Here is a 57671-nt window from a genome sequence, read left to right as displayed (position 1 = left end):
GGCCAAATCGCCGTTGCTGATCCATGTCTTGGTGCCGTTGAGCGTCCAGCCGCCTGCGGTCCGGGTGGCGCGGGTGGCCATGGCCGCCACGTCGGAACCGGCATCGGGTTCGCTCAATGCAAAGGCCGCGATCTTCTGCCCGGTGGCCACCGCACTCAGGTACTTGGCCTGCTGTTCCGATGTGCCGCCCAGCGTGATGGCGCCGCTGCCCAGGCCCTGCATGGCGAACGCAAAGTCCGCCAGGGGGGAATGAAAGGCCAGCGTCTCGCGCAGGATGACCAGCGAGCGCGAATCGAGCACCGGCAATGCACCACCGTGTGCAGCAGGCACGCAGTAACGCAGCCAGCCGTCGCGGCCCAGCCGGGCCACCCAGTCTTTGCAGGCAGCGCGGTCGTCCCGTTCATCCACGCTTTGCAACGCGGCCCAGTCGGCCAGTCGCGGTGCCATTTTGCGGTGGTGCATGTCAAAGAAAGGCAACTCCCACTGCGATTGCGGTGGGTGCATGCCGTGGGGGTGTTCAAAGGCGACCATGGCTTGGTTCCGTGGTGTTGTGGGCCCAATGGCTCCATTGAAGAGTGGGTTGACTGGTGGGTCCCTCACCCCAGCCCTCTCCCCAGAGGGGCGAGGGAGCGAAGCCCACGCTCCGGGAGGCTGGTGAGGGTGCATCTGCCTTGCGGGCAGGACGAGGTGCCATCTCAATCGCCTTCAAACTGAGGCCTTTGCTTGGCCGCAAACGCTTCGTAGGCACGCGTGAAATCCTGTGTCTGCATGCAGATCGCCTGTGCCTGCGCCTCGGCTTCGATGGCCTGGTCCAGTGTCATCGCCCATTCCTGGTGCAGCATCGTCTTGGTCATGCCGTGCGCGAAAGTGGGGCCTTGGGCCAGTTGCGCGGCGAGCTTGTGCGCGGCGGGCTGCAGCGTGTCGCTCTCATGCAGCGCGTTGAAGAAGCCCCAAGCGTGGCCCTCTTGTGAGGTCATGGTCCGGCCGGTGAGCAGCAGCTCGCTGGCGCGTCCCTGGCCGATCATGCGAGGCAGCAGGGCACACGCGCCCATGTCGGCACCGGCCAGTCCCACGCGTGTGAACAGGAAAGCCACTGTGGCTTGCGGTGTGCCCAGGCGAAGGTCAGACGCCAGTGCCATCATGGCGCCAGCGCCGGCACACACACCATCCAGCGCCGCTACGATGGGTTGCGGGCAGGCCCTCATGGCGCTTACCAGCGCACCGGTCATGCGCGTGAAGGCCAGCAGCTCCGGCATGCTCATCTTCGTGAGCGGGCCAATGATTTCGTGCACGTCACCGCCCGAGCAGAAATTGCCTCCCGCACCCGTGACCACCACCGCCTTCACATCGGTGGCCCGCTGCAGACCCAGAAACCAGTCGCGCAGTTCGGCATAAGAGTCAAAGGTGAGCGGGTTCTTGCGCTCAGGCCGGTTGAGCGTCACGGTGGCCACGCCATCAGACACGCTCAACGCGAAATGCTCGGGCACATGACCCGCCACCGCAGCGAACTGGCCGCGCATGGGGTTGTGATCGGGGATGGGGTGTTTCATGGCAATCGGCAATCAATCAAAAGTCAGTAGAAAAAAAGAAACGCGCATCAGCAGCGCCTCCGGCGCGCAATGCCCCGGGTCCAGGCACACCGAGGATCTGGCTCCGCCAGTCCCAGGTGTGGTCCCCCCTCCCAGCGGCAAAGCCGCGCCAGAGAGGGGGGAAGCCGCGAAGCGGCGCAGGGGGGAGTCATCGAAGTCCCAGCTTGACCTTGCCCAGCAGCTTGTACAACTGGTCGATCTCTCTTGCGCCAAGTCCTTCAAAAGAATCGACGATCCATTGTTCGTGGTGCCGGGCCATGTCGGCAAAACTGGCGCGACCGCGTTCGGTCAGACGCACGCGAAAAGCACGGCGGTCACCCTCCACCTCCATGCGCTCGACCAGACCTTCGGTCACCAGCTGATCGGTGATGCCGGTGACGTTGCCGCCAGTGACCATGAGCCGGTGCGAGAGCTCTTTCATCTTCAGGCCAGCAGGGTGACGCTCGAGCTGGGCCATGAGGTCGAAGCGCGGCAGTGTGGTGTCGAACTGTTCCCGAAGACCAGTGCGCACCCGCTTCTCGATCAACTGCGAACAAGTCAGCAGGCGCAGCCACAGGCGCAACTCGTGCGCGTGCTCGCTGTGGGCACGTGCTTCGAGGTCGAGGGTGTCGAGTGGGGCGGTGGTCATGTGGTCTCCGCAGGATCCTGAGGCATGGCCGTGCCCTGCAAAGCTTGCTGGCGCGCGATCTCGCGGTAGAGCTGGTCACGTCCGCTTTCGTAGGGACGCGGCCATTCGATGGCGCGGGTCTGCAGCTTGGCGGCCTCAAACAGCGTCCAGGCCGGATTCGCCAGGTGCGGCCGCGCCACGGCGCACAGGTCGGCACGGCCGGCGCCGATGATGCTGTTGGCGTGGTCGGCTTCGCTGATGGCACCCACGGCCATGGTGAGGATGTCGACTTCGTTGCGGATGCGGTCGGCGAACGGTGTCTGGTACATGCGGCCATACACCGGCTTGGCGGCACGCGTGGTCTGGCCGGAAGACACATCGATGACGTCGCACCCCGCAGCTTTGAACAGTCTCGCCATGGCCACCGCGTCGTCGGGCGTGTTGCCGCCGGGTGCCCAGTCGTGGGCAGAGATGCGCACGCTCATGGGCTTGTCAGCGGGCCACATGGCGCGCATGGCAGCGAACACCTCCAGTGGGTAGCGGCAACGGTTTTCCAGCGAACCGCCGTAATCGTCGGTGCGCTGGTTGGTGAGCGGACAGATGAAGGCGGAAAGCAGGTAACCGTGCGCGCAGTGCAGCTCCAGCCAGTCGAACCCGGCCTCCGCTGCACGACGGGTGGAATCCACGAATGCGGCTGTCGTGGTGTCCATGTCCGCGCGTGTCATGGCGCGCGGCACCTGGTTCTGCGCGCCGTAGGCCAACGCACTGGCCGACAGGATCGGCCAGTTGTCCGCGTGCAGCGGTTCGTCGATCTGGTCCCAGCCCAACTGGGTCGATCCCTTGGGCCCGCTGTGACCGAGCTGCAGGCCGATCCTGGCGCTGCTCTGGCCGTGCACGAAGTCGACGATGTGTTGAAAGGCGGATCGTTGTTCCTCATTCCACAGGCCCGGGCAGCCGGGTGTGATGCGGCCTTCCGGCGTGGGGCTTGTCATCTCCACCATCACCAGCGCAGCGCCTCCTACCGCGCGTGCACCCAGATGCATCAGGTGCCAGTCGCCCACGGTGCCTTCTGTGCATTTGTACTGTGCCATGGGCGAAACCACGATCCGGTTCTTCAGTTCGACGCTGCGTACTTTCAATGGCAGCAGCATGGGTGGTGTGGGGTGCTGCTTTGGTGCTGTGGAGGGCATGGCTCGAGATTCCAACCAGGTCTCGTAACCTTCAAGCCACTTCGCATCGCGTAATCGCAGGTTCTCGTGGCTGATGCGCTGGCTGCGTGTGAGCAGCGAGTAGCTGAACTGTTCGATCTCCATGCCGGTGTAGCGGTCCACGTTCTCGAACCATTCGGTGGAGTTGCGCGCGGCGTTCTGGATCTTGAGAACCTCCACGCTGCGCCGCTCCTCGTAGCCTTGCAGCACGTCTTCCATCGATTCGCTGCGCCCGGCCGCGTCGCGGAATTCGTCGGCCAGGTCGATGGCGTCTTCCAGAGCCAGCTTGGTGCCGCTGCCGATGGAGAAGTGCGCCGTGTGCGCCGCATCACCCATGAGCACGATGGGCACGCGGCGAACGGGATCCGGCGCTGGCTCGTCCCTGGCCGGATCACCCCCTGGTCCCGGCAAGGACCGGGACCCTTCCCCATTCTGGGGCAGCGACCCGCGCAGCGGCGGGGCGTGAGAGCCCACCTCTTGCCAGTGCACCCAGGTCTTGCAGATCACGCGAGGAAAGCGGATCCAGCTGGCCGAGCCGCGCAGGTGTTTGGCGTTGCTGATCAGGGCGTTGCCGTCGAGGTATTTGGCGAACAGCTTTTCGCAGAAAGCAATGCCATCTTCCTGACTCATGGCGTCGATGCCATGCGCCTTCCACACCGCTTCCGGCGTTTCCACAATGAAGGTGGAGGTCTCACCATCGAACTTGTAGGCGTGAGCCTGGAACCAGCCGTGTTCGGTCTGCTCGAACGCGAAAGTGAAAGCGTCGAAGGTCTTCTTCGTGCCCAGCCAGACGAATCGGCACTGGCGGGTGTCGATGTCGGGCTGGTAGGTGGCTTCGTAACGCGTGCGCACACGGCTGTTGAGTCCGTCGCTGGCGATCACCAGGTCGGCCTGGTACTGTGCAGCCAGGGCCTGGTCGTCGGTCACATCGGTTTCGAACACCAGATCCACGCCGAGTGCGATGCAGCGCTCCTGCAGGATGTTGAGCAGCCGCTTGCGCCCGATGCCACAGAAACCGTGGCCGCCGCTGCGCACGCTGCGGTCCTTGTAGAAGACCTCGATGTCGTCCCAGTGGTTGAAAGCGTCACCGATGAGCTGGGCCGATTCGGGATCCGCCACCTTCAGGTTCTGCAGCGTCTGGTCGGAGAACACCACGCCCCACCCAAAGGTGTCAAACGGTCGGTTGCGTTCCACGACCGTGACCTGCAGGTCGGGAAATCGACGCTTCATCAGCAGACCGAAATACAACCCTGCCGGACCGCCACCGATGCACAGGATGCGCCGCAGCGCAGGGATGGGAGTGTTCATGCTGAATTAGTTTAGACCTAAACGATTTTCAGCGTATCGGGAAAACCCGGAGGGCTTCACCAAAACCTGCAGGGGTTCGCAAAAACCCGCAGGGTTGCACCAGAACCACTCGGCTTTGAGCGGTACAGGCGATATTCACGAAGACACATGCAACCAGTACTTGACAGGCGCAGCGCCTACTTGGACAAGTGTTGACCCTTGACAAGGTAGCAAACAGAATGATCGGTCAATCTCATGACATCGGGCGACCGATCACGTTTCTTTGGTGCAAAAATCACCTGACCAAACCAGGAGACCCAATATGTCCGTCTATCGATTCAAATCCCGCGACACAGGTGATCTCGTGATGCTGCAGCCGCACGGCAGGCGCGTGCTGGAGATCATTGGAAAGGATCCGGCCCCTCAGGGCATCGTGCTGCCTCAACAGATGCCTGCTGCGGTGCAGGCCCTGCGCGATGCCGCAGTGCAGGAGGAGGCCGATCAGAAACGCTTGCGTGAAGAGGCGCAGGCCAAAGGCGAACCGCCACCAGAATTCGACCATGTCAGCCTGCGCATGCGCAGTGCGCCCTTCATCGAGATGATGCAGCGTTGCGAACAGGCCGGGGTGGAGATCGTCTGGGGGGTGTAGAGGAGGTAGAGAACACCCCCCTGCGCCGCTGACGCGGCTTCCCCCCTCCGTGGCGCGCTGCTGCGCGGCGCTTCGAGGGGGGACGGCATCTTGGGCCGGCAAAGCCGTCCCTCGCTGCCCCTAGAAGGAGACACCGCGCGCCGGGTAGGTGCCGGGCCATCGAGTCTTGTGAGCGCCGGACACCTCACCGGCGTGCGGGCTTGAATCAAGGGCACCCGTGGAACCGGCTTTGCCGGGCCACTGGGTGCGTCCCCCCTCGAAGCGCTGCGCAGCGGCGCGCCACGGAGGGGGGAAGCCGCGTCAGCGGCGCAGGGGGGTTAGTCCACCTTCGCTCCAGCCGCCTTCACCACCGGCGCCCACTTGGCGATTTCGCTGTCGATCAGGCGGGCGAATTCTTGCGGTGTGTTGCCACTGGGAATGGCGCCCAGGCCTTGCAGACGGGTGTTGATCTCGGGTAGCTTAAGTGCCTTGGCGATCTCGGTCTGCAGGCGCGCGACGATCTCCGGTGGCGTGCCGGCCGGAGCCAGCATGCCAAACCAGGAACTGGCTTCGAAGCCAGGCAGGTTGGCGGCTTCGGCCACCGTGGGAACGTCGGGCAGGGCCTGTGAACGCACATCGCTGGTGACAGCAAAGGCCTTGAGGCTGCCGGCCTGGATGTGGGGCATGGCGGAGGGCAGGTTGTCGTACATCACGTCCATGGTGCCGCCGATGAGGTCGCGCACCGCCGGGCCGGATCCCCGGTAGGGGATGTGGGTCATGAAGATGCCGGTCTTGGACTTGAACAACTCACCCGCCAGATGAATCGAGGTGCCGTTGCCGCTGGAGGCCATGTTGAGCTTGCCGGGGTTGGCCTTGGCATAGCGAATGAAGTCCGGCACGGTGTTGATGCCGAGTTCCTTGGCACGCGCGGCGTTCATCACCATCACGTTGGGCACACCGGCCACCAGTGTGATGGGAGCGAAGTCTTTCTGAGGGTCGTAAGACAGGTTGGCGTAGAGCGCCTTGTTGATGCCATGCGTACCCACCGTGCCCATGAGCAGGGTGTAGCCGTCACCCTGCGACTTGGCCACATGGTCGGCGCCGATGTTGCCACCCGCACCGCCGCGGTTGTCGACGATGAACTGCTGGCCAAAAGCCTTGGAGAGTTCGGGCGCCAGCACGCGGGCCAGGATGTCGGTGGTGCCGCCGGGCGCGAATGGCACGACGATGCGAACGGGTTTGGTGGGCCAGTTGGCCTGCGCCAGCGCGGCGGTGGGCACGGCCACTGCGGCAGCAAGTGCGATCAGGGTGCGGCGTGTGAATGTCATGTTCATGGTTGTCTCCTTCTGAGTTGTTCAATCTGTGGCTGCAGGGCCTGCCCGGTGCGGATGCCGAGCGCTTCTGCGGCCGCGTTGGCGTGGCTGACCACACCGCTTTCCAATGTACTGGCCGCCAGCCCGATGCGTGCGCTCATGTGAGACACCGCACAGGCCGCCAGCCCCTGTTCCTGCAAAAAAGCGAGGCCGGTAACGCCAGCCTCATCCAGACCCACGCCCGCATCATTGAAGACCGAAAGCAACGGCCGCACCGCCAATGCATAGCGCGCCGAACTCAAGCCCCCATGCGAGCCGCTCAAAGCAATGCAGCCCGCATCAGCGGGCTGCAATTCCGTGATGGAGTCCACCACACGGAGCGAGATCATGTCGATTCCTCACCCCACCGGCGCGCGTGCCTCAATTCAGCAGACATCGTGGAACCGCCCTTCGACAAGCTCAGGACGGGCCACAGAAGTCGACCCCTTGAGGGGGACGCGCGAAGCGCGGCGGGGGTGGGCGTACTCAATCAGCGTACTGGCCGGCAGCGTCGATCACCGTCTTCAGCGCGCCGATCTGCTGCGTCACGAAGGCTTTGTGGCCTTCCGGAGTCACACGGTTGTCCTTGACCACCACGGCACCCAGCATTTCCTGTCCCTTGACGAACTTGGGGTCCTTCAGGGCAACCTTGAGCGCGTCGTTCAGCTTCTTGGTGACGTCGGCAGGCGTGCCCTTGGGGGCATACATTGCGTGCCAGATGGTCAGGTTGAAGTCCTTCAGGCCCATTTCCTGGAGTGTGGGGTAGTCCTTGAGCAGCTTGTGGTCGTCCAGGCGCTTGGCGGTCGTCACGGCGTAGGCCTTGACGCGGCCGGCCTCGATCTGGCTCGTGGTGTTGGTGGTCTGGTCACACATCAGATCCACCTGACCGCCGATGAGGTCGTTCATGGCGGGGGCCGTGCCACGGTAGGCGATGGCGGTGAGGGACTTGTCCAGCTTCATCGCCGACTGCCACATCAGGCCGCACAGGTGCGAAGCAGAACCCAGACCGGCGTGTGCGAGATTGACCTTGCCGCCGTTGGCGCGGATGTAGGACTCAAAGTCGCGGTAGGTGTTGGCGGGCACTTTGGGCGAGCCCAGCAGCGTCATGGGCACGTCGTTGATCATGCCCAGGTACTCGAAATCTTCCAGTGGCTTGTAGGGCAGCTTGCGGTAAAGGCCGGCTGTGGCGGCCATGCCGATGTGCCAGACCAGGATGGTGTGGCCATCAGGGGCGGCACGTGCGACCTTGTTGGCACCGATGGTGCCGCCAGCGCCGGCGGCATTTTCCACCACGATGGTGGCGCCACCCAGGGGTTCGCGCAACGCTTCGGCCAGTTGACGGGCCACGGTGTCGGTGGGGCCACCGGCAGCGAACGGCACCACGATGGTGATGGGCTTGCTGGGGAAGGCTTGTGCAAAGGCACCTGCGGACACGGCGGCAGACAGTGCCACGGCGAGGATTTTTTTCATGGGGAGGCTCCAAGGTTGAAGGGGACAGCGAATCGTATCCCCAGCCGGGCTCAAGGAAATCGCGGAAATTACGTAGCGCCAGGCAGGGGAAAACCCTTTGCTCTCCAGATGGCAGCCCGTTTCACCACCGCAGCACTCCACTCGTATCCGCTCGCTCCAGGAGGGCGAGGTCGAAGAAAACCTCAGCAGACGCAGCGGCGCAGGGGGGGGGACTAGCGGATATCTTCTGGAGCCAAGTGAATCAATCCAGGGGCAGCAAGGGATGGCTCCGCCGGCCCAAGAGGCCGTCGCCCCTCCCAGCGCCGGAGGCGCGTCAGAGAGGGGGGAGGCCGCGTCAGCGGCGCAGGGGGGAGATTCGAATAAATGCGCAGGGGGGAGCTCACTGATAACTCCGCGCGTCCTCGATCACCTTGCCATCGTTGGGCAGGCTGCCAGGGCTCAGCAGTTCGACCGCGCCGCGAAGTTTGGTGACTTCCCGGATGGCTTCGCCGACACGCTGTTCAAAGCCTTCAACGCGGCCGCCATCGGTCTCTGCCTTCAGCGTCATCTGATCGTTGGCCATTTCGCCGCTGACCACGAGCCTCGCGCGAACAATCTCGGGGAAGCGGCGCACGATTTCGGCCACTTGCCCGGGATGCACGAACATGCCCTTGACCTTGGTGGTCTGGTCGGCGCGGCCCATCCACCCCTTGATGCGGGGCGCGGTGCGCCCGGTCGGGCAGGCGCCCGGCAACATGGCCGAGAGATCGCCCGTACCGAAGCGAATCAGCGGGTAGGCCGGGTTGAGCGTGGTCACCACCAGTTCGCCCACCTCGCCTTCGGGCACCGGGTCGCCTGTGCCGGGCCGCACGATTTCCACGATCACACCTTCGTCCAGCACCAGGCCTTCGCGCGCCGTGGTTTCGTACGCGACCAGGCCCAGGTCGGCGGTGGCGTAGGTCTGGTAGACGGCCACGCCCTGTTCCTTGAACCAGGCGGTCAGGCTGGGCGGGCAGGCCTCGCCGCCGACCGATGCCTTGGTCAGGCTGCGGATGCCGCTGCCGGTTTCGGTCGCCTTTTCGATCAGGATGCGCAGAAAGCTCGGGGTTCCGGTGTAGCCATCCGGCTGCAGTTCGGTGATCGCATCCAGCTGCTGTTCGGTCTGACCAGTGCCCGCCGGAAACACCGTGCAACCCACCGCGTGTGCGCCGGATTCCAGAATGAAAGCCCCCGGCGTCATGTGGTAGCTGAAGGCGTTGTGCACCAGCTCGCCGGAGCGGAAGCCGGCCGCATAGAGCGCGCGCCCTGCACGCCAGTAGTCGCGCATGCTGCCTTCGGGTTCGTAGATAGGGCCGGGGGAAGCGAACACGCGCGACATCTGTGGTCCGCGCACCAACGCAGAAAATCCCCCGAACGGATCGCCGCCTGCCGCACGCGAGGCCTTCTGCCGTTCCAGCAGCTCGCTCTTGCGCGTCACAGGCAATCGGGCAAGAGCTTCGCGGTGGGTCACCTCGGCAGCAGTCACATCTTTGAGAATCTCGGCGAAAGCCGCGCTATAGGTCTGGGCATGCGCCACCTGACCGGCCAGTGATGCCATCTGCTCGGCCTCACGCTGATCAGGTGAGCGGGTTTCCAGTGCGTCAAAGAAATCGTTCATATAGAAAACCACACATGTGAGAGAGAGGTGACTTCATCCAGGGATGCCGCGGAACTGGCTTTGCCAGGCCACTGGCATCGCCCCCTTGAGGGGGTGACGCACCGAAGGTGCGGCGCGGGGGTGTGCGGAAAGCGCCGCGTTGGCTCGCTACGCGAGCCAACGCTTTCTGCGCTTGTAGCTTTTGACATCCTTGAAACTCTTGCGTTCGCCCCCGCCCATGCCAAGGTAGAACTCCTTCACGTCTTCGTTGTTGCGCAGGTCTTCGGCAGCGCCGTCCATCACGATCCGTCCCGACTCCATGATGTAGCCGTAGTCCGCGTAACGGAGCGCCATGTTGGTGTTCTGCTCGGCCAGCAGGAAGGTGACCTTTTCCTTGGTGTTGAGGTCTTTCACGATCTCGAACACCTCTTCCACGATCTGCGGAGCCAGACCCATCGAGGGCTCATCCAGCAGCATCACGCTGGGGTTGGTCATCAGTGCGCGGCCAATGGCGCACATCTGCTGCTCGCCGCCCGACGTGTAGGCCGCCTGCGAGGTGCGGCGCGTCTTCAGGCGCGGAAAGTAGTTGTAGACCTTTTCCAGGTTGGCAGCGATCTCGCCCTTGTCCTTGCGCGTGTAGGCCCCGGTGAGCAGGTTCTCTTCGATGGTGAGGTGGGCAAAGCAGTGCCGGCCTTCCATCACCTGCACCACGCCGCGATTCACCAGGTCGGCCGGGGTGAGGTTTTCAATGCGCTCACCGCGCAACTCGATGCTGCCCTTGGTGACCTCGCCCCGCTCGGCCTTCAGCAGGTTGGAGATGGCGCGCAGCGTGGTGGTCTTGCCGGCGCCATTGCCGCCCAGCACCGCCGCGATCTTGCCCTGAGGCACATTGAGCGAAACGCCCTTGAGCACCAGGATGACGTGGTTGTAGATGACCTCGATGCCGTTGACGTTGAGAACGATGTTGGGGGTACTCATGGTGTGTTCCTTATGGATCCCTTTTCTGGACCATTTACAAGGCACGGCACGCCGGCCTTGTAAATGGCAACTGGATTCAGTTGCCGGGGAAAAGACCCGCCGCGAATGCAGCAGCCCTATCAAGGGATGCCGCCGGGCCGGCTCTGCCGGACGGCTGGCATCGCCCCCTTGAGGGGGTCGCGCGTAGCGCGGCGGGGGTGGGCTTAGCTCTGGCAGTCGGCTGCCGTTCTGCGGGTCAGCTTCTTTTCTGCGGCGTATTTGTCCGCAGCGGCCTTGACCATCGGCTTGATGATCTGCTCATCGGCCTGCAGCCAGTCGCTGGTGAACTCCCATTTGCTGCCATTCCACGTGTGGATACGGGCCCAGTTGGCGCCCATGTGGTCCTGGCAGGAGGTGGACACAGGGCGCAGCACGCCCTTGAAGCCCAGCGCGTCCAGCTTGGGCTGGGTGAGGTTCAGGTTCTCGTAACCCCAGCGGGCCTGTTCGGCCGACACCCACTTGCCCTTGCCGTACTTTTCCTGTGCCTGGCGCACGCCTTCCACCGCGAACATGGCGCTGATCAGGCCGCGCATGTAAAGCACTTCACCGACTTCTTCCTTCGGTCCGGTGCCCTGGCCCTTGTCGTGCAGTTTGGCCAGGATTTCCTTGACCACATCGGCGCCTTTCTCGGTCCCATGCTGCATGGTGATGGCGTTGTAGCCTGTGGCGCCAGGACCCACGTCCTTCACATCTGGCTCTGCACCCGCCCACCAGACGCCGTAGATCTTGTCGCGCGGGTAGCCGGTGGCCTGTGCTTCCTTGATCAGGGTGGAGTTCATCACACCCCATCCCCAGTTGATGACGTAGTCGGGACGGTCGCGGCGGATCTGCAGCCAGGTGGCCTTCTGTTCCACACCGGGGTGCGTCACGGGCAGCAGGCTCAGCTGGAAGCCATGCATGGCGGCGCGTTCCTGCAGCAGAGGAATGGGCTCCTTGCCGAACGGGCTGTCGTGGTAGACCAGTGCAATCTTCTTGCCCTTGAGCTTGTCCAGGCCGCCTTCCTTGGCGCCAATGTGCTGGATCAGCACGTCGGCCGCCACCCAGTAGGTGCCGGCGATCGGGAAGTTCCACTTGAACACGCCACCGTCGGCGGACTCGCTGCGGCCATAACCGGCCGTTATCAGCGGGATCTTGTCGATGGGTGCTTTTTCCGTCAGCGCGAAGGTGATGCCGGTGGACAGCGGCTGGAACACCGTGGCGCCGCCGTTCTTGCCTTTCAGGCGCTCGTAGCACTCCACGCCGCGGTCGGTGGCGTAGCCGGTTTCGCACTCTTCAAACGAAACCTTCACACCATTGATGCCACCGCGCGCATTGGTGAGCTTGAGGTAGTCGGCGTACCCGTTGGCAAACGGCACGCCGTTGGGCGCATAGGCGCCAGTGCGGTACACCAGCGATGGGAAGAACTGCTCCTGGGCCTGGGCCATGGCCGCAGGGGTGACCAGTGCGGCTGACAGGCCCGCACAGGCGATGGACACAGAAAGAACCAGATGACGAATTTTCATTTCACTTGTCTCCTAGGAAAAAACCAACACACACAAAACCCGAGATGGCCCTTCAGTTCAACGCGTCCGTCACTTCAGCGCATCGGGACTGACCCGATCAGGATTGACCCCCATGCGCAGGCAAAACGGCCGCATTGAAATCAGTGCGGAAAGGGCCACAGCCGCAACTTCTGTTTGGCGATGCTCCACAGCTTGGCAAGGCCGTGGGGTTCGACGATGAGGAACCACACAATGAGCGCACCGAAAATCATGAACTCGGTGTGTGAAATGGCAGCAGTGGAAATCGTCACGCCCACCAGACTGCCCACCCAGGGCAGGGCCTGGTTGAGGAAAATGGGAAGAATCACGATGAAGGCGGCGCCAAAGAAGCTGCCCATGATCGAGCCCATGCCGCCGATGATCACCATGAACAGCAGCTGGAAGGAGCGGTCGATGGAGAAGGCCGCCGGCTCCCACGAGCCCAGGTGCACAAAGCCCCACAGGCCACCGGCCACGCCGATGATGAAAGAGCTCACGGCGAAGGCGCTGAGCTTGGCGTACATGGGGCGGATGCCGATCACCGCGGCAGCCACATCCATGTCGCGAATCGCCATCCATTCCCGGCCAATGGCAGAGCGCACCAGGTTCTTGGCCAGCAGGGCGAACAAGACCAGAAAGCCAAGGCAGAAAAGGTACTTCTCCACCGGCGTGTCGATGCGCCATCCCAGCACACTGAGGTTGGACACCGAGACCGAACCCGACGCGGTGTTGTTCGTGAACCAGCCGATGCGCAGAAAGGCCCAGTCGCAAAAGAACTGCGCGGCCAGCGTGGCCACCGCCAGGTACAGGCCCTTCACGCGCAGGCTGGGAATGCCGAAGAACATGCCCACCAGCGTGGCAAAGAAGCCGCCAGCAAGCAGTGCCACGATCAGCGGCATGCCGTCGATTCGCACATAGGTGTTGTAGGCCATGTAGGCCCCCACCGCCATGAAGGCGCCCGAGCCCAGCGAGATCTGCCCGCAGTAGCCCACCAGGATGTTCACGCCCAGCGCGGCCAGCGCCAGGATCAGGAACGGGATCAGGATGGCGCGAAACATGTATTCGTCGACCAGCAGCGGCACACCGACGAATGCAAACGCGATCAGAGCCAGGATGAGCCAGCGATCCTGCGCGATCGGGAAGATCTGCTGGTCGGTGCGGTACGAGGTCTTGAACTGACCGTTTTCTCTATAGAACATGTTCTTCTTTACCTTGGTTGTTCAATGTGTCCGGCGAGAAGTGCCTTGGCCCAGGCTCCCGTGGAACCGGCTTCGCCGGGCCACAGGGTGCGTCCCCCTCCCGCCGAAGGCGAGAGAGCGGGGGAAGACGCGAAGCGGCGCAGGGGGTGCTTCATATCTAGACGCGGTCAATGATTTTTTCGCCGAACAATCCTTGCGGACGGAACAGCAGGAAAACGAGGGCAAGCACGTAAGCGAACCAGATCTCGATGCCCCCGCCCACGTAGGGGCCCAGGTACACCTCTGACAGCTTTTCTCCCACACCGATGATCAGGCCGCCGATGATGGCGCCGGGCACCGAGGTGAGGCCGCCCAGGATGATCACGGGCAGCGCACGCAGCGCCACCGTGGTCAGCGAAAACTGCACGCCCAGTTTGGATCCCCAGATCACGCCAGCCACCAGTGCGGTGATACCGGCCACGAACCACACGATCACCCAGATGCGGTTGAGCGGAATACCGATGGATTGCGCTGCCTGGTGATCGTCTGCCACGGCGCGCAGTGCCCGGCCTGTGCCGGTCTTCTGGAAGAACAGGGAAAGCACCATCACCAGCAGTGCAGCCACGCAAGCGGCGTACACGTCTTCCATGTTGACCAGCACGCCGCCTTCGAAGGTGTTCTCGAACAGGAAGATCGGGTCCTTGGGCATGCCCACGTCGATCTGGTAGATGTCGGAGCCGAAGATGGTCTGGCCCAGGCCGTCGAGGAAGTAGGTGATGCCCAGCGTGGCCATCAGCAGCGTCACGCCCTCCTGGTTGACCAGATGGCGCAGCACCAGTCGTTCGATCAGCCAGGCCAGCACGAACATCAGGGCGCCCGCCAGGATGAAGGCGATCAGGTTGCCGAGGAACTTGTCTTCAATGCCCAGCCAGCCGGGTATCCAGCCAGAGAAGCGCGCCATGGCCAGCGCTGCGAACAGCACCATGGCGCCTTGAGCGAAGTTGAAAACACCTGAGGCCTTGTAGATGAGCACGAAGCCCAGTGCCACCAGTGAATAGAGCATGCCCGCCATGAGGCCGCCGAGCAGTGCTTCCAGGAAAAAAGCCATGGTTATCTCCCCCCCGTTGCTTGCTCAATGCGTGTAGCCGCATCCCCCCTCAAGGGGGCGATGTCTGTGGCCCGTCCTGAGCTTGTCGAAGGGCGGTTCCACGACATCCCTGGACTGGGCTTCTTCATGCGGTGGCCTGTGGTTTTCTGCTGCATGGTGGTGATGTCCATCAATGTGAGGTTCCGAGGTAGGCGCTGATGACCTCCTCGTTGTTGCGCACTTCTTCAGGTGTGCCGTCGCCGATCTTCTTGCCGTAGTCGAGCACCACCACGCGGTCGGAGATGTCCATGACCACGCCCATGTCGTGTTCGATCAGAACGATGGTGGTGCCGAATTCGTCGTTCACGTCGAGGATGAAGCGGCTCATGTCCTGCTTTTCTTCCATGTTCATGCCGGCCATGGGCTCGTCCAGCAGCAGCACCTGCGGCTCCATGGCCAGGGCGCGGCCCAGGTCCACGCGCTTCTGCAATCCGTAGGGCAACTGGCCCACAGGGGTCTTGCGGTGCGCCTGGATTTCCAGGAAGTCGATGATGTGTTCGACGTACTCGCGGTGCTGCTCTTCTTCGCGCTGGGCCGGGCCGATGCGCAGTGCCTGCAGGAACAGGTTGCTCTTGATGCGCAGGTTGCGGCCGGTCATGATGTTGTCGATCACGCTCATGCCCTTGAACAGCGCCAGGTTCTGGAAGGTGCGCGCGATGCCCATTTCGGCCACCTGACGACTGTTCATGTGCTTGAACGTCTGGCCACGGAAGTTGATCGAGCCTTCCTGTGGCTGGTACACGCCATTGATGCAGTTGAGCATCGAACTCTTGCCCGCCCCGTTGGGGCCGATGATGGCGCGCACCTCGTGCTCGCGCACATCGAAGCTGATGTCGGTCAGCGCCTTGACACCGCCGAAGCGCAGGCTGATGTTGTGGACGTCGAGAATGACGTCGCCGATTTTTTTGCTCATCGAGCCCCCACGCTGGTCATTTCATGTACTGCGCTGCCCCCCAAGGGGGCCTTCGCAACTTGGAGCGGTCCTGCGTTGCTCACTGCAGTACCTTCGCCCCGCGGGCTGCGGTGCAAGCTTGCTTGGGAACGGCCCGGCGCGGCGCTCATGCTGCAGCCTTCACAGGGGTGAATGTCCTGGCGTCGCCCACCTTGAGCGTGGCACTGACCGAACCGGTGCGGCCATCTTCGAACTTCACCTGGGTTTCGATGTACTGCTCTTTCTGGTCGCCGTACAGGGCGTTCACCAGCACGCCGTACTTGTCGGCAATGAAGCCCCGGCGTACCTTGTTGGTGCGGGTGAGTTCACCGTCGTCGGCGTCCAGTTCCTTGTGCAGCACCAGGAAGCGGCTGATCTGGCTGCCCGCGAGCAGCTCGTCGCGGCTGAGGTCGGCGTTGACCTTTTCCACGCACTCGCGGATCAGCTCGTACACCTCGGGCTTCTGCGCCAGATCGGTGTAGCCGGCGTAAGGCAGGTTGCGGCGCTCGGCCCAGTTGCCCACGGCATCGAAGTCGATGTTGACCATCACGCACACCTTCTCGCGCTGGTCGCCGTAGGCCACGGCTTCCTTGATGTGCGAGAAGAACTTGAGCTTGTTCTCCACGTATTTGGGCGCAAACATGGCGCCATCGTGAGCGCCGCCCTTGATGCGACCCACGTCTTTCACGCGGTCGATGATCTTCAGGTGGCCCGCTGCGTCGATGAAGCCCGCGTCGCTGGTGTGGTACCAGCCATCGGCCGTGAGCACCTCGGCCGTGGCTTCGGGGTTCTTGTAGTAGCCCTTGAGCAGGCCGGGCGACTTCACCAGAATTTCACCGGTGTCAGAAAGCTTGATTTCCACGCCTTCGCACGGCACACCCACCGTGTCGGCGCGGGCTTCGTTGTCGGGCTGCAGGCAAACGAACACCGCGGTTTCGGTGGAGCCGTAGAGCTGCTTGAGGTTGATGCCGATGGAGCGGTAAAAGCTGAACAGGTCGGGCCCGATGGCTTCGCCAGCCGTGTAGGCCACGCGCACGCGGCTGAAACCCAGGCTGTTGCGCAGCGGGCCGTACACGAGCACATTGCCCAGCGCGTACTGGATGCGGTCCAGCAAGCCCACCGACTTGCCGTCGAGCAAGTCTGGGCCCACCCGGCGCGCCACATCCATGAAGTGGTGGAATATCTTTCGCTTGATCAGACCCGCGTCCTCCATACGGATCATGACCGTGGTGAGCAGGCCTTCAAACACGCGTGGCGGCGCGAAGTAGTAGGTGGGTCCCACTTCCTTGAGGTCGATGGTGACGGTGGCGCCGGACTCGGGGCAGTTCACCACATACCCCGCCACCAGCCACTGCGCATAGGAAAAGATGTTCTGTCCGATCCAGGCCGGCGGCAGGTAGGCCAGAACCTCGTCTTTGGGGGTGAGCTTGTCGAAACGGGCGCCCACCGCGCCACGGTCGATCAGCGTGTTGTGCGTGTGAACCACGCCCTTGGGGTTGCCGGTGGTGCCCGAGGTGAAGAACATGGCGGCCACGTCGTCGGGGCTGGCCATGTCCACCTGTTCGCGGAACACTTGCGGGTGCAACTTGGCAAAAGCCTGGCCTGCTGCTATCAGCTCTTCCAGCGAGCCCAGGCCTGGCTGGTCGTAGTTGCGCAGGCCGCGGGGGTCGTCAAAGAAGATGTGGCTCAACTGCGGGCAACGGTCACGGATCTCGAGCATCTTGTCGACCTGCTCCTGGTCTTCCACCACGGCGAAGCGCACCTCGGCGTTGTTGATGGGGAACACACACTCACCGCCCACCGCGTCCTGGTAAAGCGGCACCGGAATGGCGCCGATCGACTGCGCGGCCAGCATGGTCGCGTACAGGCGCGGGCGGTTGGCACCGATCACCACCATGTGCTCGCCGCGCTGCAAGCCCGCCTGATGCAGGCCACAGGCAATCGCTTCCACCAGTTTGGCCATCGATGCCCAGGTGGTGGTCTGCCATATGCCGTATTCCTTCTCGCGCATGGCGGGTGCGTCGGGGCGCTGCTGCGCGTGGTCCAGCAAGAGCCGGGGGAAAGTCGTTTGCATGCGTGTCTCCTGTGGGCGGGCCGGTATGCAGGTGTTTTCTGGCACCCATCGGTCCGTCCAGCGATGGGTCGGTCTGATGCGGATGGTAGGCCTGTGTTTGACGTTGTGTTGTCCGTACGACGACAATTGAGGGTATTTCTGCCTAGGACTTTCCCGTAGGGATCAACCCCATGCAATCCGCTTCTCCCCCTTTGCGCGTGCTGCGCGAACGCGCCCGAACACCCACCGAGCACGAACTGGCCGAGATCCCCTGGCTGGTCAAACTCACCGAGACCGAACGCGATCGCGCCATTGACGCGCTGGTGGTCACCGAGGCCCTGGCAGGCGACTACATCTGCCGCATCGGCCGGCCCGTGACCTACTGGTTCGGCCTGGTGGACGGGCTGCTCAAAATGAGCAATGACGACTCCATGGGCCCGGTCATCACCTTCACAGGCGTGGCCCCGGGCGGCTGGTTTGGAGAAGGCACGGTGCTCAAACACGAGCAGTACCGCTACAACATCCAGGCGCTGCGCAAGAGCCGCGTGGCCGGCTTGCCGGTGGAAACCTTCGACTGGCTGCTCGACCACTCGCTGGGCTTCAACCGTTTCGTCATGCACCAGCTCAATGAGCGTCTCGGCCAGTTCATCGCCGCCCGCGAAATCGACCGCATTTCCAGCCCCGACCTGCGCGTGGCCCGCAATCTCGCGGCGCTGTTTCACCCACTGCTTTCGCCCAATGTGGGCGGTATCTTGCGCATCACGCAACAGGAGCTGGCTTACCTGGTGGGCTTGTCGCGCCAGCGGGTGAATGAAGCCTTGTCCACGCTGTCAGACAAGGGGTGGATCAGGGTGGAATATGGGGGGTTGCGGGTGCTGGATCTGCAGGCTTTGCGCAGCGGAACTCTTTGACACTCCGGCTCGGCACTGTCTTAGGCGCATATTTGTATCTTTGCTCCCTTGCCCCTCTGGAGTTGGGGTGGTGAGCCAGGCGCGCCAATTCTCTTGTTCTACGGAAGCTTGGCTTGGCCGGGTCTCGGCCCGGCGGCCGAGGTACTGTTCTTTTGCAACGCCCAAAAGAAAGTACCCAAAGAAAAGGCGAGCCGAAGTCCGGGCCGCTTCGTGGTTCCTTGCGCTGCTCGCGTCGTGGGGGAAATTCGCAAACTTGTCCGCTGCGCGACCTTCGGACATGCGAATTTCTGATTCCCACGCCGCTGCGCTGCTCAGCCCGGCCACACGGCACAGGCGGGATCGGGAACGGACTCCCCCTCTCCGAGCTGTGCCTTCGCTCCCTCCCACGCTGGGGGAGGGTGGGGTGGGGGCTCTCCCAGGCGCCAAACCGGGCCCGTCGTGGGATGATCGCCCCATGACCACCGAGAAAAAACCCGGCACGCTCAAGCTCACGCCGGCCGCAGTCAAAAAGAAGCCCGCCGATCCGTTCGCGCCGCGCCGCGCCCCTGTGCGCCCGCCCGGCCCGGCCCGTGCCAAATCCGTTTCCGCCTCTGCCCCCAAGCCGCCGCGCGAACCCACAAAGGGTTTCGGCGCCCAGCGCCCCGGCGCTGAAGGTGATCGCAACGATCGCCCGCGCTCTGGCTTTGGTGCAGACCGCCCGGGCAGCGAGCGCCCCGCCAGCGACCGCCCACGTTCCGGCCCACCGGCCGGGCCCCGTGACAACGAACGCAACTGGAGCGATCGGCCCGCCCCTCGTCGCCCCGACCCGCGTGACGCTCCTTATGGCAGCACCGACAGATCGCAGCGAACTCCCACCAACGCACCGCGTCCACCTCAATCCCACCGGCCAGACCTCGCCCGCGTGGGCAACGTGCGCGGTGAAATCCGCCTCAACAAACGCATGGCCGACCTGGGCCTGTGTTCTCGCCGCGAAGCCGACGAGTGGATCGCGCGCGGCTGGGTGCTGGTCAACGGCGAACCCGCCATCATGGGCATGCCGGTGGCACCCGACGCGCAGGTGGAGGTGCTGCCTCAGGCGCGCCACCAGCAGGCCGGCCAGGTCACCATCCTGTTGCACAAGCCCATGGGTTACGTGAGCGGCCAGCCCGAAGACGGTCACGAAGCCGCCGCCACACTCATCGGGGCGCCCAGCCAGTGGCGCGGCGATGCCCGCCACCCGGCGGACGCCCGCCGCTTCGCCCCGGAACACACGCGCGGTCTCGCGCCTTGCGGCCGGCTCGACATCGACTCCGTCGGCCTGCTTGTGCTGACGCAAGACGGTCGCATCGCGCGCCAGTTGATTGGCGAAAGCAGCGGCATCGAAAAAGAGTACCTGGTGCGCGTGCAGTGGGCGCCCAACGGCCCGCACGGTGCGGGTGTGGTCACCCAAGACGTGCAGGCCGTCTTCCCTGCAGACAAGTTGGCGCTCTTGCGCCATGGCCTGAGCCTGGACGAACAGCCCCTCAAACCCGCCCAGGTCGACTGGATGAATCCCGAACAGTTGCGCTTCGTGCTGGTGGAAGGCAAAAAACGCCAGATCCGCCGCATGTGTGAGCAGGTGGGGCTGCACGTGGTGGGTCTGAAGCGCATCCGCATCGGCAAGGTGGTGCTGGGGAATCTGCCGGTGGGGCAGTGGCGGTATCTGGGCGCAGGGGAGGGCTTCTGACCTTTGGCCAGTTCGCCGGGCGGTTTCTAGAGCCGAGCCTCCATCGAGGACAGTGTTGCGCCACCACAATGGCCCATGACTCCGTCTCACCACCCCAAACGCACCGCCTTGCGCCGTCACCTTCGCCTCTCCGACCTGCGCGCCGCCGCACAACTGGCCGTGCAGGCCACCCACGGTGTGATCGACATCACCGAAGGGGTGCATCAGTCGGTGCGAAGCCGTCTCGGTCTGTCCAGCGGGGCGGTGCCTGAGCAAACGGGTGGACTGACCGGGCGGGTGTATCGCGGCGTGAGAGGAGCGACCCAGCTGGTGAGCCATGCCACCGATGCGTTGCTGGGCGCGCTGCTGCCGCTGCTGGACGACCCGGCCAAGCACCCCGAATCCTCACCGGCGCGCGAGGCCGTGCTGGCGGCGCTCAATGGCGTGATGGGCGACAAGCTGCTGGCCATGGGCAATGCGCTGGCGCAGCCGATGGAACTGCGGCACGCAGGCCAAACCTTGAGCACGGTGCCCGACACCCTGGCCACGCAATTGAGGGAGGCATCCGGCATCCCCGCCAGCCCGCACCTGCTTCTGCTGGCGCACGGCCTTTGCATGAACGACACGCAATGGCGCCGCGCCGGGCATGACCATGGCGCGCACCTGGCCCGTGCACTGGGCTGCACACCGGTTCACCTGCGTTACAACAGCGGCCTGCACACCTCGGTCAACGGCCGTGAACTGGCGCTGGTTCTGGAGCAACTGGTGATGATCTGGCCGGTGCCTTTGCAGCGCATCACCCTGCTGGGCCACAGCATGGGCGGTCTGGTGTTCCGCTCGGCGGTGCAGGTGGCTCACGAACTGGGGCTGACATGGCCGGGGCATCTGCGGGAGCTGGTGTTCCTGGGCACGCCGCACCACGGCGCGCCGCTGGAGCGCGCTGGCCACGGGGTGGATCTGCTGCTGGCCGCCACGCCGTTCACCGCGCCTTTTGCACGTCTGGGCAAGCTGCGCAGTGCGGGCATCACCGACCTGCGTCACGGGCATTTGCAAGATGCCGACTGGCAGGGCCGCGACGCCTTCGCTTCACCCGACGACCACCGCGTACCGCTGCCGTTGCCCGAAGGCGTGGCCTGCTACGCCGTGGCGGGCACGCTGGCGGGACAACGCGGTCTGCTGGCGGACCGGCTGATGGGAGATGGCCTGGTGCCGCTCAACAGCGCGCTGGGCCAGCACGATCAGCCCGCACGCAGGCTGGTCTTTGCGAAAGACAGCCAGCGCATTTTCTACCGCACCGGTCATCTGGATCTGCTGGCCAGTTCCGATGTGGCAGCGCAACTGGAAGCCTGGTTGCGTTGACCTCGCCTATCGCTGCCACCCGCGGTCTTGAAACGGGGCCGTCCGCCCATAATTCACGCTTTGCGTGAGCGCTCCGTCGGGGCGTGTCCCTGTTTTTCACTTTCCAGAACACCCATGAGCAAACAAACCCTGTCTTTCCAGGCCGAGGTGGCGCAGTTGCTGCACCTCGTCACCCATTCGCTGTACTCCAACCCCGACATTTTCCTGCGCGAGTTGGTCTCCAACGCGTCGGACGCCTGCGACAAGCTTCGCTTCGAAGCGTTGAACAACAGTGCCCTGTTCGAAGACGCGCCCAATCTGGAAGTCCGGGTGGCTTTTGACAAGGCCGCCAAGACCATCACCATCACGGACAACGGCATCGGCATGAGCCTGGCCGAAGCGGTGGAGCACCTGGGCACCATCGCCAAGAGCGGCACCAAGGACTTCGTGAACCGCCTCAGCGGCGACCAGAAGCAGGACGCCCAGCTCATCGGTCAGTTCGGTGTGGGTTTTTATTCGGGCTTCATCGTGGCCGACAAGATCACGGTGGAAAGCCGTCGCGCCGGTCTGCCAGCGGCCGAAGGGGTGCGCTGGGTGAGCGGCGGCACGGGCGACTTCGAGGTGGAGAACATCGAGCGCACGGCGCGCGGCACCAGCGTCATCCTGCACCTCCGCGACGACGCGGGCGAGTACCTGAGTCACTGGAAGCTCAAGCAGATCATTGGCAAATACTCCGACCACATCAGCTTGCCCATCCTGATGCAGAAAGAAGATTGGGACGCCGATAAGAGCGAGTACGTGCAGCAGGACACCTGGGAAGCCGTCAACTCCGCCAACGCGCTGTGGGCGCGCAGCAAGAAAGACGTGACCGACGAACAGTACGCCGAGTTCTACAAGAACATCAGCTACGACAGCGAAGCCCCGCTGGCCTGGAGCCACAACCGGGTCGAAGGCAGTACCGAATACACGCAGCTGCTCTACATCCCTGCCAAGGCGCCGCACGACCTCTGGAACCGCGACCGCAAGGCTGGCATCAAGCTCTACGTGAAGCGCGTGTTCATCATGGATGAGGCCGAGGCGCTCATGCCGTCGTACCTGCGCTGGGTCAAGGGCGTGGTCGATTCGGCCGACCTGCCGCTGAACGTGAGCCGCGAACTGCTGCAGGAAAGCCGCGACGTGAAGGCCATTCGCGAAGGCAATACCCGCCGGGTGCTGGCCATGCTGGAAGACATGGCGAAGAAGGACGCGGCGCCGCAGGCCGCAGAAGGCACCGACGGCGTGACCGATGTGGTTTCGGCTGAAGACAAGGCCGCAGCCGAAAAAGACGCCGGCAAGTACGCGGCCTTCTATGCCGAGTTCGGTTCGGTGCTGAAAGAAGGCCTGGGGGAAGACTTCGCCAACCGCGACAAGATCGCCAGACTGCTGCGCTTCGCCAGCACCACCACAGACACGGTGAGCGTGGGCTTTGCCGACTACAAGGCGCGCATGAAGGAAGGCCAGGAGGCCATCTACTACATCACCGCCGATACGTTGGCCGCCGCCAGGAACAGCCCGCAGCTGGAGGTGTTCAAGAAAAAAGGCATCGAAGTGCTGCTCATGGCAGACCGCGTGGACGAGTGGGCCGTTTCGCACCTGCACGAATTCGACGGCACACCGCTGCAAAGCGTGGCCAAGGGTTCGGTGGACCTGGGCAAATTGCAGGACGAAGACGAGAAAAAGGCCGCCGAAGCCGCTGCCGAAACCTTCAAGCCGCTGCTGGAGAAGCTCAAGGAGAGCCTGAAGGACAAGGCCAAGGACGTTCGCGTGACCACCCGGCTGGTTGATTCGCCCGCCTGTCTGGTGGTGGAAGACCACGGCATGAGCACCCAGCTCGCCCGCATGCTCAAGCAGGCTGGCCAGCAGGCCCCTGACGTGAAGCCCATCCTGGAAGTCAACGCCGACCACGCGCTGGTGAAAAAACTCGAAGGCAGCGCCCACTTCGACGACCTGGCGCACATCCTGTTCGACCAGGCGCTGCTGGCTGAGGGCGGCCTGCCGGACGACCCGGCGGCCTATGTCAAGCGCGTGAACACCCTGTTGGTGTGACCGCCTGACGCCTCCCGGCAGCGACCGGTGCCCCTGAAACGCCCGAGGCGGAGCCCACCGCCCGGGCTTTTTGTCATTCAGGTGACTGCATGGGGTGACTGAAGGCACTGCCGGGCCGCTGGCGGGTGTGACGCAGTTCACGCTGCTTGACTACACTCGGGCACCGTATTGCGAATCACTGCCGGCCGCTGGCTCGGCGAACCTGCCGTCGAGCCCGCCCATCGTGCCCTTTCAGCGACCATTTGACCCCGTCGTCACTTTCCGTAACAGCCAGGGGGAAGCCGCCCGCGGCACCCTCACCAGCCTGCAGCGGCGCTCGCTGGTCATGGAGATCTATAACCCGTATTCCATCGTGCAGGTCAGCGAGGTGCTCAGCGAGCTCAACATCCGCAGTGGCGAGCGAAGCATCTACAAAGGCAAGGCGGTGGTGGTGAGCCTGCTCAATACCGGGTTGATGGCGGTGGTGTCGGTCACGCTGATCGATGAGTGGAACGACCTTGCCGGCATTGGCCACGATTCCCGTACCGTGGCAGAGGCGGTTGGCCGGTTCATTCAGGACTGGGACGCCCGCCACCAGGTCGGGCAGGCCTATCAGGTGGTGGTGAACGAAATGCGGGCGTACTTTTCCGAGGTCACGCGCTGGCTGGATCAGGCCGACATCACCGCTGGCTTGCCACGCGACGCTCAGGGACGCGTGCGCGACGACATCTTTTTTGAGATCAGCCGACCGCTCTTGGAGAAAGGGCGGCACTACCTGCTGCGCTTTGAAGAGGTGGCCTCACACGTGGAAACCGAGCTGGAGCCGGTGCACCGCGCCTTTGCGCAGGCGGCCATTCATCCGCTGGTGCTGCGCGCGCCTTTCGTGTACCGCACCTTTGCCAAACCCCTGGGCTATGCCGGCGACTATCAAATGGTCAACCAGATCCTGGGCGATCCCCGCGAAGGCCCCAGCACCTACTTTGAGCTGGTCAATTACATGTTCCTGCAGGCGGGCGTGGCGCAGGCCCACCGCAACCGGGTCGACATCCTTCAGCACCGACTGCAGGAAAAGCTGGCCCAAGCCAGGCAAGCTGGCCGGCCGTTGCGGGTGCTCAATGTGGGGTGTGGCCCCGCAGCCGAACTGCAGCGCCTGGTGGCGGGCGCCACCGACATCGAGCACCTTGAAGTGGTGCTGATGGACTTCAGTCAGGAAACCCTGCAGTACGCACGCCAACGCCTTGAAGACGTGGCGAGGGTGGCCGGGCACCGACCACCCCGCCTCGAACTGCGCCATGAATCGGTGCACCAGCTGCTCAAACGGTCTGCCCGGGACGAAGCGGTGGCCCCCATGCAGCAGTTCGACTTCATTTACTGCGCTGGCTTGTTCGACTATCTGGCCGACAAGGCCTGCGCGCGCCTCATCGGCTACTTCGAGGGCAGGCTCAGACCGGGCGGCTCGCTGCTGGTGACCAATGTGCATTCCTTCAATCCCGAGCGCCACTGGATGGAGCACTTCATGGAGTGGTACCTCATCTACCGCGACGAAGAAGGCATCCGGCGGTTGTTTCCAAACAGTCTGTCGACCGTACACACCTATACCGACTCGACGAACATCAACCTGTTCGCCGAAGTCGTCAAGCCTGGTTGAACCGAATGTCACTGGTCTCAACCGCCGCCAGCCAGTTGCCCGCAACCTTCGAGGACGCGCTCAAGGAGCACCTGAAGTTTTACAGCCGAGTGACCTGCAAAGTCGCCATCGTGCTGATCCTGGGTGGTGTGGGGCTGGATGCGGCGTTCTATCCCCAGCACATGCTGGAATTTGCGATCGCTCGGGTGCTGGTGGCCTTGCTCATCACAGGAACCCTGCTCACCTACCGCACCCCCTTCGGGGACCGCAACATCCGGTGGCTCACCTATTTCTGGATCGTTTTGCCGCAGCTGATGATCGCGTGGATGATCTTCTACTCGGATGGCGAAGCGTCCATCTACTTCGTGGGGCTCACCTTCGCCATTTCCGGCATCGGTTTCTTTCTGCCGTTGTCGATCCTTGAGGCCTTTTTGTTCAGTACGGCCACCCTGGTGATGTACGTACTGGCCTGTGTGCTGCGTCCCGACGGTGTGGAGAACCCACAGCTCTTCCATGGCCAAATCATCTTCATCGTGTTTTATGCCGTGATCTCGGTCGTGATCTCGGTCTACAGCGGCAAGTGGCGAAAACAGGCTTATCTGCTCCAGTCAGAGGTGCAGGAAAAAAACCGGGAACTCACCGAAACCAACAGGGCCCTTGCCGAAGTCAAAGGCCAGCTCATCCAGCGCGAAAAAATGGCCGCGATCGGCACGCTCTCTGCCGGCCTGCTGCACGAGTTGAACAACCCGGTGAACTACAGCCTCATGGCGATCAACATGGGTCTGACCTGCCCGGGTGTCAAGAGCGATGCGATGCTCAAGGAGAGTCTGGACGATGCACTGGAAGGCATGCAGCGGGTGCAGAACATCGTCTCCGACCTCAAGACCTTCGCGTACCAGAAGCCGGGCCAGGACAGTCAGCGCCCGTTTCTGCTGGAAAACGCGGTGCGGTCGGCGGTGCGGCTCGCAGGTTACGAACTCAAGGGCATCGAGGTCGCGGTGGATCTGCCGCAGGACACCCACGCGCTGGGCGACGAGCCCGCCATCATCGGGGTATTGATCAACCTGCTGAGCAATGCCGCCCATGCGGTGCACGCCGCCGGGAGACCAGCGCCGCGCATCGACTTGAAGGTCGCGGTGGAGGGCAGGCGCCTGAAAGTTTCCGTGCGCGACAACGGGCGCGGTATCGAGCCGGACCACCTGGGGCGGGTGTTTGAGCCGTTTTTCACCACGCGCGACGTGGGCGCCGGCCTGGGCCTGGGCCTCAGCGTGAGCTACGGCATCGTGCAGCGCCACGGTGGTACGCTGGCGGTGGACAGCGCATTGGGCGCATGGACCGAATTCACTTTTGACTTGCCGAGACCCGAATGAACACGGAAGCAGACGCTGTCAGGCAGGCCCCAAAGGGCCCCCATGCCATCCTGATGGTGGATGATGAGGTGCACGCCTGCAAGTGGTTCGCTCGACTGTATGGCAACGAGTTCATTGTGTTGACCGCCCACAGTGTGGATCAGGCACTGGCCTTGCTGGAGCAACGGGGAAACGAAGTGGCGGTGCTGCTCACCGACTACGCCATGCCGGCACGCGACGGGGTGGCGTTGCTCAGCGCCGTGCGGCGGGGGTACCCGCATGTGGCCCGGCTGTTGGTGTCTGCCTATGCCGACAAGGACATGGCTCTCCTGGCCGTCAACCAGGGGCAGGTGGAAGCAATTCTTGAAAAGCCGCTGGATGAGGCGCTGACCCGACAAACCCTTCGCGAGGCCTTGGCCACCAGTCTGCTGCGCGACCGTCAGAATGCACTGCTTGACCGGCGCGAGGCCGCCCTGCGGGAGACGCTGGGTTTTCTCGCTCATGAGGTCACTTCGCCCCTGGCCACGGTGCGCGGGTACTTGTCTGCCATGCGAGATCGGCATCGCGATGCGCCAGACGGAGAAGGGGGTGTGGCCTACATAGCCCAGCAAAAGCCCGGTGACGTGTTGTTCATGATCGAGGCCGCACAGCGCAGAGCCGAGTACGCACAATCGCTGGTGTCCACATTTGTGCAGTCGGCGCGGGACGCGCGCCTGGGTGATGTGTCCGCCAGCCTTCGCGCCAGCGAACTCGTGGCAGCGGTACAGCAGGAATACCCGTTTGAAGCCGGCGAGGAGGCTTGGCTCTCCACCGAACTCGACGCAGATTTCACCTTGCCCGGACGGCGTGACCTGCTCTATCTGGTGCTGTGCACCCTGGTCAAGAATGCATTGATCGCGCTGCGCTCGCAAGGCACCCGCATGCTCGGCCTTCCCGAGGTGAAGATTGCCCTGGCTCGAGCCATTGCCGTGCCAGGGTTGCCTGAGCAAGCTGCGATCAGCGTGCGGGACAACGGGCCCGGCATCGCGCCCGACGTGCTCAGACGCCTGACCGTGGAACCGGTGACCACGCGTGCCGACAGCGGCGGCAATGGCATGGGACTGCTGTTCTGCGCGCGTGTGATGAATGCGCTGGGTGGCACCATCGAAGTGCGTTCCGAGGTGGGGCACGGCGCCGAGGTGATGCTGCGTTTTCCAGTTGCCGACAATCACGAACCGCGAGTCCTCCAGGAACCTTGATGAAGCCCGAAAAGATCTTGTATGTAGATGACGAGGCCATGGCGCTCAAGTATTTTGAGCGCCTGGTAGGGCCCCTGGCGCCCGTGCTCACAGCCGGTTCGGTGGAAGAGGGTCGCACCATGCTGAAGGCGCACGGCTCGGAAATCGCGGTGCTGGTGTGCGATCAGCGAATGCCCGGTGAGCGTGGCAACGAGTTGCTTCGCCATGCGCGGGAGTATTACCCTGCCATCGTGCGCATGTTGACCACGGCGTATTCCGAGCTTGGCGACGCCATCGAAGCCATCAACACCGGCGAGATCTACCGCTACATCAACAAGCCCTGGGAGCTGGAGAGCCTGCGCGCCGACCTGAAGAACGCACTGGAGCTGGCCGCGCTGCGCAACGAGCGCGACGAGCTGATGCGGGACAAACTCATGGCTCAACAAAGCCAGTTGCTGGCCAACCGGCTGGCCGCGTTGCTGATGGTGGGCTCGGCGGTGCACACGGAGCGCGCTGCTGAAGCGGTGCACCGCTATGCCGAAGCGGTGCTGACCGTGGGTGTCACGGAGCCAGCTGTGGACTGGCACCGGTGGGAACACGCCGACCTGCTGCAGGCCGAAGCCTTTCGCGGTGTGGCTGTGGCAGGGCATTTGAGCCAATGGCTGGAGAGCTTTGGCGCGCCGGTCGGTGGTGATACCGCGTTGCAGGCGCTGGCGACACTTGCTGGTGGCTCTTTGCAAGGAGGCGCGGTGCACCTGCCTCATGCCAGTACTTTGCACGCATTGCTGACTGCACCCGCTGGCGAACTTCCCACCCGGGAGTCATGCGGCTGGCTGGCCTGGCTGCTCTGGCAGGGTGGTAACGCGCAGGTGAACAAGGAAACAGAAGGCTGGCGTGTGACGCTGGTTGATGCACCTGTTCTGCAATCCGACTGGATGGCCGATGCGATGGAGCGATTGGGACAGTCCTGACGGACGTGCAGCGTGAAGAACCAGCCATACAGCGACCAAAGAAAGGCCCACCTGGCTCAGACCGGGTGGGCCTTTTCACGAAGCGATGCCGATCAGATCACTGTGATCGTCACCTCGATGTTGCCGCGGGTGGCGTTCGAATAGGGGCACACCTGATGGGCCGTGTCGACGAGGTCCTGGGCCACAGCACGGTCCAGCCCGGGCAGGCTCACGTTCAGGCGGGCGGCAATGCCAAAACCGGCGGGGATCGGACCGATGTCCACTTCGGCATCGATGGCGGCGTCGGCCGGGACGGCCACTTTCTTCATGCCAGCCACGTGCTTCAGGGCACCCATGAAGCAGGCGGAATAGCCGGCTGCGAACAGTTGTTCCGGATTGGTGGCGGCGCCCGAACCGCCCATGGCCTTGGGGGGTGAGAGCTTCACGTCGAGCATGCCGTCGTCACTGCGCGAGCTGCCTTCACGGCCACCGGTGGTGTGGGCTCGTGCGGTGTAGACGACTTTATCGAGGATGGTGGGCATGGTGTGTACTCCTGTGGAAATTGCTTGCTGGAAGCAGATTGAAAAAAACGGTGAACGAAAAGAATGGGGGAATGAAGCGGTGATCAAGCGGTGATCAAGCGGTGAGGCGGTCGCGCAGGTTCTGGACCTGCCGGGTCAGGGCCATGGCCTCGGACACGCCGCATTGAGCGGCCTGCAAGACGCAGCCGGGGATGCGCGCGGCGCGCTTCTTCAATTGACGACCGGATGCGGTGAGGCGGATCAGCACCCGCCGTTCGTCCTGCACATCACGCAAGCGGGTCAAATGGCCAGCGGACTCCATGCGTTTGAGCAGCGGCGTCAGCGTGCCGGAGTCCAGGTGCAAACGCTCGCCCAGGTCTGAGACAGTCAGGCCGTCTTGTTCCCACAGCACCAGCAGCGCCAGGTACTGCGGGTAGGTCAACCCCAGTTCATCCAGCAGGGGTTTGTAGAGCTTGGTCATGGCAAGCGACGCCGAGTACAGCGCAAAGCAGAGCTGATGGTCGAGCTTCAGAGCCTGGTCGCTGTTGAATGATGCGGTGTTCATGGGCTGATACTTTAGTCAGCAATTAAATTGTTCACAATTTAATTGCTCACGACCTTAATGGTCGAAGGGGTTTATTCAGTGAACGATGGCGCCGTGCCCCGTTGTGTGATGCAGGGAATGAGCCATGCAGGTGAATGGTGGTGATCCACCCGGCTCAGACGCTCAGGCCATCAGTGGTTCGCCCTGCATTTCTTCGATCTGCTCCACCAGCATGTCCACCTGTCCTTGCCAGTAATCACGTGTGCCGAACCAGGGAAAGTTGATGGGAAAGGCAGGGTCTTCCCAGCGCCGTGCCACCCAGGCGCTGTAGTGGATCAGACGCAAGGTGCGCAGCGGCTCGATGAGTGCGAGTTCGCGTCGGTCGAAAGGACGGAACTGTTCGTAACCGTCCACCAGCGCACCCAGTTGCTGCATCTGCTGGCGCCGTTCACCCGAAAGCAGCATCCACAGGTCCTGTACCGCCGGGCCAGTGCGTGCGTCGTCCAGGTCCACAAAATGCGGGCCTGCGCCCGGCTGCCCTTCCGGTGTCCAGAGGATGTTGCCAGGGTGGCAGTCGCCGTGCAGGCGGATCAGTTGAATGCCTTCCGGGTCTGCCGGCGTGCCGGGACGCAAGACCGGGTGCGCTTCGATGAGGGCCAGTGCCTCTTCCAGCGCGGCGGCCCAGGCGGTGCGCACCTCGGAGGCCACGGCCTGGTGCTCCATCAGCCAGTCGCGTGGCTCGTGGCCGAAGGTGGCTGCGTCCAGGTGTGGACGCACAATAAACGGCTGGGCAGCACCCACGGTGTGAATGCGGGCCAGAAAGCGCCCGATCCACTCAAGCACCTCGAAGTTCTCCAGTTCCGGCCGGCGACCGCCGCGTCGAGGGCTCACCGAAAAGGCAAACCCGCCGAAGTGGTGCAGTGTGTCGCCCTGCAGACGCAGCGGAGGCACGGCAGGTATCTCGGCTGCCACGAGTTCTTCAGAAAAGCTGTGTTCCTCGGCAATCTGCGCGTCGCTCCAGCGCCCGGGGCGGTAAAACTTCAACACCACCTGCTCCACGTCGCCAACGGGCGTTTCAAGGTGCATCTGGTACACGCGGTTTTCGAAACTGTTGAGCGCGGCCATGCGCCCGTCGCCCCAGAGCCCCACGCTGCCCAGCGCGTCCTGAACCACGTCGGGCGTGAGTGCGCTGTACGGGTGTTCCTGGGCGGCGATCGGTGGCGAAGTCATGCGGGATTGTCGCTCCTGCCCGACCACATGATTGAAACAGGGCGCTCACCTATCATCGCGGCATGTCCAGACACACGGCCCAACACAAAGCCCCCGCCAGAAAGACGCCCACCCTGCAGGAGCAGTTACCCGAACTTCGCCCTGGTCAGTCGGTGGCCTTGCTGCAGGAACTCCACATCCTCACACGTGAAGGCAAGCTCAACCAGGACACGCGGCGCAAGCTCAAGCAGGTCTACCACCTTGTACAGTTCATCGAGCCCCTGCTGGAAGAAGTGCTGAAAGACCGCGGCGACGTGACCCTGGCCGATCATGGCGCAGGCAAGTCTTACCTGGGGTTCATCCTCTACGACCTCTTTTTCAAGGACAAGTCCGTGGGCTGGGTCCATGGCGTGGAAGCGCGGGTCGAACTGGTCGCCAAGTCGCAGGCCCTGGCAAAACAGCTCGGTTTCGAGCGCATGCACTTTCTGGCCACCACGGTTCAGGCCGCATTGACCCACCCCGAATTGCCTGAACGATTCGATGTGGTCACCGCACTGCACGCCTGCGACACCGCCACCGACGATGCCATTGCCTTCGGCTTGGCCAAGCAGGCCAGCCACATGGTGCTGGTGCCCTGCTGTCAGGCCGAAGTGGCTGGTGTGATGCGTCAGCACAAGGCGCTGAGCCTGTCGCGCACGCCGCTGGCCGAGTTGTGGCGCCACCCCCTGCACACCCGTGAATTCGGCAGCCAGATCACCAATGTCTTGCGCTGTCTGCAGCTCGAAGCCCATGGCTACAGCGTGACCGTCACGGAACTGGTCGGGTGGGAACACTCGATGAAAAACGAGCTGATCCTGGCCCGTAAAATGGCGCACGATCGCACGGGCGCCCGTATCCGGGCCCAGGAGCGGTTGACGCAGGTGCTGGAACAATTGAACCTGCAAGAACTCGCGCAGCGCTTTTCGGTCTGATGCTGAAAAAGGTCTGGCCGGCGTCGCGCCGACCCCTTGCCTCAATCAGGTTGCTCCCGGTCCATCCTGCCTAGCCCCAAGACCGGGCACCGGAACCACTCCCCCTCAGGCCACACCGCTTCGAGGCCCCCATCAGGAGACCTTGTTCATGATCACCAATGTCGACTTCCTGCTGCAATCCATGGCCTGGCCGCTGGTGCTCCTGCTGGCCTGGTTCGTGGGTGAACGCCTGCACGAAACCTGGCATGTGCCGCGGGTCACAAGCTATGTGGCGGTGGGCCTTCTGGGCGGGCTTGTCAATCTGCCAGGCTTGACCGCTTCCGTTGCCGGTCTGCCCTTCATTGCCAACGTGGCACTTTCTCTGGTGCTGTTTGAACTGGGTTACCGCATCAACCTGCGCTGGTTCCGCCACAACCCCTGGGTGCTGTTGCTCGGCCTGGTCGAATCGGTGATCACCTTCGGAGCGGTGTACTGGGCCAGTGGCTTCTTCGAACTGGCCACCGATGTGCGCCTGATCATCTCGGCGCTCTCGATTTCTGCCTCGCCGGCCGGGATCGTCCGGGTGGCCAATGAATTGCACAGCGCCGGTCAGGTCACGGAGCGCGTCCTGCATCTGTGCGCCATCAACTGCATGGTTTCTGTGCTCGCACTCAAGCTGGTGGTCGGCTACTGGCACATCAGCACCTCGGGCGACCTGGTGCAGGCCGCCTTTGGCAGCGTCCACGTGCTGGTGACTTCGCTTGCGGTGGGCACGCTGCTGGGTGTGACGGTGCCCTGGTTGTTGCGCGTCCGAGGTTCGCACGAACGGGGCGTCACGGTGGTGTTTGCTCTGGCGGTGCTGTTGCTGACCACCATGTCCTACGGCCTCAAGCTTTCCCCTCTGCTGGCCGCGCTCACTTTCGGCATCGTGGCGCGTGAACGGCGCGTGCATCTCACCAACGCGCAGCGCGGGTTTGGCACCGCGGGCGATGTGCTCACGCTGTTCCTGTTCGTCTACATCGCGTCGCTGCTCAACTGGGCCGAAGTGGCCAGCGGCATGTTGCTGGGACTTGCGCTGATTGCCGTGCGCACCGTCTCCAAGGTGGGCTGCAACCTGGTGGCTGCACGCCTGTCGGGCATCACCGAGCGCAAGGGGCTGCTCACCGGCCTGGCGCTCACACCCATGTCGGCGTTTGCCATTCTGCTGCTGGAACAGACCCGTCTGTACGGCCTGGGCCCTGCGGTGCAGGTGCTGTCAGTCATGGCCGGCATGCTGATGTTGCAGGAACTGCTGGGCCCGGTGGTCACGCAGCGCGCGTTGATGACGGCCCACGAAACCCATGTGACCAAAGCCTGATCGAAGCACACCCGCTGCTCCAGAAGGCTTTCCAACAACACGGGGCGTCGGCCCCAGGAGATGACGCATGCCACTTGAATCCTTCAAGGCTTCCGACTCGTTGACCATGGGCGTGGAGCTGGAGCTTCAGCTCGTCAACAGCTACGACCTCGATCTCTCCAGCAGCGCGAATGATCTGCTGGATCTGTTGCAACGCAAACCGTTTCCGGGTGTGGTCACACCCGAAATGACGCAGAGCATGATCGAGATCGCCACCGGGATTCACACCGAACACGGGCCGCTGCTGGCCCAGTTGCAGCAGATCCGCGACACGCTGGTGCACGCCGGAGATCGGCTCAACATCGAAATTTCTGGCGGTGGCACGCACCCCTTCCAGCGCTGGTTCGAACAGCGCATCTTTTCCAAGCCGCGCTTCCAGGAACTCTCTGGTCTGTATGGCTACCTGGCCAAGCAGTTCACCGTCTTTGGCCAGCATGTGCACATCGGGTGCGCCTCGCCGGATGAAGCGCTTTTTCTGCTGCATTCGCTCAACCGCTATGTGCCACATTTCATTGCGCTGTCGGCGTCTTCGCCGTTCTCGCAAGGCGTGGACACGCTGTTCGATTCGGCCCGTCTCAACTCGGTGTTCGCCTTCCCGCTGAGCGGACGCGCCCCTTTCATGCTGAGCTGGGATGAATTCGCCAGTGTGTATTTCACCAAGATGGAGTCCACCGGTGTGGTGAAGTCAATGAAGGACTTCTACTGGGACATCCGGCCCAAGCCCGAGTTCGGCACCATTGAGCTGCGTGTGTGCGACACGCCACTCACCGTGGAACGGGCCGCTGGCCTAGCCTGTTACCTTCAGGCGCTGTGCCGCCACTTGCTGGAGCGCAACGAGCCCGCGCCTGAAGAAGACGACTACCTCGTCTACACCTACAACCGATTTCAGGCCTGCCGCTTCGGACTCGACGGCATGATGGTCAACCCCAAGACGCGCCAGCAGATCAGCATCCGCGAAGACATTCTGGCCACCCTGCGCCTGCTGGAGCCGCATGCAGATGCACTGAAATCCCGGGCCGCACTGGACGAGATCGAGCGCACCGCCGGGCACGACGGCAACCACGCCACCTACCTGCGCCGGCGTTTCGCAGAGAACGGCAGCGTGCAGGGTGTGGTGCGTGCCAGTGTGGAGGCGCTGCGCACAGGGCCATGACCGGAACCGGTCGCCGAGTTGTGCAGAACATCACGCTGGTGCAGTGCCACACAGACAGAAAGTAGAGGGCAAACACGGTCCATTTCCGGCATTGTCAGGCATCTTCCTACAGCCGGAATGGCAAGGCGCCGACTTAACGTCCTGAAACAACATCACTACAGTTTGTGACATCGACACACGCATTCACAAACCCGTTTGATCCACCCATTTTTTAGGACATCGCCATGAACTCGACCCACAGCCGCACCAATCCTTTCGTCCTCATGCTCGATCCGGAATCCGTCATCAGCGCCATGGAAAACAGCACCCCCCTGCGTGGTCTGCGCCAGCGCATCTGCCGGCCCCTGGACAAGCCGCTGATTCCCAAGACGCACAACCTGACGCGCGACCACGACGCTTTGATCGACGCCGAAGATTTCATGGACAGCGGCAGCGAGCACTACATCGACGCTCAGCCTGCTTTGCACGCTGTTCACTGATCACCTGTCAAAGCGCTTGCGTGTGAGTGCCAGCGCGGTCCAGAAGCCCACCACGGTGTAGGCCAGCAGCACCGACGCATGCAACCACGGCTTCTCCGGCCACTGGTCCATGAACAGCGGTCGCACCAGTTCCACCGCGTTGGTCAGGGGCAACCAGTCTGAAATGAACTTCACCACCGCCGGGAGTTGTTCCCTGGGAAAGAAAACGCCCGAGAGAAACATCATGGGCGTGAGGAACAGGGTGAAGTAGTAGGTGAAGAAGTCATAGCCCTTGGCCAGAGCGTTGAACACGAGGGCAATGCACGAGAAGGTGATGCCGGCGCCCAGCAGCACCGGCCAGGCCAGCAGCAGCTTGGGAGAGTGGCTGATGCCCAGCGCGAGCATCACGACCATGATGGCCGTCACGGAGAACAGGGCCTTGAAGCCGGCCCAGAGCATTTCCGCCAGCACCACGTCGTCCAGGCTCACTGGCGCGTTCATGATGCCGTCCCAGGTCTTTTGCACATGCATGCGCGAGAAAGCCGAATACAGCGCCTCGAAACTCGCGGCGTTCATCGCACTCATGCAGATGCTGCCGCTGGCCAGGAAAAGCAGGTAGGGCACCGCCACCATGCCCTGGGGTGTGCTCACGTTCACCTGCCCGACCAAGGCCCCCATGCCGTAGCCAAACGCCACCAGCCACATCAGCGGTTCAGCGATGTTGCCCACGAGGCTGGGCACGGCCAGCTTCTTCCAGACCAGCAGATTGCGCAGGAACACAGGCCACCATCGGCCCGAGAGCCGGGGGGCAGTCCAGTGCGAAGGGGTTTCGCCCACGGTTGTTGTGTTCATGGTCATCCATCCTCCCGGATTTGCCGACCGGTGAGTTTCAAAAATAGGTCTTCGAGGTTGGCCGGGCGGTGCAGGGTGCGCAGCTGATGGTGTTCGCTGAGCGCAGCCAGCAGCGGCATGGCTTGTGCGGTGTAGAAGAACACGGTTTCGCCGCTCACCTCCACGCGAGCGGCCAGCGCGCGCAGCGCGGCGTGTTCATTGGCCTGCGCCAGGGCCACGGCGCCATGTCCGTACACCTCGACCACATCCGGCTCCAGGTGTTGCGCGATCAGTTCGCGAGGGCGCCCTTCGGCGATCTTGCGGCCGTGGTCCAGCACCAGCAGGCGCGAGCACAGTCGCTCGGCTTCGTCCATGAAATGCGTGGTCAGCAAAATGCTCTTGCCTTGCTGCAACAGCAATTGCAGTCGCTCCCACATCAGGTGGCGGGCCTGCGGGTCCAGCCCGGTGGTGGGCTCGTCAAGCATCAGCAGGCGGGGGTCGTTCACCAGGGCACGGGCCAGCGACAGGCGCCGCTTCATGCCACCCGAGAGTTCGCCGGGCTTGGCGTTGGCCTTGTGCGTCAGGGCAGCGAAATCGAGCAGCTTCGGGATGCGCTGCCGGATGGTGGTGCTGTCGATGCCGAAGTAGCGGCCGTACACCAGCAGGTTCTCTGCACACGAAAAATCGGGGTCCAGCGTGTCCATCTGGCTGACCACACCGAGCAACGCCTTGATGGCCAGGGCGTCCGCAGGCATGGACTTGCCGAAAGCATCGATGTGCCCGGCGTCAGGCGAGGTGAGACCCAGACACATGCGGATGGTGGTGGTCTTGCCGGCGCCATTCGGCCCGATCACACCCAGGCACTCGCCCGGTGCAATCGAAAAAGACAGGCCGTCCACCACGGTGGTGTCGCCGTAGCGTTTGACCAGTTCGTGGGCTGCAAACAGAGGGGTACTCATAGGCTGGGCATTGTGCCTGTGCACGCGACACATCCTGGGCGGCAGGGCCCAAACCCTGCACGATGGGTGGCCCAGGACATGGAACCTACAATGCACGCCAGGCTTTGCGACGGTTTTTCACTGTCATTCACTCATCTGTCCCTCTCCCAGCTTCTCAGTGGCAACTCCTCTCTCTGTTCGATTGCAGTACCTTTGGCCCAAGCGCGCCCTGACCGTCTTTGGGGGCTGGGTCGCCGGGGCGCGTGCCGGCGCCGTGTCCCACGCCATCATCCGTTGGTTCATCCGGCGCTACAGCGTCAACATGGACGAGGCCGCCAACCCGGACGTGCACAGCTACGACAGCTTCAACGAGTTCTTCACCCGCGCTCTCAAGCCCGGCGTGCGGCCCTTGTCGCGTGCCGACTTTGTGTGCCCGGTGGATGGCGCCATCAGCCAGTACGGTGCCATTGAACACGATCAGATTTTCCAGGCCAAGGGCCACCACTACAGCACGCGCGCCCTCGTGGGGGGTGATCAGGCGTTGGCAGACCAGTTTGTGGATGGCTCCTTCGCCACCCTTTACCTGAGTCCGCGCGACTACCACCGCATTCACATGCCCAGTGCAGGCCGTCTGCGGCGCATGATCTATGTGCCGGGCGAGCTGTTTTCTGTCAACCCCGATACCGCCCGCGGCGTGCCCGGCTTGTTCGCCCGCAACGAGCGCGTGGTGTGTGTCTATGACATTCCGTTTGGCCCCGATGGCCGCCAGGAGACGCGTCCGTTCGTGCTGGTGCTGGTGGGCGCCACCATCGTGGGCAGCATGGCCACGGTGTGGCACGGCGTGGTCAACCCGCCGCGCACCGAACGTATCCGGGAGTGGGTGTACGACGACCAGGTGTTCATGCAGGCACGCGGCGAAGAAATGGGCTGCTTCCTGCTGGGGTCCACCGTTGTGATGCTCTGGCCCAAGGACACCATCAGCTTCAATCCGCAGTGGATGCCGGAGCAAGGCGTGCGCATGGGTGAAACCATGGGTAAAGCCGTGCTCAACGCTGCGCCTTCTGTTGCCACCACCGCCACCGTTTGAACCGGAATCCCTCATGACCACCCTCGGTACACCGCTCAGTCCCCACGCCACCAAAGTCATGTTGCTCGGCTCGGGTGAACTCGGCAAGGAAGTGCTGATTGCCTTGCAGCGCCTGGGCGTGGAGACCACGGCGGTGGACCGCTACGAGAACGCACCGGGGCAGCAGGTGGCGCACCATGCGCGCACCATCACCATGAGCGATCCGCAGCAGCTCAAGGCCTTGATCGAGGCCGAACGCCCACACCTGGTGGTGCCCGAGATCGAGGCCATTGCCACCCCCATGCTGGAAGAGCTGGAAGCGGCAGGCGTGGTGCGCGTGATCCCCACGGCGCGTGCCGCGCGCCTGACCATGGATCGCGAAGGCATTCGCCGCCTGGCCGCCGAGACATTGGGTTTGCCCACCAGCCCGCACCGGTTCTGCGACTCGCTTGAAGAACTGCAGGCCGCGATCGACGAGGGCATTGGCTACCCCTGCATCGTCAAGCCGGTGATGAGCAGCAGCGGCAAAGGGCAGAGCAAGATCGACGGTCCGGCCGACGTGCCGAAGGCCTGGGACCACGCCATGGCCGGTGGCCGTGTGGGCCCCGGCCGCGTGATCGTGGAAGGCTTCATCGATTTTGACTACGAGATCACCCAGTTGACGGTGCGTGCGCTGGACGCCCATGGCGAGGTGCAGACGCATTTCTGTGACCCCATTGGCCACGTGCAGGTCAACGGTGACTACGTGGAGAGCTGGCAGCCTCACCGCATGACGCCCGCTGCACTGGCCGAATCGCGCCGCGTGGCCAAGGCCGTGACCGACAACCTGGGCGGGCAGGGCCTGTTTGGTGTGGAGTTGTTTGTGAAGGGCGATCAGGTCTGGTTCAGCGAAGTGAGTCCGCGCCCGCACGACACCGGCATGGTGACCATGGTCACCCAGTGGCAGAACGAGTTTGAACTGCACGCCCGCGCCATCCTGGGCCTGCCGGTGGACACCACGCTCAAGAGCCCGGGTGCCAGCGCCGTGATCTACGGCGGCGTGGACGCGAAGGGCATCGTGTTCGACGGCGTGGACGAGGCGCTGCGCGTGCCGCACAGCGAGGTGCGCCTGTTCGGCAAACCCGAGAGTTTCACCAAGCGCCGCATGGGTGTGGCGCTGGTGTTCGATGCCGACGTGGAGGTGGCTCGCACCCAGGCCAGGCTCGCTGCCAGCAAGGTGCAACCCAAAAGGGTTTGACCCACCCCCGCGCCGCGCTTCGCGCGTCACCCCCTCATGGGGGCGATACCAGTGGCCCGGCGAAGCCGGTTCCACGGTATCCCTGGAATGGCACATCTCGCGCCGGAAGTGCTGCATGTCCTCGCAGGGCTTCCACAGGCTCAGCCCGAACGGATTCTGTCGGATGGCATGCTGGTGGTGCGAGTTACCCCACCTGCTCAGCCGCCTTGTGGATGGCGGCGCGCACGCGCGGGTAGGTGCCGCAGCGGCAGATGATGCCGCTCATGGCTTCGTCGATCTGTTCATCGGTGGGCCGGGGGTGGACGGTGAGCAAGGCGTGAGCCTGCATCAGCTGGCCGCTCTGGCAGTAGCCGCACTGCACCACATCGAGCGCCGTCCACGCCGCGCGCAGCGCGTCTGCCACCGGCCCTTGCAGACCTTCGATGGTGGTGACCGACTGGCCCGCCGCGCTGGCCAGCGGTGTCACACACGACCGGGTGGGCACGCCATCGAGGTGCACCGTGCAGGCGCCGCACAGCGACATGCCGCAGCCAAACTTGGTGCCGGTGAGTTGCAGTTCGGCGCGCAGCACCCACAGCAGAGGTACCTCGCCTTCGACATCGACCTGGACGGCCTGGCCGTTGAGTTGGATAGGAGTCATGACGGTGCTCAAGCAATCCGCAGCGGCAGGCTGCGCAGGCGTTGTCCGGTGAGGGTAAACAGGGCATTGGCCACGGCGGGCGCAATGGGCGGCAGACCGGGTTCTCCGACACCTTCGGGTGGTTCGGTGCTGGGCATGATGACGCACCGAATGGCGGGGCAATCGTTCATGCGCAGAGCCGGCTGGTCGTGGAAATTGCTGGCCTGCACCTGTCCGTTGACGATGTGAATCTCGCCGTGCAGCGCGGCGGACAGGCCGTAGACGATGCCGCTCTCCAGCTGTTGCTCGATCAGTTGCGGGTTGACCGCCAGGCCGCAGTCGATCACGCACCACACCTCGTGCACGCGAATCGAGTTGTCGGGTCGCAACGACACCTCGGCCACCTGCGCCACGATGGAGCCGAACGACTCGTGCAGCGCAACACCGCGTGCCCGCGCCGGTGTGCCCGCCACGGAAGCGATCGACTCACCCCAGCGGCTCAGTTCGGCCACGCGTTGCAGCACCGCGAGGTGCCTGGGGTGGCGCTGCAGCAGGCTGGCGCGGTAGGCCACCGGATCGGCCTGAACGGCGTGGGCCACTTCGTCCAGAAAGCATTCCTTGAAGAATGCCTGGTGCGAATGCCCCACCGCACGCCAGAAGCCCACCTGCAGCGGCAGGTCCACCGCTTCGTGCGCGATGCGTGCCGCTGGCCATTCGTAGGGCTGATCAAAGGCCCCTTCGGACGTGGTTTTGTCAGGCCCGCCACCCGGCAGGCCAAAGCCGCGTTTGAGCACCTGGGGCACGATGGCCTGACCGGCCGAGGTGTTTTTCCAGGCCACCAACTGATTCTTCTCGTTCAGGCCGGCGCCGAAGCGTGACACGCAGGCCGGGCGGTAGAAATCGTGGCGCATGTCCTGCTCGCGCGTCCACATCGTCTGCACGGGGAAACCTTCGGCTGCGCGCGCGATCCGGGCGGCCTGGGCGATGAAATCGACCTCCAGCCGGCGACCGAAGCCGCCGCCGAGCAGCATCACGTGCACCGTGACCGCTTCCGGTGGCAAGTCCAGCACCTTGGCCACGGCGCTGCGCGCCATGCTGGGCACCTGGGTCGATACCCACACCGTGGCCTGGCCCTCCTTGAGCAGCACGGTGCAGTTCATGGGCTCCATCGTGGCGTGCGCCAGATAGGGTGCCTGGTACTCGGCGTTCACGATGCGGGCTGCGCTTTGCAACGCCGCGTCCACATCGCCGGTGCTGTAATAGCTGAAGCCGGTGGCGCCGTTGTCCAGGGTCTGTGTCAGTTGGGCCATCACGGCACTGCTGTTGAAGCTGGCCAAGGCGCCGTGGTCCCACGCGATCTCCAGGCCTTTCAACGCGTTCTGCGCTTGCCAGGGCCTGCCTGCAATCACGGCCACGCCACCGGTGCCGCCGTACAGTGGCTCCACCGTGAGCGCGTGGCGCACGCCCGGCATGGCGCTCACCTGGGCGGCATCAAAACTGGCCACGCGACCGCCCAGGGTCGGGCACATCTGAACCGCTGCATACAGGAGGCCTTCTGGCAGGGCGTCAATACCGAATTTCGCGGCACCGGTGATCTTGGCGGTGCTTTCCAGCCTGTGTGTGGACTGGCCGATGAGCTTGAACTGATCGGGACTCTTCAACTGGATGCTGGAGGGCACGGCCAGCAAGGCCGCCTTCGCCACCAGGTCGCCGTAGTCGGCAATCTGTCCGCTGGGGCCCAGCACCTGGCCTTTTTCGGTGCGGCAGTCAGCCTGTGCCACTTCCCACCCCTGGGCCGCTGCGGCCAGCAGCATCTGGCGCGCTGCTGCGCCCGCTTCACGCATGGGTAGCCAGAGGTCTTTCACACTCGATGAGCCGCCGGTCATCATGACACCCAAGTGGGTCACCGTCTTGGCCGTCAGGTGGCTGGCGGCGCGGCGCACCAGGCCCTGGTTGTCGGGGTGAAAGGGCAGGCCGTCCACCAGAGCGCTCACGTTGTTGTAGATCTTGTCGATGGGCGACATCTCGTAGGTCACGCGTGTCCAGTCGGCATCGAGCTCATCGGCCAGGAGCATGGACAGCGATGTGAGTACACCCTGGCCCATTTCGCTCTTGCTGATGATCACGGTGACCGCTCCATCGGTGGCGATCTTGACCCAGCCATTGAATGCCGCCTGCCCCGGTTGAATGGCCAGTGGCACGGCGGTTTGCAGGCGCTGGCGCGGCGGCAGCACAGACCAGCCCACCACCAGGGCCCCGCCGGCGGCCATGCTGCCCAGGATGAAATTTCTTCGGGTCGCTGCCATGGATGTTTGATGGTTTCCGGGTGGTTTTCTGGGCGGCCGCCATACCGCCCATCAAGGGCCGGCACATGGGTGAAGGCGGCGTTGCGAGCGTGCAGCATATACCTCGGCCCCGCAAGCCGGTTCAAAACCCCCCGGAGGCGCTTTTCCTTGTCCTGCGGGCGCAGGTCGGCTCACTCGTGGCGCAGTGCGTCGATCGGATCCAGCCGGGCTGCGCGGCGTGCCGGGAAGTAGCCAAACACCACGCCAATGCCGGCCGAAAACACGAACGACAACAGGTTCACCCCCGGGTTGAACACGTAAGGCACGTTCATCACCGCCGACAGACCGATCGACGCGGCCGTGGCCAGCACGATGCCCACCAGGCCGCCCAGTGCGGCCAGCACCACCGCCTCGATCAGGAACTGCAGCAGCACCTCGCGCTCCAGTGCACCGATGGCCAGCCGCAATCCGATCTCGCGGGTGCGCTCGGTGACGCTCACCAGCATGATGTTCATGATGCCGATGCCGCCCACCAGCAGGCTCACGGCGGCCACCGCGCCCAGCAGGGTGGTGAGCACCCGCGTGGTGCCCGAGAGCGTTTCTGCCAGCTGCTTGGTGTCGAGCACATTGAAGTTGTTCTCGTCGGTGTCCGCCAGCTTGCGCAGTTCCCGCAGCAACTGGGTCAGGCTGCTGGTGACGCGGGCGGGGTCACTCCCGTCGGTCATCGAGACCAGCAGGGTGTTCACCCGCGTGTTGCCGGTGATGCGGCGTTGCACGGTCTTCAGCGGCATCAGCACCATATCGTCCTGGTCATTGCCGAATGCCCCCTGACCCTTCGAGTTCAGCAGGCCGACGATCTCACAGGAGATCTGGCGCACACGCAGCTGTTCCCCGAGCGCGGAGCGGTCGCCGAAGAGTTCGCGCCGCACCGTCTCGCCGATGAGGCACACCGCCGACCCGGCGCGCAGTTCGTCGTCGGTGAAGGCGCGGCCCTGTCCCAGGGTCCAATTGCCGGTGACCAGCCATTCGTTGGTGCTGCCAATGACGCTGCTGGTCCAGTTGCGGCCGTTGGCCACCACGGTGGCGCCCGTGCGCGCTTCCGGTGCCACCGCCAGCACACCGCCGATCTGCGCCGCAATGGCTTCGGCGTCACTTTCCCTGAAGGCCGCGGCGCCTCCCCCACCGCCAGGGCCCATGCGCTGGCCGGGGCGCACCTGCAGCAGGTTGGTGCCCAGACCGGAAATCTGGCTCTGGATGGCCATGGTGGCGCCATTGCCCAGCGTGACCATGGTGATGACCGCGCTCACGCCGATCACGATGCCCAGGATCGTGAGGAAGGAGCGCATGAGGTTGCGCCGGATCGAGCGCAACGCAAGCAGGAGGGTGTTGAGCCACATGGTCAGTGTCCCTGCGCCTGGAAGGCGCTGTGGTGCATGCCCACGGGGTGGGGGTTGCGTGTGTCGCTTTCCACCACGCCATCCACGAAGCGCACGATGCGCCGTGCGTAGGCCGCCATGTCGTGTTCGTGCGTGACCATGAGCACGGTGATGCCCTGGTCGTGGTTCAGGCTCCAGAGCAGTTCCATGATTTCCTGGCTGCGCTGGGTGTCCAGGTTGCCGGTGGGCTCGTCGGCCAGCAGCACCGCCGGCTGGGTGACGATGGCACGGGCGATCGCCACGCGCTGCTGCTGACCGCCTGAAAGTTCGGCTGGCGTGTGGTGTTCCCATCCCGTCAAGCCCACTGAGGCCAGCGCTTTCGCCGCCGCCGCATGCCGGGAAGCCGCCGGCTCTCCACGGTAAATCAGGGGAAGTTCCACGTTTTCCTGGGCCGAGGTGCGTGCCAGCAGGTTGAAACCCTGGAACACGAAGCCCAGGTAGCGCCGGCGCAGGCGCGCCCGCTGATCGCGACCGAGCGACTGCACCTGCACGCCCTGGAACTCGTAGGTGCCGGTGGTGGGCGTGTCCAGGCAGCCCAGGGTGTTCATGGCGGTGGATTTACCGGAGCCGCTGGGCCCCATGATGGCCACGAAATCGCCGGCCTCGATGTCGAGGTCCACACCCTTGAGGGCCTGGAACGCCGTGCTGCCTTCGCCGTAAACCTTGGTGATACCGCGCAGGCGGATCAATGGAACATGGTTGTCGGGCTTGCCGGTCATCGCGAGCCTCCCGCCGTGCCATTGGCGCGCTGGTCCGTGATCACGAGCAGCCCTTCGGTCACGCCTTCACCGCTGACTTCGGTCATGCGGCCGTCGGTGATGCCGGTCTGCACCGTCATGGACTCCGCCTGTCCGTCGCGCAGCACCCAGATGTTGCGTGCACCCTGTTCGCCGCCGCGGGTTTCACCGGCCCTGCGCTGGCCACCGCTGCTGCGGGGCATGCGCGGCATGAGCTGGGCCAGGATGCCGCTGCTGCCAGAGGCCGCCGGGCGAGCCGTACCGTTGGCCTGTGTGGGCGAAAAGCGCAGGGCGGTGTTGGGCACCAGCAGCACGTCCTTTCGCTCCACCGCCACGATGGTGGCCGCCGCGGTCATGCCGGGACGCAGGCTCAGGTCGGTGTTGTCCACGTCCAGCGTGGTCACATAGGTCACCACGTTGTCGGTCTTGGTCGAGCCGAAGGCGACCCGGTTGGTGGTGGCCGGGTAGCGGCGCGAGGGGTAGGCGCTCACTGTGAAGTTCGCACGCTGGCCCACCTGTACCGAACCCACATCGGCTTCGTCCACGCTGACTTCCAGCTTGAGCTGTGACAGGTCTTCGGCCACGGTGAACAGCGTCACCGCCTGCAGCGAAGCCGCCACCGCATTGCCCGGGTCGACCGTGCGGGTGAGCACCACGCCGTCGATCGGCGAGCGGATCGAGGCCTTGGACAGGTTGGTTTCCTCGGTTGCCAGGGCGGCGCGGGCCGAGGCCACGTTGGCCCGGGCGCTGGCTTCGTTGGCCACGGCGCGGTCCACGGCGGCGCGGGCGGTATCGAGTTCGGTGGCTGAGGGCACCTTGCCGCCCGAGAGGCGCGACACCTCTTCGAAGCGCGTCAGGCTGGCCTGCGTTTCTTTCACCGTGGCACTGGCCAGCGACAGCTGGGCCTGCGCCGCGTTCAGGGCAGCCCGCGAGCGCTGCACCTGGTCGTTGAACTTGGAGGTGTCGAGTTCGACCAGCACCTGCCCGGTTTTCACGCGATCGTTCACATCCACCAGCACGCGCTTGACCGTGCCGGAGAGCTCGCTGCCGATGTTCACGGCGCGGGTGGGCTGCAGCGTGCCGTTGGCAGACACTGTGAGCGTGAGGTTGCCCTGACGCACAGGCTGTGTCACATACACCGGTGCGGCGTCGGCTTTTTTCATGGCCTGCCAGTAGAACCAGCCACCCACCGCAGCCAGTGCCAGCAGCCAGCCCACCCACACCGAGGCGCGCTTCCACCAGCGGGGTGTGTGGTCTTCGCCCAGCAGTGTGTCCAGATCGGCGGCGGGGGCGCCACTGGCAACGGGGGCGTTCGACGGTTCGGTGGAAGGAGGGGTGTTGTTGTTCATGGCGCGGTGTCGGAATGGGAAGGGCGATCGCAAAAAATGCCGGAGGGGCTCAGCGAAGCGTGGCAGGGGTGCCGGGGGTGGTTGTCGCTCCTGCTGAGCCGCCACCTTCGGGTATCCACCCGCCGCCGAGCGACTTGTACAGGCGCACCAGGTCGGCGCTCAGGACGGCTTGCGTGGCGGCCACGCTGTCCTGTGTGGAAAGCAGCGTGCGCTGGGTGTCGAGCACCGCGCGGAAATCGATCAGGCCGCTCTCGTAGCGCTGGCGTGCCAGCAACTCGGCATTGGCAGCGGCGCCACTGGCCGCCCGCAGGCGCACCAGACGCTCCTGGTTGCCCTGCAGCGAAACCAGGGCATCTTCCACGTCTTTCAAGGCCGAAAGCACCGTGCCCTGGTAGCTGGCACGGGCCTGTTCCAGTGCGGCTTCCTGTGCGCGCACCCGGCCCACCGCCGCACCGCCGTCAAACAGGGGCACCGACACACTGGCCAGCAGCGAGCTTGCCAAAGACGCACCGTTGCTCAGGGCGCCCAGGGTCAGTGCACTCAGACCGAGCGAGCCACCCAGGCGAAAGCTGGGGTAGCGCGCGGCGTCGGCCTGGGAGACGCGGGCCAGCGCGGCGCTGACGCGGTGTTCGGCGGTGCGCACGTCGGGGCGCTGGCGCAGGGTGTCGGCGGGGAAGGCCAGCGCCAGATCGGCGGACGCCTGTGGAATGGGGGCTGGAGCGGTCAGGCCGGACTGCAAGGCCGCTTCCAGCGTGCCGGGCGCCTGGCCGGTCAGCACCGCCAGGCCGCTCAAGGCCTGTGCAATGCCGGTCTGCAGCGACGGCAGCTGGGCGGCGGTCTGTTCACTGGCGGCCACCGCCTGTTCCAGGTCGAGCGACGACGCCAGACCCGCCTGCACCCGCCAGCGGGTGATCTGCAGGGTCTCGGTCTGGGCGGCCAGGTTGCTGCGGGCGATGGCCAGGCGGGTCTGCAGGCTGCGCAGCTCGATGTAGGTCACCGCCACCTCGGCGGCCAGCGACACCTGCACGCCGGCCAGCGAGGTTTCGGCGGCCCGGGTGTCGGCTTCGCTGGCGTTGACCGCGCTGCGGTTGCCACCGAACACATCGGGTTCCCAGCTCGCGTCGAAGCCGGCCTGAAAACGGTTGGTGGGGCTGTTGTCGCCCGATCGGCTGCGCTGTGCGGAGCCGGAAGACCCCAGGGACGGGCCAAGACCAGCCTGCTGCACGTCGCGCTGTGCACGGGCCTGCAGCAGCGCTGCCTGCGCACTTCTCACGCTGGTGTTGGCCTGTAGCGCCTGGGTCACCAGCTCGGTCAGTGCCGGATCGTCGAACCGTTGCCACCATTGGGCCAGCACCGTGACCGACGCGCCCTGGGTGATGTTGCCACCCGGAGCGGACCAGGCGGTGGGCAGGCTGGTGTCAGGCAGGTCGGCCCCAGACGGCGCGAGGCTGGCGCAGGCGCTCAGCAGCACGACCGCAGCGAGCGACAGGACGGAGTGCGCGTGGCGTTCAGGAAAAGAGAGCAGAGGATTCGTTTTCATTGTGATGGGGGCAGTCGGAATCTGCGTTGGGACCATTGTGCGCAGACCCCTCCGCCATTGTGTGTCGTGTTGATGAAGCACCTGTAAAGCGCTGCGCCTTTGAATGCAAACGGGCAAGCCGTCTGGGGCCTGCTCACACCATCTCACCTTGTGGTGCGAGATCGGGAATGGCTCGCAAATCAGGGTCATTTCCGGGCTTCACCCGAGCCCCAATGGTCCAACATCGGTTCACGTCCGTTATTTCGGGCATTTGGCTGATCGTGCTACCGTTGATGGAGACGGGTTGAAGCGAATCGCCGCATGAAGGGACAACCGGATGAACACCGCCGTTTCGAACCAGACCGAGAGACGCAAGAGGATCCTGATCGTCGATGACGACCCCAGCATCGTCCACATCCTGGCCAGAACCTTGCTGGACGTGGCCCAGCTGCACTTCTCCGTGCGTGGCGAGGATGCGCTGAGCAAGCTGGAGGCCTACACGCCAGACCTGATGCTCATTGATGTCGAGATGCCGGATCTGAGCGGATACGAGGTGCTGGAGCACATGCGCAGCAACCCCAGGCTCATGGGCACGCAGGTGGTGATGGTGTCATCGCACACCGAGCAGACGTACCGCGATCAGGCGCTGGCTCTGGGCGCGGTGGATTTTTTCGTCAAACCCTTTGATCGTGCGTTCATCCGCGAGCGGGTCGAGCAGTTGCTCACGTTCGCCGAAATGGAAACCATCGAGCTCGAATCCACCGCCGATGGCGATTTCACGTTCCACACCGATCTGGCACCACCGGAAATGCCCGGTTTCGAAGCCACCCAGGTACCTCGATCTGCAAGCCGCACGGACACCATCACCTCCGAGCTCTTCGAGCGCATGACGGCCATTCTGGAGCAGGCCGAGTACCTGCGAAACCAGGCGCACGAGCAGCTGTCACCGGGTGGGCGCCGCGCCGTCAGCCGGATTGAGGAGGAATGCGCCGAGGTGGTCCAGTTGCTGGTGACGCTGAGCGAGGGTGATGAGGCTGACGGCGAGGAGTGACTGCCCGCCTGCGGGCTTGGCTGGCGTTGAACCGGTTTACTGAAACGCCACCTCAGCAAAACTGCGCAATTTGCGGCTGTGCAGCTGATCAGGCCCACCTTCGCGCAGGCGCTCCACCGCGCGGATGCCGATGCGCAGGTGCTGGTCCACCCGCTCGCGGTAGAAGTGGTTGGCCATCCCTGGCAGTTTGATTTCGCCGTGCAGCGGTTTGTCACTCACGCACAGCAGGGTACCGTAGGGCACGCGGAAGCGGAAGCCGTTGGCGGCGATGGTGGCGGACTCCATGTCGAGGGCCACGGCGCGCGATTGTGAGAAGCGCAACTGCGGTTTGTTGTCGGGCAGCAGTTCCCAGTTGCGGTTGTCGGTGCTGGCCACGGTGCCGGTGCGCATGATGCGCTTGAGTTCGGCCGGCGGCACACCGGTCACGTCGGCCACGGCGGCTTCCAGCGCGAGCTGGATTTCGGCCAGCGCGGGAATGGGTACCCACAGCGGCAGTTCTTCGTCGAGCACGTGGTCTTCGCGCACGTAGGCGTGGGCCAGCACGTAGTCGCCGAGCTGCTGGCTGTTGCGCAGGCCGGCGCAGTGGCCCAGCATCAGCCAGGCGTGCGGTCGCAGCACGGCAATGTGGTCGGTGATGGTCTTGGCATTGGCCGGCCCCACGCCGATGTTGACCATGGTGATGCCCGTGCGATCGGCGCGCATGAGGTGGTAGGCCGGCATTTGCGGCAGGCGCGGTGGGGCATGGCCGAGTTCGTCCCCTGCTCGCGCCGCCAGGCCGGTGCGGCGCGTGACGACGTTGCCGGGTTCCACAAAAGCGATGTAGTCGCTCTCCGGATCGGCCATTTCGGCGTGCCCGAGCTTGATGAACTCATCGATGTAGAACTGGTAATTGGTGAACAGCACGAAGTTCTGGAACCATTCCGGTGCCGTGCCGGTGTAGTGGCGCAGGCGCTGCAGCGAATAGTCCACACGCGGTGCGGTGAACAGCGACAGCGGGTGCGGTTCGCCCGGCCGGGGTTCGTGCGTGCCGTTGGCGATACCGTCGTCCATGGCGGCCAGGTCGGGCAAGTCGAACACGTCGCGCATGAGGGAGCGGCGTTCAGCGCTCATGGTGCCTTCCACATGGTCGTGTTCGGCGAACGAGAAGTGGATGGGGATGGGCTGGGTGCTGGTGCCCACTTCGAGTTCACCGCCGTGGTTGGCCAGCAGCAGTTCGAACTGTTCCAGGTAATAGTCGGCGTAGAGGTCGGGCCGGGTCAGCGTGGTTTCGAACCGGCCGGGACCGGCCACAAAACCGTAGCTCAGGCGGCTGTTGGGCACCGAGCCCTGGCGCATCACGCTGTGGGTGTGCAGGCGCACAAAGGGATAGCAGGCGCGCACGCGTTGCTGGTCGACGGGATGGTTGCCATCGACAAACTCACGCATGGCGGTGCGCAGGAAGTCCACGCCTTCGTGGTAGATGCGCTGCACCTGGGCCAGCGCAGCGGCCGGATCGCTGAAAAAGAGGGGGGCGGTAAAGTGGGGTGTCTTGTGCATGCCGCTATTTTGACCCTGGCGCATGTCACTGGCCTTTCGACGAACTGTTGCCCTTTGGAGTTCCCCTGGTGCTGGGCCTTGCTGCTTCTGATCCCACAGGCATGACCGATCTGGCCCACGCAGCCACTGTGCTGAGCGTGGCGCTGGGCTGCGGGCTGCTTGTTGGCATCGAGCGCGAACGCCGCAAGGGTGATGGCCCTGGACGGGCGTTCGCCGGGCTGCGCACGTTCTCCGTGGCGTGCCTGACGGGTGCAGCCGCAGCGCTGACCCAGATCGATGGGGTGGTGGTGACCGGCGCCGCGCTCGTCGCCGCCCTGGGGGTGCTTGCCTACCGGAACGACCGTTCCGACGATCCTGGTGTGACCACCGAGGTCGCCCTGCTTCTGACCTATCTGGTGGGCGTGATGTGCGCCTACAACCAGGCGCTGGCGGCAGGTCTGGCCGTGGGCCTCACGGCCTTGCTGGCCGGGCGCAACAAGCTGCACAACTTTGCCCGTGACTGGTTGCGACCCGCCGAAGTGCGCGACGGCATCCTGCTGGCGGCGCTGGTGCTGATGGCCCTGCCGCTGGCGCCCGACCGGCCGCTCTGGGGCGAGGTGCTGAATCCCCACACCATCCTTCAACTGCTGGCGTTGCTGCTGGCCGTGCAGTCACTGGCCCACTTGTGCCGCAGGTTGTTGCAGGCGCGGCATGCGGTGGCACTTTCTGCACTGGCCTCCGGGTTCGTTTCCAGCACGGCCACCATCGCGACGATGGGGCTGGCGGTGCGCGAGGGGCGCTCGGGTGCGAGGCTGATGGCTGGCGGCGGGTTGCTGTCTTGTGTGCCCACGCTGGCGCTGTTGCTTTTGGTGGCGTCCGCTGTGCGACCCGCGTGGCTGGGGGTGCTCTGGTTGCCGGCGCTGGCAGGTGGAGCGCTGGCGCTGGCGTGGGGTTGGTGGTTGGTTCGGGGTGGCGCCGACGTTGTGGTCCTGGCAACGGGTGCAACGCAAAAAAAGCCAGTCGGCAGTCCAGAAGACAATGCTGGCGAACGCATGTTCAGTCTGCGCGGAGCGGCGGCTGTGGCCGCCCTGCTGTCCGGTATTCAAGCCATGGTGCATGCCTTGCATCTCTGGCAGGGCGAGGCCGGTCTGCTGGTGGGAACGCTGCTGGGTGCCCTGGTGGACCTGCATTCGGCCATGTCGGCGGTTTTTGCCTCCACCGCGCCCGGTGCCGACGGCGCGGGCCTGCAGGCCGTGATGCTGGCGCTGCTGGTGCACGCTGGCAGCAAAAGCGTCACGGCTGTGGCCACCGGTGGCTGGCGTTATCTGGCCTGGCTGGCGCCCGGCCTGTGGGTGCACACGCTGCTGACGGTGGCGTTGATCGCGTTTTCGTGAAACACGCTGCGGCGGAGCGTGGGGGAAATTCGCAAACTTTTCCGCTGCGCGGCCTTCGGACAAGCGAATTCCTGATCCCCACGCCCCTGCGCTGCTCGGCCGCACGGCACGAGCGGGATCGAACTACCTCTCAGGCGAACGTGCCTTCACTCCCTCCCCCGTTGGGGGAGGGCTGGGGTGGGGGCCTCTCCCCGTATTCGGCACCCTTGGCGCCGGGCCGTCCCAAGCAAGGTCAGCCCCCTCGGGGGGCAGCGACCCGCGCAGCGGCGGAGCGTGGGGGCAACGGGCCAGCCGCCGGGCCGCCCCCAAGGCCGGCCCAGCCCCCTCGGGGGGCAGCGACCCGCGCAGCGGCGGAGCGTGGGGGCAACGGGCCAGCCGCCGGGCCGCCCCCAAGGCGGGCCCAGCCCCCTCGGGGGGCAGCGACCCGCGCAGCGGCGGAGCGTGGGGGCAACGGGCCAGCCGCCGGGCCGCCCCCAAGGCCGGCCCGGCCTCCTCGGGGGGCACCGACCCGCACAGCGGCGGAGCGTGGGGGCTACGGGCCAGCCGCTGGGCCGCCCCCAAGGCGGGCCCAGCCCCCTCGGGGGGCAGCGACCCGCGCAGCGGCGGAGCGTGGGGGCTACGGGCCAGCCGCTGGGCCGCCCCCAAGGCGGGCCCAGCCCCCTCGGGGGGCAGCGACCCGCGCAGCGGCGGAGCGTGGGGGCTCTTACCCCCGCATGGTCACGAATTCTTCCGCCGCCGTGGGATGGATGCCAACGGTGCTGTCAAACATGGCCTTGGTGGCGCCGGCCTTCATGGCCACGGCGAAGCCCTGCACGATCTCGCCGGCTTCCGCGCCGACCATGTGCAGGCCCACCACACGATCGGTGGCGGTTTCCACGATGAGCTTCATCAGCGTGCGCTCGCTGCTGCCGGAGAGGGTGTGCTTGAGTGCTTTGAACTCGCTGCGAAACACCGTCACCGCGCCGTACCGCTCGCGCGCTTCCCGTTCGCTAAGGCCCACCGTGCCGACGCTGGGGTGGGTGAAGATGGCAGTGGGGATACATTCGTAGCTCATTTCGCGCGGCGGCTTGCCGGCGGCTGGGCCGAAAAGATGGTCCACCACCACCATGGCCTCGCCCAGCGCCACAGGCGTGAGTTGCAAGCGATTGGTGACATCGCCCACCGCGAAGATGCTGGGCACGTTGGTCTGGTAGTGCGCGTTCACGATCACCTCGTCCTTGCCACCCTGTGCCACACCCACGGCCGCGAGGCCCAGGTCTTTCACGTTCGGCACACGGCCGGTCGCGTAAAGCACGGCGTCGGCCATCACGACGGCACCACCTTCGCATTCCACGCGCAGCCCGTCGTCGGTCTTGCGGATGTCAACGACATCTGCATTCAGGCGCAGGTCGACGCCGTGCTTGACCATTTCAGCGGCCACGAAGTGACGGATTTCGTCGTCGAAGCCGCGCAGGATCTGTTCTCCGCGGTAGAGCTGAGTCACTTTCGAGCCCAATCCGTTGAAGATGGAGGCGAATTCGCTCGCGATGTAGCCACCGCCCACCACGAGCAGGCGCTGTGGATAGGGCTCGAGGTCGAAGATTTCGTTGGATGTGATCGCGTGTTCGCGGCCCGTAAAGTGCGGGATGTGTGGAGTGCCTCCGGTGGCAATCAAGATGCTTTTGGCCGTGAAGGCCTGGTGGCCGGGCGAGCCGTCGGCGTTGAGCGTGGCCAGCAACACGCCGTGCGGGCCGGTCAGTCGGGCAAAGGCGTCGAACACGGTCACGCCAGATCCGCGCAGCAAGTTGCCATAGACGCCATTGAGGCGGCTGATTTCGTTCGCGCGGTTGGCTTTGAGCGTGGCCCAGTTGAACCTGGGTAGCGAATCGACTTCCCATCCAAAGCCCGTTGATTCACCGAAGGCCTCGTTGTAATGCGCCGCGTAGCTGTAGAGCTTCTTCGGGATGCAGCCCACGTTCACGCAGGTACCACCCAGGCCGTCGGTGCCCAGGGTCTCGGCCAGGCCCACGCGCGCGCCGCGTTGCGCGGCCATGCGTGCCGCACGCACGCCGCCGCTGCCGCCACCGATCACGAAAAGGTCGAAGTCGTATGCACTCATGTGGATTCCTGTGGGCCGGTTGTCACGGGGTTCGTGCTCAGTGCCGGCCGGGGTGGTGATGGTAAGCCCGCCTTGTGCCAAGACGGACGGTGCACGGCATGGCCGCCATGGTCCAGGGGCCATCCGTTGGCGAACACACGCGTGTCGGTGCGCTGTCGATAATCCGCCCATGCAAACCGGCACCCCCGCACCGATCCCGACCGCACCCGTTGACGGACTCAACGTCGTTCTGGGCGGCACGGGAGGCATCGGGTCGGCGCTGGTGAAGGCGCTGCAGGCGCGCGGTGAGACCGCGGTGGCATTGGGGCGCCGCACCCATCCCGTCCTGGACTATGCCGACCCGTCCAGCGTCGCCGCCTGTGCCGCCAGGGTCGGGCAGCAGTTGGCCGACACGGGGCTGCCCTTGAGCCGGCTCATCGTGGCCACTGGCGTGTTGCATGAGGGTGCGGTGCAGCCCGAACGCAGCTGGGCACATCTGGATGCCGCAGCGCTGCAGCGTGTGTTTCTGGTCAACACCATCGGACCTGCGCTGGTCATGCGCCACTTTCTGCCGCTGCTGCCCAGACAGGGCCGTTGCGTGGCGGCGTTTCTGTCGGCGCGGGTGGGTAGCATTGGCGACAACGCACTGGGTGGCTGGTATGGCTACCGGGCGTCCAAGGCGGCGCTCAATCAGCTGGTTCATACCGCCGCCATTGAACTGGCGCGCCGCAACCGCGAAGCCCTGTGTGTGGCGCTGCACCCGGGCACGGTGGACACGGCGCTGTCGCAGCCGTTTGCCAAGGCCGGGCTGCAGGTGCGGCCACCATCGGTCGCGGCGGACGAACTGCTGCAGGTGATCGACCACCTGCCCACCGGCAGCAGTGGCGGCTTCTTTGATCACAACGGTCTGAACATTGCCTGGTGAACGCGGCTCAGGCGGCAGGTGAAGATGCACTGTCCGCGCGGTAACGCCGGCGTGCCATTTCGCGACCCATGCCGTGGGTGTTGTGGGCAGCCAGTCGCTGCCGGGCAGCGGGATAGGCGATCGACTCTTCGAGCAGGATGTGATCGAGGTACAACGCCTCGAACACTTCCAGTGCGTGTCGCAGTTCCACAGGGTCAAACCACAGGTTGCCGTTGGTGGCGGCTTCCAGGCTGGGCGCGATCTGGATCCAGTTCTCTTCCAGCCAGCCGTGGTCCTGCGTCAGGCGTTCCGCGGTCTGCACGATCTCGGCGTCCTGGCTGCCCAGCAGAGCCGGGAAAATGTGTTTCTCTTCATCGAGATGGTGCTGTCGCGCCTCGCCGTTGAAGTAGTCGAGCACCCCGCGCGCCTGCGTCCGCGTGGCCGCATTCAAACCGCTGGACTCGATGGCATCAACCAGCGAATGCAACTGCACGATCTGTTGCTGGATCTCGCGGTGAGTGGCATCCAGGAACTCGAAGAGCTCGGGGGCGACGGTGTCTGCGCTCATGATGATCTCCTTGGTCAGGGAATCATCATTGAGCAGGCTGCACAGAGGCGGATTGATCTGGCTCAAAAAAGCGGCACCAAACGAGCCTTCGGAGCGCGTCCCCATTCCAGGGATGCCGTGGAACCGGCTTTGCCGGGCCACTGGCATCGCCCCCCTTGCAGGGGGGTGACGCGAAGCGGCGCGGGGGGAGGGCCGACCTTTCCGGCGTGCGTGCCCCATCCAGAGATGCCGTGGAACCGGCTTCGCCGGGCCACTGGCATCGCCCCCCTTCCAGGGGGGTGACGCCGAAGGCGGCGCGGGGGGCTAATACGAATAGACGCCCCGACCCGACTTCCGCCCCAGCCAGCCCGCCGCCACCATTTCCTTGAGTAGCGGCGCAGGCCTGTACTTGCTGTCGTTGTACTCGGCCATGTAGACGGTCATCACCGCCAGGCACACGTCCAGGCCGATCATGTCGGCCAGGGCCAGCGGGCCAATCGGCTGGTTGGTGCCCAGCTTCATGCCGGCGTCGATGTCTTCGGGCGTGGCAAGACCCTCGGCGAGCACGAAGAAGGCTTCGTTGATCATGGGCACCAGGATGCGATTGACCACAAAGCCGGGTGCGTTTTTCACCGTGATCGGCGTCTTGCCCAGCTTTTCTGCCATTGCCTTCACCGCATCGTGCGTGGCGTCGCTGGTCTGCAGACCACGAATGATCTCCACCAGCGCCATCATGGGCACGGGGTTGAAGAAGTGCATGCCAATGAAACGGTCGGGTCGCTGGGTGGCGGCGGCGAGCTTGGTGATGCTGATGGAGCTGGTGTTGGTGGCCACGATCACCTCGGGCGCCAGCAGGCCATCGAGCTGCTGCAGGATCTTGACCTTGAGTCCTTCGTTCTCGGTGGCGGCTTCAATCACCAGCTGTGCGCCCTTGAGGTCGTCGTAGTTCGTGCTGCCCTTGATGAGCCCCAGTGCTGCATCCTTGTCGGCAGCACTGATTTTTTCCTTCTTGATGAGGCGGTCCAGGCTGCCCGAAATGGTGGCGAGTCCCTTGTCGACGGCCGCTTGCGCGATGTCGACCATCACCACGCGGATGCCCTGGGTGGCGCAGGCCTGCGCAATGCCGTTGCCCATGGTGCCCGAGCCGATGATGCCGACGGTCTGAATGCTGCTCATGTGGTTTCGCTCCTGAAAAATGACGGAATACTGCGATTGTGGCGCCTGACTGTGACAATGGCCGGCGAGTCGCCAGGGTGTCTGGGTTAGGCAGGTGCACCTACCCCCTGGCGGCCGGCGGTGCTAAGTTGCGGCCACGATTTTGCACAGCGGGCACCTGCTCGAGTGCGCGCACAGGAGACACACACCCCATGTACGACTACATCATCGTCGGAGGCGGCTCGGCCGGCTGCACGCTGGCCGGGCGACTCAGCGAAAACCCGGACTTGCGCGTGGCGCTGGTCGAAGCCGGCGGCACCGACAGGAGCACGCTCATTCACTGCCCGGCCGGGTTGGCCGTGATCGCCAAGTTCGAACTCAACGGCTGGGGCCTGTCGACCGTGCCCCAGCCGGGCCTGAACGGCCGCCGGGGCTACCAGCCGCGTGGCAAGGTGCTGGGCGGATCCAGCTCCATCAATGCCATGGTTTACGCGCGGGGTCATGCTCAGGATTACGACGACTGGGCCGCGCGCGGCAACCCGGGCTGGTCGTATGCCGACGTGCTGCCCTACTTCAAACGAGCCGAGCACAACGAGCGTGGCCCCGACGACTTCCACGGCGAAGGCGGTCCGCTCAACGTGATGGACCTGCGCAGCCCCAACCCGTTTCTTTCGGCCTTTGTGGAAGCCGGCGTTCAGGCTGGCGAGCGCCACAACACCGATTTCAACGGTGCCGACCAGGAAGGCATTGGCGCGTACCAGGTCACGCACAGGAACGGCGAACGCTTCAGCGCAGCCAAGGCCTACCTCACGCCCCACCTGGGTCGCGCCAACCTGCAGGTCATCACCCGCGCCCTCACCACACGCGTGGTCACCGAAATGCGGGATGGCCAGGTGCACGCGGTGGGGGTGGAATACCGGACCGACGCCGGACGCGGTGCGGTGCAGACGCTGCGCCTGAAGCCGGGCGGCGAGGTGTTGCTGAGCGCCGGTGCGTTCGGATCGCCCCAGTTGCTGATGCTCTCCGGCATCGGTCCGGCCGAACACCTGCGCGAGCACGGCATCGGTGTGGTGCACGACCTGCCGGGTGTGGGCGGGAACCTGCACGACCACCCCGATGTGGTCATGGTCGTCAATGCGCCGAAACTCACCGAACTGTTCGGCCTGTCCTGGCAGGGCACGGTCAACACCGTGCGCGCCATTTTCGAGTGGCGCCGCACCCGCAGCGGCATGCTCACGAGCAATTTCGCCGAGGCTGGCGGCTTCATCAGAAGCGCGCCCGACGAGGCGATCCCCGACCTGCAGCTGCACTTCGTTGTGGGCAAGCTGGTGGACCATGGGCGCAAGACCGTTTTTGGGCATGGCTACTCCTGCCACGTGTGTCTGTTGCGCCCGAAGAGCCGGGGCACGCTGCGTCTGGCCAGTCCCGACCCGCAGCGCGCGCCGCTGATCGACCCCGCGTTTCTGCAGGACCCGGACGACATGGCCCGGCTGGTGCGGGGCTTCAAGCGCGTGCGCGAGCTGATGCACCAACCGGCGTTGACACGACATGGCGGCACGGAGTCCAACGCCTCCGCGAGCGCCCAGACCGATGAACAGATCGAGCAGTTCGTCCGCAACCACGCCGACACCATCTACCACCCGGTGGGCACCTGCCGCATGGGTCCGGATGGCCAGCGCGGATCGATGGATGTGGTGGACGCCCAGCTGCGCGTGCATGGCGTGCAGGCCCTGCGTGTGATCGATGCATCGGTCATGCCCCAGGTGGTGGGCGGCAACACCAATGCACCGGTGATCATGATGGCGGAGAAGGCTGTCGATATGATCCGTGGGGCTCGAAGCGCCTGACAGCGCCCCCCCGCGCCGCTTCGTGTCACCCCCTCAGGGGGGCGATGCCTGTGGCCCGGCGGAGGTTCTATGGTTTTCGTCAAGCGCGCAGGGCTACCCGCTGCGGGTCAAACGGTGTGCCACTGTGCCAGACGGCAAACGCAATGCGCAGCAGCTTGCGAGCCAGGACCACCAGCGCCTCGGTGGTCTTC

The 57671-nt window shown here is 64.5% G+C and carries 48 protein-coding genes (1 of these 48 running past the window's edge); 19 read left to right on the top strand and 29 right to left on the bottom strand.

Annotated elements, in window-relative coordinates:
* The 4 genes from Q7V46_RS17765 to Q7V46_RS17750 form a co-directional block, all read right to left on the bottom strand.
* On the bottom strand, positions 1-531 hold the beginning of the coding sequence (locus Q7V46_RS17765; protein ID WP_304914902.1) for an acyl-CoA dehydrogenase family protein. The gene continues 666 nt to the left of window position 1, outside the view; 531 of the gene's 1197 nt are visible here — the first part of the coding sequence; it begins with the start codon at positions 529-531; its stop codon lies off the left edge, out of view.
* Between the two features lie 164 nt (positions 532-695).
* On the bottom strand, positions 696-1550 hold the full coding sequence (locus tag Q7V46_RS17760) for an enoyl-CoA hydratase family protein (RefSeq protein ID WP_304914901.1): 855 nt from the start codon (positions 1548-1550) through the stop codon (positions 696-698).
* Positions 1551-1737: 187 nt separating this feature from the next.
* On the bottom strand, positions 1738-2217 hold the full coding sequence (locus Q7V46_RS17755; RefSeq protein WP_304914900.1) for a MarR family winged helix-turn-helix transcriptional regulator: 480 nt from the start codon (positions 2215-2217) through the stop codon (positions 1738-1740).
* Complete coding sequence (locus tag Q7V46_RS17750; RefSeq protein WP_304914899.1) at positions 2214-4712, bottom strand: bifunctional salicylyl-CoA 5-hydroxylase/oxidoreductase; 2499 nt, start codon at positions 4710-4712, stop codon at positions 2214-2216. Before Q7V46_RS17750 ends, Q7V46_RS17755 begins: the two co-directional genes overlap by 4 nt.
* Before the next feature lie 301 nt (positions 4713-5013).
* Between Q7V46_RS17750 and Q7V46_RS17745 the strand changes: the two genes are divergently transcribed.
* Positions 5014-5340 carry a DUF1840 domain-containing protein gene (locus Q7V46_RS17745; protein ID WP_304914898.1) on the top strand — a complete coding sequence of 109 codons (327 nt, stop codon included), beginning with the start codon at positions 5014-5016 and terminating at the stop codon, positions 5338-5340.
* Between the two features lie 317 nt (positions 5341-5657).
* On the opposite strand, the gene Q7V46_RS17740 is transcribed toward Q7V46_RS17745, so the two are convergent.
* The 10 genes from Q7V46_RS17740 to Q7V46_RS17695 all read right to left on the bottom strand — a co-directional run bounded on the left by Q7V46_RS17740 (position 5658) and on the right by Q7V46_RS17695 (position 17623).
* Entirely contained in the window at positions 5658-6653 is a 996-nt protein-coding gene (locus tag Q7V46_RS17740; RefSeq protein WP_304914897.1) for a tripartite tricarboxylate transporter substrate binding protein, read from the bottom strand.
* The gene (locus Q7V46_RS17735; RefSeq protein ID WP_304914896.1) at positions 6650-7021 is read right to left on the bottom strand and encodes a hypothetical protein; all 372 of its coding nucleotides are present in this window, start codon (positions 7019-7021) and stop codon (positions 6650-6652) included. Before Q7V46_RS17735 ends, Q7V46_RS17740 begins: the two co-directional genes overlap by 4 nt.
* 136 nt (positions 7022-7157) lie before the next feature.
* Positions 7158-8141: a tripartite tricarboxylate transporter substrate-binding protein gene (locus Q7V46_RS17730; protein WP_304914895.1), complete on the bottom strand. Its 984-nt coding sequence runs from the start codon at positions 8139-8141 to the stop codon at positions 7158-7160.
* Positions 8142-8520: 379 nt separating this feature from the next.
* Complete coding sequence (locus Q7V46_RS17725) at positions 8521-9777, bottom strand: phenylacetate--CoA ligase family protein (RefSeq protein ID WP_304914894.1); 1257 nt, start codon at positions 9775-9777, stop codon at positions 8521-8523.
* A gap of 147 nt (positions 9778-9924) precedes the next feature.
* Positions 9925-10734 (bottom strand): ABC transporter ATP-binding protein, encoded by an 810-nt coding sequence (locus tag Q7V46_RS17720; RefSeq protein WP_304914893.1) that lies wholly within the window; start codon positions 10732-10734, stop codon positions 9925-9927.
* Between the two features lie 203 nt (positions 10735-10937).
* The gene (locus tag Q7V46_RS17715) at positions 10938-12275 is read right to left on the bottom strand and encodes an ABC transporter substrate-binding protein (protein WP_304914892.1); all 1338 of its coding nucleotides are present in this window, start codon (positions 12273-12275) and stop codon (positions 10938-10940) included.
* A gap of 140 nt (positions 12276-12415) precedes the next feature.
* Positions 12416-13492: a branched-chain amino acid ABC transporter permease gene (locus tag Q7V46_RS17710; RefSeq protein WP_304914891.1), complete on the bottom strand. Its 1077-nt coding sequence runs from the start codon at positions 13490-13492 to the stop codon at positions 12416-12418.
* Positions 13493-13649: 157 nt separating this feature from the next.
* On the bottom strand, positions 13650-14579 hold the full coding sequence (locus Q7V46_RS17705; RefSeq protein WP_304914890.1) for a branched-chain amino acid ABC transporter permease: 930 nt from the start codon (positions 14577-14579) through the stop codon (positions 13650-13652).
* A gap of 169 nt (positions 14580-14748) precedes the next feature.
* Positions 14749-15531 (bottom strand): ABC transporter ATP-binding protein, encoded by a 783-nt coding sequence (locus tag Q7V46_RS17700; protein WP_304914889.1) that lies wholly within the window; start codon positions 15529-15531, stop codon positions 14749-14751.
* 145 nt (positions 15532-15676) lie between these two features.
* Positions 15677-17623 (bottom strand): long-chain fatty acid--CoA ligase, encoded by a 1947-nt coding sequence (locus Q7V46_RS17695; RefSeq protein WP_304914888.1) that lies wholly within the window; start codon positions 17621-17623, stop codon positions 15677-15679.
* Between the two features lie 170 nt (positions 17624-17793).
* Here Q7V46_RS17695 and Q7V46_RS17690 point away from each other — a divergent pair, with 170 nt between their 5' ends.
* From Q7V46_RS17690 to Q7V46_RS17655, 8 genes are all read left to right on the top strand, one after another.
* The gene (locus Q7V46_RS17690) at positions 17794-18513 is read left to right on the top strand and encodes a Crp/Fnr family transcriptional regulator (RefSeq protein ID WP_304914887.1); all 720 of its coding nucleotides are present in this window, start codon (positions 17794-17796) and stop codon (positions 18511-18513) included.
* Positions 18514-18967: 454 nt separating this feature from the next.
* Entirely contained in the window at positions 18968-20218 is a 1251-nt protein-coding gene (locus Q7V46_RS20035; RefSeq protein WP_370690378.1) for a pseudouridine synthase, read from the top strand.
* A gap of 75 nt (positions 20219-20293) precedes the next feature.
* Entirely contained in the window at positions 20294-21556 is a 1263-nt protein-coding gene (locus tag Q7V46_RS17680; protein ID WP_304914886.1) for a triacylglycerol lipase, read from the top strand.
* Positions 21557-21670: 114 nt separating this feature from the next.
* The gene (gene htpG, locus Q7V46_RS17675; RefSeq protein WP_304914885.1) at positions 21671-23620 is read left to right on the top strand and encodes a molecular chaperone HtpG; all 1950 of its coding nucleotides are present in this window, start codon (positions 21671-21673) and stop codon (positions 23618-23620) included.
* A 223-nt stretch (positions 23621-23843) separates the two neighbouring features.
* On the top strand, positions 23844-25247 hold the full coding sequence (locus Q7V46_RS17670; protein ID WP_304914904.1) for a bifunctional 2-polyprenyl-6-hydroxyphenol methylase/3-demethylubiquinol 3-O-methyltransferase UbiG: 1404 nt from the start codon (positions 23844-23846) through the stop codon (positions 25245-25247).
* A gap of 5 nt (positions 25248-25252) precedes the next feature.
* A complete protein-coding gene (locus Q7V46_RS17665) occupies positions 25253-26596 on the top strand; it encodes a sensor histidine kinase (protein ID WP_304914884.1) in 1344 nt (447 codons plus the stop codon).
* Positions 26593-27813 carry a hybrid sensor histidine kinase/response regulator gene (locus Q7V46_RS17660; RefSeq protein WP_304914883.1) on the top strand — a complete coding sequence of 407 codons (1221 nt, stop codon included), beginning with the start codon at positions 26593-26595 and terminating at the stop codon, positions 27811-27813. The genes Q7V46_RS17665 and Q7V46_RS17660 overlap by 4 nt, the downstream gene beginning before the upstream one ends.
* Positions 27813-28763 (top strand): response regulator, encoded by a 951-nt coding sequence (locus tag Q7V46_RS17655; protein WP_304914882.1) that lies wholly within the window; start codon positions 27813-27815, stop codon positions 28761-28763. The genes Q7V46_RS17660 and Q7V46_RS17655 overlap by 1 nt, the downstream gene beginning before the upstream one ends.
* A 92-nt stretch (positions 28764-28855) precedes the next feature.
* Here Q7V46_RS17655 and Q7V46_RS17650 read toward each other — a convergent pair whose 3' ends face one another.
* The 3 genes from Q7V46_RS17650 to Q7V46_RS17640 all read right to left on the bottom strand — a co-directional run bounded on the left by Q7V46_RS17650 (position 28856) and on the right by Q7V46_RS17640 (position 31037).
* On the bottom strand, positions 28856-29284 hold the full coding sequence (locus tag Q7V46_RS17650; protein ID WP_304914881.1) for an organic hydroperoxide resistance protein: 429 nt from the start codon (positions 29282-29284) through the stop codon (positions 28856-28858).
* 94 nt (positions 29285-29378) lie between these two features.
* Entirely contained in the window at positions 29379-29828 is a 450-nt protein-coding gene (locus tag Q7V46_RS17645) for a MarR family winged helix-turn-helix transcriptional regulator (RefSeq protein WP_304914880.1), read from the bottom strand.
* Between the two features lie 162 nt (positions 29829-29990).
* Positions 29991-31037, bottom strand: a complete 1047-nt coding sequence (locus tag Q7V46_RS17640; RefSeq protein ID WP_304914879.1) for a serine/threonine protein kinase — start codon at positions 31035-31037, stop codon at positions 29991-29993.
* Positions 31038-31099: 62 nt separating this feature from the next.
* On the opposite strand from Q7V46_RS17640, the gene Q7V46_RS17635 reads away from it, so the two are divergent.
* The 4 genes from Q7V46_RS17635 (at position 31100) to Q7V46_RS17620 (ending at position 34994) form a co-directional block, all read left to right on the top strand.
* Positions 31100-31987: an SAM-dependent methyltransferase gene (locus tag Q7V46_RS17635; RefSeq protein WP_304914878.1), complete on the top strand. Its 888-nt coding sequence runs from the start codon at positions 31100-31102 to the stop codon at positions 31985-31987.
* A gap of 148 nt (positions 31988-32135) precedes the next feature.
* Positions 32136-33323 (top strand): cation:proton antiporter, encoded by a 1188-nt coding sequence (locus Q7V46_RS17630; RefSeq protein ID WP_304914877.1) that lies wholly within the window; start codon positions 32136-32138, stop codon positions 33321-33323.
* Between the two features lie 67 nt (positions 33324-33390).
* Positions 33391-34515 carry a YbdK family carboxylate-amine ligase gene (locus Q7V46_RS17625; protein WP_304914876.1) on the top strand — a complete coding sequence of 375 codons (1125 nt, stop codon included), beginning with the start codon at positions 33391-33393 and terminating at the stop codon, positions 34513-34515.
* A gap of 224 nt (positions 34516-34739) precedes the next feature.
* On the top strand, positions 34740-34994 hold the full coding sequence (locus tag Q7V46_RS17620; RefSeq protein ID WP_304914875.1) for a hypothetical protein: 255 nt from the start codon (positions 34740-34742) through the stop codon (positions 34992-34994).
* Here the strand turns inward: Q7V46_RS17620 and Q7V46_RS17615 are convergent, their stop codons facing one another.
* On the bottom strand, positions 34995-35825 hold the full coding sequence (locus Q7V46_RS17615) for an ABC transporter permease (RefSeq protein ID WP_304914874.1): 831 nt from the start codon (positions 35823-35825) through the stop codon (positions 34995-34997).
* A 2-nt stretch (positions 35826-35827) separates the two neighbouring features.
* Positions 35828-36763: an ATP-binding cassette domain-containing protein gene (locus tag Q7V46_RS17610; RefSeq protein ID WP_304914873.1), complete on the bottom strand. Its 936-nt coding sequence runs from the start codon at positions 36761-36763 to the stop codon at positions 35828-35830.
* Positions 36764-36920: 157 nt separating this feature from the next.
* On the opposite strand from Q7V46_RS17610, the gene asd reads away from it, so the two are divergent.
* Both asd and purT read left to right on the top strand, forming a co-directional pair.
* The gene (gene asd / locus Q7V46_RS17605; RefSeq protein WP_304914872.1) at positions 36921-37829 is read left to right on the top strand and encodes an archaetidylserine decarboxylase; all 909 of its coding nucleotides are present in this window, start codon (positions 36921-36923) and stop codon (positions 37827-37829) included.
* A 13-nt stretch (positions 37830-37842) separates the two neighbouring features.
* On the top strand, positions 37843-39045 hold the full coding sequence (gene purT, locus Q7V46_RS17600; RefSeq protein WP_304914871.1) for a formate-dependent phosphoribosylglycinamide formyltransferase: 1203 nt from the start codon (positions 37843-37845) through the stop codon (positions 39043-39045).
* Between the two features lie 184 nt (positions 39046-39229).
* On the opposite strand, the gene Q7V46_RS17595 is transcribed toward purT, so the two are convergent.
* From Q7V46_RS17595 to Q7V46_RS17570, 6 genes are all read right to left on the bottom strand, one after another.
* Positions 39230-39685 (bottom strand): (2Fe-2S)-binding protein, encoded by a 456-nt coding sequence (locus Q7V46_RS17595; RefSeq protein WP_304914870.1) that lies wholly within the window; start codon positions 39683-39685, stop codon positions 39230-39232.
* An 8-nt stretch (positions 39686-39693) separates the two neighbouring features.
* On the bottom strand, positions 39694-41970 hold the full coding sequence (locus Q7V46_RS17590; protein WP_304914869.1) for a xanthine dehydrogenase family protein molybdopterin-binding subunit: 2277 nt from the start codon (positions 41968-41970) through the stop codon (positions 39694-39696).
* 170 nt (positions 41971-42140) lie between these two features.
* Complete coding sequence (locus tag Q7V46_RS17585) at positions 42141-43346, bottom strand: ABC transporter permease (protein ID WP_304914868.1); 1206 nt, start codon at positions 43344-43346, stop codon at positions 42141-42143.
* Between the two features lie 2 nt (positions 43347-43348).
* On the bottom strand, positions 43349-44104 hold the full coding sequence (locus tag Q7V46_RS17580) for an ABC transporter ATP-binding protein (RefSeq protein ID WP_304914867.1): 756 nt from the start codon (positions 44102-44104) through the stop codon (positions 43349-43351).
* Entirely contained in the window at positions 44101-45471 is a 1371-nt protein-coding gene (locus Q7V46_RS17575; protein WP_304914866.1) for an efflux RND transporter periplasmic adaptor subunit, read from the bottom strand. Before Q7V46_RS17575 ends, Q7V46_RS17580 begins: the two co-directional genes overlap by 4 nt.
* A 49-nt stretch (positions 45472-45520) precedes the next feature.
* A complete protein-coding gene (locus Q7V46_RS17570; protein WP_304914865.1) occupies positions 45521-47011 on the bottom strand; it encodes an efflux transporter outer membrane subunit in 1491 nt (496 codons plus the stop codon).
* Positions 47012-47327: 316 nt separating this feature from the next.
* On the opposite strand from Q7V46_RS17570, the gene Q7V46_RS17565 reads away from it, so the two are divergent.
* Positions 47328-48041 carry a two-component system response regulator gene (locus Q7V46_RS17565; protein WP_304914864.1) on the top strand — a complete coding sequence of 238 codons (714 nt, stop codon included), beginning with the start codon at positions 47328-47330 and terminating at the stop codon, positions 48039-48041.
* Positions 48042-48077: 36 nt separating this feature from the next.
* Here Q7V46_RS17565 and Q7V46_RS17560 read toward each other — a convergent pair whose 3' ends face one another.
* The gene (locus Q7V46_RS17560; protein ID WP_304914863.1) at positions 48078-49577 is read right to left on the bottom strand and encodes an AMP nucleosidase; all 1500 of its coding nucleotides are present in this window, start codon (positions 49575-49577) and stop codon (positions 48078-48080) included.
* Between the two features lie 101 nt (positions 49578-49678).
* Between Q7V46_RS17560 and Q7V46_RS17555 the strand changes: the two genes are divergently transcribed.
* Positions 49679-50950 (top strand): DUF4010 domain-containing protein, encoded by a 1272-nt coding sequence (locus Q7V46_RS17555; protein WP_304914862.1) that lies wholly within the window; start codon positions 49679-49681, stop codon positions 50948-50950.
* A 703-nt stretch (positions 50951-51653) separates the two neighbouring features.
* Here the strand turns inward: Q7V46_RS17555 and gorA are convergent.
* Positions 51654-53048 (bottom strand): glutathione-disulfide reductase, encoded by a 1395-nt coding sequence (gorA, locus tag Q7V46_RS17550; RefSeq protein ID WP_304914861.1) that lies wholly within the window; start codon positions 53046-53048, stop codon positions 51654-51656.
* Between the two features lie 169 nt (positions 53049-53217).
* On the opposite strand from gorA, the gene Q7V46_RS17545 reads away from it, so the two are divergent.
* A complete protein-coding gene (locus Q7V46_RS17545; RefSeq protein WP_304914860.1) occupies positions 53218-53952 on the top strand; it encodes an SDR family NAD(P)-dependent oxidoreductase in 735 nt (244 codons plus the stop codon).
* A 7-nt stretch (positions 53953-53959) separates the two neighbouring features.
* On the opposite strand, the gene Q7V46_RS17540 is transcribed toward Q7V46_RS17545, so the two are convergent.
* On the bottom strand, positions 53960-54499 hold the full coding sequence (locus tag Q7V46_RS17540; RefSeq protein WP_304914859.1) for a hemerythrin domain-containing protein: 540 nt from the start codon (positions 54497-54499) through the stop codon (positions 53960-53962).
* 303 nt (positions 54500-54802) lie between these two features.
* Positions 54803-55654: a 3-hydroxybutyryl-CoA dehydrogenase gene (locus Q7V46_RS17535; RefSeq protein ID WP_304914858.1), complete on the bottom strand. Its 852-nt coding sequence runs from the start codon at positions 55652-55654 to the stop codon at positions 54803-54805.
* Positions 55655-55845: 191 nt separating this feature from the next.
* On the opposite strand from Q7V46_RS17535, the gene Q7V46_RS17530 reads away from it, so the two are divergent.
* Positions 55846-57480 carry a GMC family oxidoreductase gene (locus tag Q7V46_RS17530; protein ID WP_304914857.1) on the top strand — a complete coding sequence of 545 codons (1635 nt, stop codon included), beginning with the start codon at positions 55846-55848 and terminating at the stop codon, positions 57478-57480.
* Positions 57481-57671: the final 191 nt, after the last annotated feature.

This window comes from Hydrogenophaga sp. (genome assembly GCF_030651625.1).
In the GTDB taxonomy this organism is placed as follows: Bacteria; Pseudomonadota; Gammaproteobacteria; order Burkholderiales; family Burkholderiaceae_C; genus Hydrogenophaga.
This window is presented reverse-complemented; position numbering and strand designations above follow the sequence as displayed.

Bases quoted from the DNA above. Each gene is read 5' to 3' on its own strand.
- Q7V46_RS17760 (WP_304914901.1), bottom strand. From the start codon at position 1,550: ATGAAACACCCCATCCCCGATCACAACCCCATGCGCGGCCAGTTCGCT.
- Q7V46_RS17755 (WP_304914900.1), bottom strand. From the start codon at position 2,217: ATGACCACCGCCCCACTCGACACCCTCGACCTCGAAGCACGTGCCCAC.
- Q7V46_RS17750 (WP_304914899.1), bottom strand. From the start codon at position 4,712: ATGAACACTCCCATCCCTGCGCTGCGGCGCATCCTGTGCATCGGTGGC.
- Q7V46_RS17745 (WP_304914898.1), top strand. From the start codon at position 5,014: ATGTCCGTCTATCGATTCAAATCCCGCGACACAGGTGATCTCGTGATG.
- Q7V46_RS17740 (WP_304914897.1), bottom strand. From the start codon at position 6,653: ATGAACATGACATTCACACGCCGCACCCTGATCGCACTTGCTGCCGCA.
- Q7V46_RS17735 (WP_304914896.1), bottom strand. From the start codon at position 7,021: ATGATCTCGCTCCGTGTGGTGGACTCCATCACGGAATTGCAGCCCGCT.
- Q7V46_RS17730 (WP_304914895.1), bottom strand. From the start codon at position 8,141: ATGAAAAAAATCCTCGCCGTGGCACTGTCTGCCGCCGTGTCCGCAGGT.
- Q7V46_RS17725 (WP_304914894.1), bottom strand. From the start codon at position 9,777: ATGAACGATTTCTTTGACGCACTGGAAACCCGCTCACCTGATCAGCGT.
- Q7V46_RS17720 (WP_304914893.1), bottom strand. From the start codon at position 10,734: ATGAGTACCCCCAACATCGTTCTCAACGTCAACGGCATCGAGGTCATC.
- Q7V46_RS17715 (WP_304914892.1), bottom strand. From the start codon at position 12,275: ATGAAAATTCGTCATCTGGTTCTTTCTGTGTCCATCGCCTGTGCGGGC.
- Q7V46_RS17710 (WP_304914891.1), bottom strand. From the start codon at position 13,492: ATGTTCTATAGAGAAAACGGTCAGTTCAAGACCTCGTACCGCACCGAC.
- Q7V46_RS17705 (WP_304914890.1), bottom strand. From the start codon at position 14,579: ATGGCTTTTTTCCTGGAAGCACTGCTCGGCGGCCTCATGGCGGGCATG.
- Q7V46_RS17700 (WP_304914889.1), bottom strand. From the start codon at position 15,531: ATGAGCAAAAAAATCGGCGACGTCATTCTCGACGTCCACAACATCAGC.
- Q7V46_RS17695 (WP_304914888.1), bottom strand. From the start codon at position 17,623: ATGCAAACGACTTTCCCCCGGCTCTTGCTGGACCACGCGCAGCAGCGC.
- Q7V46_RS17690 (WP_304914887.1), top strand. From the start codon at position 17,794: ATGCAATCCGCTTCTCCCCCTTTGCGCGTGCTGCGCGAACGCGCCCGA.
- Q7V46_RS20035 (WP_370690378.1), top strand. From the start codon at position 18,968: ATGACCACCGAGAAAAAACCCGGCACGCTCAAGCTCACGCCGGCCGCA.
- Q7V46_RS17680 (WP_304914886.1), top strand. From the start codon at position 20,294: ATGACTCCGTCTCACCACCCCAAACGCACCGCCTTGCGCCGTCACCTT.
- htpG (WP_304914885.1), top strand. From the start codon at position 21,671: ATGAGCAAACAAACCCTGTCTTTCCAGGCCGAGGTGGCGCAGTTGCTG.
- Q7V46_RS17665 (WP_304914884.1), top strand. From the start codon at position 25,253: ATGTCACTGGTCTCAACCGCCGCCAGCCAGTTGCCCGCAACCTTCGAG.
- Q7V46_RS17660 (WP_304914883.1), top strand. From the start codon at position 26,593: ATGAACACGGAAGCAGACGCTGTCAGGCAGGCCCCAAAGGGCCCCCAT.
- Q7V46_RS17655 (WP_304914882.1), top strand. From the start codon at position 27,813: ATGAAGCCCGAAAAGATCTTGTATGTAGATGACGAGGCCATGGCGCTC.
- Q7V46_RS17650 (WP_304914881.1), bottom strand. From the start codon at position 29,284: ATGCCCACCATCCTCGATAAAGTCGTCTACACCGCACGAGCCCACACC.
- Q7V46_RS17645 (WP_304914880.1), bottom strand. From the start codon at position 29,828: ATGAACACCGCATCATTCAACAGCGACCAGGCTCTGAAGCTCGACCAT.
- Q7V46_RS17640 (WP_304914879.1), bottom strand. From the start codon at position 31,037: ATGACTTCGCCACCGATCGCCGCCCAGGAACACCCGTACAGCGCACTC.
- Q7V46_RS17635 (WP_304914878.1), top strand. From the start codon at position 31,100: ATGTCCAGACACACGGCCCAACACAAAGCCCCCGCCAGAAAGACGCCC.
- Q7V46_RS17630 (WP_304914877.1), top strand. From the start codon at position 32,136: ATGATCACCAATGTCGACTTCCTGCTGCAATCCATGGCCTGGCCGCTG.
- Q7V46_RS17625 (WP_304914876.1), top strand. From the start codon at position 33,391: ATGCCACTTGAATCCTTCAAGGCTTCCGACTCGTTGACCATGGGCGTG.
- Q7V46_RS17620 (WP_304914875.1), top strand. From the start codon at position 34,740: ATGAACTCGACCCACAGCCGCACCAATCCTTTCGTCCTCATGCTCGAT.
- Q7V46_RS17615 (WP_304914874.1), bottom strand. From the start codon at position 35,825: ATGAACACAACAACCGTGGGCGAAACCCCTTCGCACTGGACTGCCCCC.
- Q7V46_RS17610 (WP_304914873.1), bottom strand. From the start codon at position 36,763: ATGAGTACCCCTCTGTTTGCAGCCCACGAACTGGTCAAACGCTACGGC.
- purT (WP_304914871.1), top strand. From the start codon at position 37,843: ATGACCACCCTCGGTACACCGCTCAGTCCCCACGCCACCAAAGTCATG.
- Q7V46_RS17595 (WP_304914870.1), bottom strand. From the start codon at position 39,685: ATGACTCCTATCCAACTCAACGGCCAGGCCGTCCAGGTCGATGTCGAA.
- Q7V46_RS17590 (WP_304914869.1), bottom strand. From the start codon at position 41,970: ATGGCAGCGACCCGAAGAAATTTCATCCTGGGCAGCATGGCCGCCGGC.
- Q7V46_RS17585 (WP_304914868.1), bottom strand. From the start codon at position 43,346: ATGTGGCTCAACACCCTCCTGCTTGCGTTGCGCTCGATCCGGCGCAAC.
- Q7V46_RS17580 (WP_304914867.1), bottom strand. From the start codon at position 44,104: ATGACCGGCAAGCCCGACAACCATGTTCCATTGATCCGCCTGCGCGGT.
- Q7V46_RS17575 (WP_304914866.1), bottom strand. From the start codon at position 45,471: ATGAACAACAACACCCCTCCTTCCACCGAACCGTCGAACGCCCCCGTT.
- Q7V46_RS17570 (WP_304914865.1), bottom strand. From the start codon at position 47,011: ATGAAAACGAATCCTCTGCTCTCTTTTCCTGAACGCCACGCGCACTCC.
- Q7V46_RS17565 (WP_304914864.1), top strand. From the start codon at position 47,328: ATGAACACCGCCGTTTCGAACCAGACCGAGAGACGCAAGAGGATCCTG.
- Q7V46_RS17560 (WP_304914863.1), bottom strand. From the start codon at position 49,577: ATGCACAAGACACCCCACTTTACCGCCCCCCTCTTTTTCAGCGATCCG.
- Q7V46_RS17555 (WP_304914862.1), top strand. From the start codon at position 49,679: ATGACCGATCTGGCCCACGCAGCCACTGTGCTGAGCGTGGCGCTGGGC.
- gorA (WP_304914861.1), bottom strand. From the start codon at position 53,048: ATGAGTGCATACGACTTCGACCTTTTCGTGATCGGTGGCGGCAGCGGC.
- Q7V46_RS17545 (WP_304914860.1), top strand. From the start codon at position 53,218: ATGCAAACCGGCACCCCCGCACCGATCCCGACCGCACCCGTTGACGGA.
- Q7V46_RS17540 (WP_304914859.1), bottom strand. From the start codon at position 54,499: ATGAGCGCAGACACCGTCGCCCCCGAGCTCTTCGAGTTCCTGGATGCC.
- Q7V46_RS17535 (WP_304914858.1), bottom strand. From the start codon at position 55,654: ATGAGCAGCATTCAGACCGTCGGCATCATCGGCTCGGGCACCATGGGC.
- Q7V46_RS17530 (WP_304914857.1), top strand. From the start codon at position 55,846: ATGTACGACTACATCATCGTCGGAGGCGGCTCGGCCGGCTGCACGCTG.